Here is a 57671-nt window from a genome sequence, read left to right as displayed (position 1 = left end):
GCGCAGGAGCACAGCAGAAGCCCCACAAAAGACATGCCGAAACTGCGGCGTGACAGAAGCACCGGGTTTGTCATCAGAAGGCTGTTCCCCTTCAAGTCCAGGCCAGAAGCCCGCCAAGAAAAACGGTCAAGGTGACCTGCTGAATGGCTCCTAACACGTCTCCTGTGACGCCGCCAATTGCTTTGAGTGCCAGTTTTGCTGTGAACATGGCACTATAAATTGCAAGAGCCAATCCAAGTATGACCCCGAAAACAGGTTGCACACTGAACAGGCAAAGAAAAACCGGCAGCGTAAACAATCCGCCTTTAAGGGCCGCGCCCGCTCCCGGCACGCCGAAGCGCGCGCCCAGCCCGTCCGGCCGGGCAGAGGGCTGAGCGGCCCACTGCCAGAGCATCAGCGTGCGGCTCAGCATCTCCGCTGCAACCAGCAGCAGCATGGCCGCAGGCGCGCCAGTGCGCTCCAGCAGGGCGGCGGTCAGCGTGATGCGCAGGGTCAGGAACAGGATCAGCGCCATGGCACCGAAGGCACCGATGCGGCTGTCCTTCATGATCTCCAGCCGCCGTTCCGGCGTGGCCCCGCCGAAAAAACCATCCGCCACATCCGCCAGCCCGTCCTCATGCAGCGCGCCGGTCACGGCGGCTGCCGTCATCACAGCCAATGCCGCAATCGCAAGAGCGGGCAGGGCGGTGAGGGAAAGCAGCCCCAGAACCAGCGCCGGAATGAGGCCGGTCACGGCACCTGCCAGCGGCATGGCCCTTGCGATTTTCCGGAAATCTGGAACAGAGCCCGGGTCATCAAGGTTATTGACGGCAGGCAGCGGCAGACGTGAAAAGAAGCGGACGCAGGCGGCCGTATCGGCGGCGAGTTGCCGCAGCCATCCGCTGCTCTCTGGCGTGCTTTCAGGCTCCTGCGGCTGGCCTTGCGGTGTCATGCGCCCTCGCTGTTTGCCATGGCGGTTGTCTTTTGCCGGAGGAGCCTTATAGAACGGCAAACCTTTGGCGCCAATCGCTGCCCGCAAGTCCGGAGAACACCTCTCGTGTCTATGTCCCCGTCCGCTCTTCCTTTCGATGATATCCGCAATCTTGTGGCCGAAATGCCCGGACCGGATGAGGCGGCGGTGGAAACCGTTCGCGCCCGCGACAGCCAGCTGACCAAACCGGCCGGTTCTCTCGGCCAGCTTGAAAGCATTGTCGAGTGGCTGGCCGCCTGGTCCGGCAAGCCTGTGCCGAAGATCACCCGCCCGCTGGTTGCCATCTTCGCCACCAATCACGGCGTCGCTGACAAGGGCGTTTCGGCCTATCCGCAGAGCGTGACACGGCAGATGCTGGAGAATTTCGCGGCAGGCGGCGCGGCCATCAACCAGATCTGCGCGGCCTATGATCTGGGCCTGAAGATCTTTGATCTGGCCATCGACATGCCCACGCCTTCCATCACGGATGAGGACGCGCTGGACGAGCCGAACTGCGCTGCCACCATGGCCTATGGCATGGAAGCGATAGCCGGCGGCACGGATCTCCTGTGCCTTGGCGAGATGGGCATTGCCAACACCACCGTGGCTGCTGCCGTCTTCAACGGCCTGTTCGGCGGCACGGCGGCTGACTGGGTTGGTCCCGGCACCGGTGTGGATGCGGCGGGGCTGGAGCGCAAGCGCGTCGCCGTGGAAATGGCCGTGTCACGCCTGGGCGCGGCCGCGAAGGACCCGCTGGAAGTGTTGCGCAAGGTGGGTGGGCGCGAGATTGCCGCCATGGCCGGTGCCATTCTGGCGGCCCGCCTGCAGCGCACGCCGGTGATCGTGGATGGCTTCGTCTCCACGGCAGCGGCGGCGGTGCTTTACAAGATGGACCCGTCCACACTCGACCACTGCCTCTTCGGTCATGTGTCGGCAGAACCGGCGCACCGCCGGGCGCTGGAGGCCATGGGCAAGACGGCGCTGCTGGATCTCGGCATGCGGCTGGGGGAAGGCACGGGTGCGGCCATGGCCGCAGGCATCGTCAAGGCGGCGGCGCAGGTTCATGCGGACATGGCAACCTTTGCCAGCGCCGGCGTTTCGCAGAAGGACTGAGCGCCCGCTCTGATCAGGATGCCCGGCGGCGCAGATTGGGCCGCCGGACTGGCAGCGTATAGATGTCGTCGAACAGCTGCGGCATGGCGGGAAGCACGCGGGCAGAGGGCAGGGTGACACGCACCTCGGTGCCCTCGCGCAGGCGGGACTTCAGCTCGAATGTGCCGCCATGCTGGTTGACGAGAGCCTGGACGATGGACAGGCCAAGGCCGGTGCCGGGCTCTGCGCTCTTGATGGCCATCGAGCCTTGCCCGAAGGCCTGAAGCACGATCGGGATTTCCTCTTCCGGAATGCCGGGGCCATTGTCCTTGATGGAAACATACTGGCCGCCATCGCTTGTCGAGCCGATGCGGATCAGCACCTCGCCGTTGGAGGGCGTGAACTTCACCGCATTGGACAAGAGGTTCAGGATCACCTGACGCAGCGCGCGCTCGTCGGCCCAAAGGCGGGCAAGGCCTTCCTCGTGGCTCTCGCGGATGGCGATCCCCTTGGCCCTTGCGCGCACCTGCATCATGCTCTGGCAGTCTTCCACCACATCCTGCAGGGAAACGGCTTCCTCATTCAGCTCATACTTGCCCGCCTCGATGCGCGACAGGTCAAGGATCTCGTTGATGAGGTTCAGCAGGTGCTGGCCGGAGCCGTGAATGTCGGAGGCATAGCCCCGGTAGATCTTGTTGTTCATCGGCCCCATCACCTCATCCTTCATGATTTCGGAGAAACCGAGAATGGCGTTGAGGGGCGTGCGCAGCTCATGGCTCATGGTGGCCAGGAAGCGCGACTTGGCAAGGTTCGCCTCTTCGGCGCGGCGGCGGGATTCATCAGAAACGGCGTTGGCCTGCTCCAGTTCCGCGATCAGATGGTCCTTCTCGGCGCGGAAGGCGAGCATGGCACGCGAGGAATTCAGCAGCTGGTTGCCCAGCACCAGGAAGAAGCCCTGCGCGCCGACAGCCATGGCGGCCATGGCATAATGCAGCGGCGCGTGGCGCTGCAGCAGCGCCAGCGACATGGCCAGTGTCACCGGAAGGGTGCTGGCCAGCAGAGCATGGGGCAGGGTGGAAGACTGCATGGTCGCCATGGCAATGACGATCAGCATGATCGAAAACTGGAAGATCTCGATGCCTTCTGCCGTGCCACTGGATGCGGGCAGCAGGAAGAAGGCCCCCCAGCACAGGCCGTAAAGGAAATCGCCAACCGTAAAACGCCGCCGCCAGGGGCTCGTCTGGCGCTCTTCCTGCGTCATGCGTTCGAAACGCCGGCAGGTGGACACGGTCAGGACCCAGATGCTCACCGTGAACATGAGCCAGCAGGCCACCAGAACTGGAGAAATCCACAGGAGAGAGACGGCGGCCACGATGACGAGGAACATGGGCCCGGCGAATGCCGCGCTGACACGCGCCCTTGCAAAGAGCAGCAGCAGCTCGGTGTTGAAATCAGGCGGAAGGCCCTCCTTCGCCGACAGGCGGTCGCGGACCTGACTGACCGTGCGCGCAACCTCACGGCGGCGCTGGGCACGCTCGCGGTTGATCGCCGTCTTTTGGTCGCCCCTGCCGGGGGAAGTCTGGGCCATTGCGGTTCTGGCCTTAGGCGGCCATCCTCCTCGCGTGGTTTCCTGATGCTTGACACAACTGTGCCTCTTTCTGAGTTTTGGATCAGCAACCCTTAAGAAGCGGCTCAAGGACTTGGTTAAAAAAGGCAAAACAGCGGCAGACAGTGATCCGGAAAAGGCAGTTGGCGTCGTGGCTTCGCCGGGGCTCGCTCCGCTGGCCCGGCGGGTGTCGCTCTGCCGGGTATGTCTTGAAACTCCCCGCGGCAGGCCGCTTCCGCACGAGCCGCGCCCGGTTGCCCGCCTGTCGGAGACCGCAAGGCTCTGCATTGCAGGGCAGGCGCCCGGAACCCGCGTGCATGCGTCCGGCGCACCTTTTACGGACCCTTCCGGGGACCGCCTGCGCAATTGGCTCGGCATCGGCGATGATGTTTTCTACGACGTCTCACGTGTTGCGATCGTGCCGATGGGCCTGTGCTTTCCGGGCCTCGATGCCAAGGGCGGTGATCTGCCGCCACGCCCGGAGTGCCGTGCCACCTGGCATGACAGCCTCTTTGCGGCCATGCCCCAGCTGAAGCTGGTACTCGTCATCGGCCGTTATGCGCAGGCCTATCACCTGCCGCATCTCAAGGGGGCCGGATTGACGGAGATTGTCGGCAACTGGCGCTCCATCCTGGCAGATAGCGAGGGGCAGGCTGGCCCTGCCTATCTGCCGCTACCCCATCCCTCCTGGCGCAACAACACCTGGCTGCGCCGCAATCCCTGGTTCGAGGAAGAGCTGGTCCCGGAACTGCGCCGCCGGGTGGCGCAACTGCTTCAGTCTTGAGGCAGACGTGCTGAGTTGAGGAAAATTGTTCCCCGGCATGTCACAAACTCAGTGTCAGGACCCGTTCAGTCTTCCATTTACCGCTTGCCAACGAAACAAAAATCCATTCTCTCATGAGAGGTGGCAGGACAGTGTCCGGCCGCCGTTGTACCGCATCTGGAACCTGAACATGATTGACCGCATCGACCGGCGTATTCTCTCCATCCTGCAGGAGGATTGCACCGTTCCCGTCGCCGAGATCGGCCGCCGGGTCGGCCTGTCCACCACGCCCTGCTGGCGCCGCATCCAGAAGCTGGAGGAGGATGGCGTGATCACGGGCCGTGTTGCCCTGCTGGATCCGGAGAAGGTCAATGTCAAGGTGACGGCCTTTGTCGCCATCACCACCAACCAGCACACGGAAGACTGGCTGCGCAAGTTTGCCGATGTGATCAAGGAACTGCCGGAAGTGGTGGAGTTCTACCGCATGGCCGGTCAGGTGGACTATCTGCTGCGCGTTACCGTGCCGGATATCGCCGCCTATGATGCCTTCTACAAGAAGCTGATCTCGAAGATCGACATCACCGATGTGTCGACCACCTTTGCCATGGAACAGATCAAGTGCACGACGGAACTGCCGCTGAGCTACATCCCCGTTGAGAAGACACGCGCGGAAAGTCAGGGCTGATGGCCCGCGCCGCAGACCTGAACTGATTGGACAGGGAGAGGCGGAGCTGGCCTGCGGCCCCTTCGCCTCAATATTCCTTTTCGTAGAAGATACCGGCCTTTGACGAACCGTCAGCGCCCACTTCACCGCGAGCCTTGAGGTTGCGGTTGAGGTCGATGTCCACCTTCACCCGGCTGGAATTGGCGGAAGTTCCCTGTTCCACCCCCAGATAGATGTTCTCGTTGATGTAGCGCCCGGCGGAGAGCGAGGGCCCATCCGCGCCGCCAAGGTTCACATCCACCGCATCCAGCCCGAGAGACTTGCGCAGCTGTGACAGTGGCCCAGTGTCACTGCCACCAGTCAGAGACGTTACAGCAGCGGCCAGCTGGGCGATCTGGGTCGGCGACAGGTTGGTCACCGAGCGGTCGAACAGCAGCTGCGCTAGAATCTCGTCCTGCGGCAGGGCAGGGCTTGAGGTGAGGTCGATCACCGGATCCGCCGCGCTGCCCGTCACCGTCACGTTGATCGAGGTCGAACTGGCTGACGTTGCCGCCAGGAAGTCCAGATTTGGCGTCAGCGAGCCTGTGAAGCCGATGGAGCCGCGCGAGAAGGTCAGCCGCCGCGTCAGGATGTCGAGCAGGCCACGGCGCAGGGTGAAGCCGCCAAGGGCCTGCGGATTGGCCGTGGTGCCGGTCAGCCGCAGCGTGCCACCCAGTTCCGCATCGACGCCGCGGCCGCGCACGAACACGCGGGAGGGCGCGGACAGGGTGATGTCGAGCCCGATCGGGGCGGAGGCGGAACTCTGCTGTCCGCCGCTGCCGCCGCCTTCCGCCTGCAGCTCTGCAATCTGTGCCCGCACCGGCTTGGGCGCATTCACATGCCGCACGGCGAGGGGCGACAGGGCACCCGGCAGGCTTTGCGGAATGTTGATGTTGGCGGTGCTGATGTTGACGGTTCCGCTCAGCCGGCCGCCCGTGCCGGTCCCAGCCAGAGGGCCGGAGAGCCTGAGGTCTGCGTTCAGGTCCGCCGTCACCACGCGCCCGTCGCTGTAGCGTGCATTCACCGCCTGAATGGCCAACTCCGCCGGAAGCCCCTCGCCAAGTCCGACCGTGCCATTGGCGGAAACCCGGCCGCCTGCCGAAATTGCGGCGTTGAGGCTGGAGATGGTGATCTGCTCGCGCGTGACGCCGATGGAGCCGGCAAAATCGCGCAAGGTGAGGCCGGTGGCCAGCTCCGTCAGTTCCAGCCCCTGCGGCTGCATCTGAAGATTGACCGCCGGATTGGTCAGCGGCCCGCTGATCCGGCCGCTGACGGCCAGCGTGCCGGCGCCCCGGTAGCCCATTTCCGTCAGGCGCACGCGGGCAAGGCCCAGCGGCACCGATCCGTTGACCCCGATATCGAGCGAGCCTGCCCCGGCCAGATTGACCGGGCCTTCCGCCGTCAGCGCCAGTCCGTCCGCGCCGGTAATGCGGGTAGTCTGGGTGATGCGGTTGCCGGAATAGGCGCCGGTGCTGTCCAGCCCGAGCGAGGTGATGCCGTTCTCTGTGAGCAGGGATGCGGTCAGTCCCCGCCCGGAGAGCTTCCACGACGCTTGCGGCGCTGAGGCCGCACCCGTGACCGTGGCCGTACCGCTTAACGTGCCGCCGAGGCCGTAACCGGGCGCAAAGGCATTGCCGAGCGCCAGCGGCACATCGGCCAGCGCCGCCTTGATGTCGAGCCTGTCGCCCGCCGTGCCGGAAATGTCAAGCCGCCCGCTGCCGAGCGCCAGCTGCAGCGGCTCGATCCGCGCCACGGCGCCCTCATAGGTCAGCCGGGCCGGGCGGGCGAGGGTGGTCTTCAAGCCGCTGTAGCTGCCCTGCAGCCGTTCCAGCGCAAGATCGAAACCGGCCGCAGTGGCCGTCAGACTGCCGGTGGCCGACACGCCATCGGCGCCCTGCAGGCGGGTGTCCAGTGTGAAGCCCGTGCGCGTGCCATCGCTTTCTGCCGAAAGGGTGAGGCTCTCCAAAGCGGTTGCCCCGGCTCTGATCTGGCGGGCCTCCAGCTTGCCGCGCGCCTGGGGCACACTGAGGAGATCAAAAACTTCGCCATTGATGGCGAGGGTGCCGACGCGGTTGTCCTGATAGGCCACGTTGCGACCGCTGGCCGTCAGGCTGACCTGCGGGCCGCTCTGATTGGCGGAAATGCGCGCTGTTGCATCCAGCGTGCCCGAGACCTGCGTCAAGAGCAGCGGCGACAGGTCCTCAAGCGCAGGACCCTTGAGGACGAGCTCGCCCGTCAGGGTTTCGAGGGCACGGGTGAGGCTTGCAACGCTCAAGGCGCCATTGAGTTCGTTGCGCCCCGCGACAAAAGAAATGTTCCTGACTTCGGCTGCGCCTTGCGAGGAACTGACATCGGCACGGGCGGTCAGCGGTGCGCCGTTCAGGTTGCCGCTCAGGCGCAGAGCACCTGCCGGGGCTGCTGCATCGGCCTTGCCGTCCAGCTCCAGCACCAGATCCGTCAGGGGCGTGCCAGCAAGCGTCAGCTGCGCGGATTTGGCGCTGAGGCTGACGTCCGGGCCGGACAGAGGGCCATTCGCCCTCACGGACGCCTCCAGTGCACCTGTCAGCCGCGGGTCGATCTCCTCCACCCGCGTCAGCACTGCCTTTACCTCACCGTCGACAGTGGGGGTGGTTCCGCCTGTGCCGAGTTTTCCGGTTCCATCCAGTTTCAGAGCAGAGGTGCCAAGCGCAAACCGCCGGAAGGCAATCTCCCCGCTGCTGTTGATGCCGGCTTCCAGCTGTCCTTCCAGCGCGCCCGCCAGCAGCCTGTCCACCTGTTCGAGACCGGTGGCGACATTCGTTCCGGCTATGGAGGTGCGGATGGAGCCCGCCTGCTGGGATGGATTGCCTTCCACCAGGATGTTCATCGCCAGTGCGCCGGATGTCGCAAGGCCGGTCATGCCCGAGAAGCGGGAAAGGTCAGCAAGGGTCAGTTCTGCGGCAAGCCGGGCATTCGACTGGGCGATCACGCCTTCCTGCAGGCGTATCTGTACGCCCGGAGCGCTCAGGGTGCCACGGCCGATGGAAACCAGCTTCTGGTTCCCCAGAAGCTGGCCGACGACTTCCAGGCTGGAGTCGCCTGCCAGACTGGAGAGGCTGGCGTCTGCTGGCTGCAGCCCGCCCAGAGTGAGCCGGGCAGAGAAGGGAAGCCGGAATTCGTCCTTGAGATCGGCGCCGATGCCGGTGGCGGACAGCTGCAGCCGCTCCAGTGCCCCTTGTGGCGCCGAAAGGCGGTCTCCCTGAAGATTGAGGTTCCAGTCCGCCTTGGCGAGGGAGCCCGAAATATTTCCTGTCAGCGACAGCGCCTGCATGATGTAGCGCTGGCCGTCAGCTTCCAGAGCCAGAAGCGCATCCCCGCCTGCGGCAATCCGTGCATCCGTTTTTGCCGAAAGGGCCCCGGACACGGGGTCGAGGCTGCCGCTGGCATTGGCCTGCAGGGTGCGGGTGGTTACGGCAAGCGAAGCCGACAGGGGCTTGTAGTCCTGCGACATCATCAGGCTGAGATCAGCCTGCGTGTCGCCTGCCGCCAGCGCCGAGGCAGCCGGTCGCACCAGCGGCTCCAGCTGGCCGGTCAAAGCCAGCTTCAGCTCTCTTCCGGCATCGGTACGGGCCAGTTGTGCGGCCCCGGTGACGGTGCGCTGGCCATCCAGGGCAACGGCCAGATTGGCGGACCAGTTGTCCAATGGGCCGGAGCCATCGAGGTTGAGGTCAACCGCAGGAAGACCCTCGATCCCGGCAAGCCGGGCGACAAGCCCGCCGCGCGGTTCGCTTGCCCTGAGCGACAGGGTCAGTGCACCGGACTTGGAGACATAGGCAAGCTGGCCGGAAATCGCGCCACGGATGCCGTCGGTCCGCTCGATGTTGAGAGAAGCGTTGACCGAATCAGCCGGTCCCGAGGCCGATGCCTGCCCCCTGACGGAAAAGCGCATCGGGGCGCCTGCAACGTCTTCGCCAAGGTCGGCCTCGGCGATGTTGAGACGCCCAAGAGTGATCCGGCGCAAGGGCGGCTTGAAGCCGTCCTGCTGGTCATCGCTGGCCGTCTCCGGGAGAGCAGGGCGGCGCTGCAGGGCGACGCGCTGTGCGCTCACGCTGTCGATGTTCAGCGAGAGCCCGAACAGGGCCAGCGGGCTCCAGACAACCCCGAGATTTTCAATTTCGCCATAAGTGCCAACAGGATCCGTCAGTTCCAGCCTGTCGAGCCCAATGCTGCCATTCCAGCCGATGGTCAGGCCTGAAAGCCGCGCCCCGCCGTCTGCCGTATCCAGAAAACGGTTGGCCAGCCGCTCGGCCGCAGCCTCGCCAAGGGGCGTCGGCAGCAGTGCCAGCGCAAGGCCGGTCAGAGCCGTCGTCGTCAGGGCGGCAATGCCAAAACCCTTCAGGATGCGTCGTGTTGCGGTCATGGGCCTTTAGAATGCCTGGCTCAGTCCAAGATAGATTCCGAACTTCGGATCATCTTTTTCCGGCGAAAGTGGGACCGCCACGTCCAGCCGCAAGGGGCCGATCGGCGTGAAATAGCGGATGCCGCCGCCCACGCCGATCTTGAAGGGGCGGGAAAGGTCCGGGGCGATGGCGCTGTAGGTATTGCCTGCATCGACAAAGCCGACGACGCCGAAGCTCTCCGTGATGCGAACGCGCACCTCGCCGGAGAGTTCCACCATGCTGCGCCCGCCGGTGACCTGCCCGTTCCGGCGCGGGCCGGTGTTGCGGTAGGCATAGCCGCGGATCGAGCCGCCGCCACCTGCAAAGAACCTGCGGCTTGCCGGCACATCATCGACGCCCGGCGCCACGATGCTGCCTGCCGCCACACGTCCGGCAAGGATGAAGCGTTTGGCATCATCCAGCGCGGCATAAGTGGAGAAGGAGCCTTTCATGAACATCATGCCGTTGCCATTGCGGATGTCATAGGCTGGTTCTGCAAAGGCGACCGCCAGCAGCCCGCGCGACGGATTGAACACATCATCGCGGGTGTCATAGGTCAGTTCCGCCGGGATGCCGGCCAGAAGATACGTGCGGTTGCCGAAGGCGTCCGTCTCGTCAATGAAGCTGACCTGCGCCCCCGCCCGCCCGGACAGCTGGTCGGAGAAAGTGCGCTTCAGATAGGCATCGCCCGAGACCGACCGGCTGGTATAGGCATCCGGCGTTTCCTGCTTGGCGCTGAGGCTCGTGGAGAAGCTTGTCAGCGGCCCGAAGACGCCGGGCTTCTCGAAGGCGATCCGGGCGGCATATTCCATGTCCTCGGCCGCCTGATTGCCAAGCCGGCCGACCGATCCTTCGACGCTCAGAAGCTCGCCCTTGCCGAAAAGGTTGCGCCGCCGCCAATAGGCCTCGACGCCGCCCCCTTCAGAGCTGGACCATGTGGCTCCGGCGCCAAGAACATGCCGCTTGCGCTCAGCCACCTGAATGGTGATGGGCATCCGGCCATCGGCTCCGGCTACCTCACCCTCGACCATGCTGACGGTGGCGAAGATGCCCAGATCGTTCAGCCGCTTCTGGGCCTTGGCCAGAACTTCCGGATCATAGCGTTCTCCCTCCGGGATATTGGCCATTTCTGCAACAAATGCCGCATCGGTGACGTTTGTACCTTCCACCGTCACCGTGCCGAAAGTGGCCGCCGGGCCTGCATCGGCCGTCAGTTCCACGTCCAGCCTTCCGGTGGCATGATCGGCGGTGATGTCGCGGTTCGCGATCCGGGCCTTGGGATAGCCATTCTGGTGCAGGGCATTGACGATCTGCCGTTCAGCAGCAACGATCTTGGCGGAGTTGGCCGTTTCTCCTGGCACAAGGCCCCAGGTCTGAGGGCTATCGGGAACACCCGGTGCACCGGTGGAAACCTGAAGGTTGCCGAAGGTGAACAGCGGTCCAGCCACTACGTTGACCGACACCTGCACGGGGCGCGGCCCTGGAATGTCTCCCCGCTCCAGCACGCTCTGCAGGGGCTGCCCGCCAAGCTGGATGTTGACGGTCCCGCCGTAGAAGCCCTGCAGATAGAGCTGAGCCACCAGCCTGTCGAAATCATTGAGGGCGCGTGCGATCAAGCCGTCGCTGCCGGAAGGCGGAGAGCTCATCTCGGATATCAGAACGGAAGCTGATTCCAGCTGGTCCTTCAGGTCGTCCGATCCACCGGAAAGAGTCAGCTCTGCCTCATAAGGCAGGGCATCAGCTGCAACCGTTTCGTTGTTGCCCCACAGGTGCACACCAAACAGTTCGAAAGCGGAAGCAGGATAAGTCAGCGGTGATGCGGATAGAGCAAGGGCCGCAGCAAGGCATGCCACCGGCAGCCGGAGACCACGCGGCAGCCGCACCGGCCAAACGGCTTGCATGGCCGCAGCACTGCGGAGCCGGAAATCCCGTCCGGACCTGTCTTCTGACGGAAGACGCATCAACCTGCTACCGTCCCACACCTCATGCCGGAATTGACCCGGCGTGTCCCAAATCCTCGCGCCAAGCGCAGCGTCATGCCCCTGTATGGCACGGCCGGACGCCGTTGGCGAGCCTCTTGCTAACCATACGGGAGCCCGGAGATACCCTATCCCCGGGAGCAGTTTGGCGCAGAAGTGTCAATAGTTTCCAAAGATCGAGACTGCGTTGGCGATCCTGCCAAAGGGCGGGGAAAACACCGGAGATCTCAGAACAACTCCGGCTCCGGCGCCACGCCAAGCTGGCGGCGGGCGGCGGTGAGGGTGTTGGCCATCAGCATGGCGATGGTCATCGGACCGACGCCGCCGGGCACGGGCGTGATAGCGCCTGCCACCTCGGCAGCTTCTGTGAAGGCAACATCCCCCACGAGCTTTGTTGCGCCTTCGCCCTTGGCCGGATCGGGCACGCGGTTGATGCCCACGTCGATCACGGTTGCGCCGGGCTTGATCCAGCTGCCGCGCACCATTTCCGGGCGGCCAACTGCGGCCACGACAATATCGGCGCCGCGCACAACTTCGGGAAGGTCCTTCGTGCGGCTGTGGGCGATGGTCACGGTGCAGCTTTCAGCGAGCAGCAGCGCGGCCATCGGCTTGCCGACGATATTGGAGCGGCCGATGACAACCGCATTGAGACCGGCGAGCGGTGTCTGGAGCGTGCGCTTCAGCAGCACGAGGCTGCCAGCCGGTGTGCAGGGCACCAGAGCCGTGTCGCGGGCACCGGTTGCCAGGAGGCCCACATTGACCGGGTGGAAGCCGTCCACGTCCTTCTCCGGGCGGATCAGGCGCAGCACCTTGCTCTCATCGATATGGCCGGGCAGGGGCAGCTGCACCAGAATGCCATGGATGGCCTCGTCTTCGTTGAGCTGGGCAACCAGTGCCAGCAGGCTGGCCTCGGACGTGTCTGCGGCCAAGGTGTGCTTGACCGAGTGAAAGCCGCAGGCCTCCGCCGCGCGGTCCTTGTTGCGCACATAGACCTGGCTGGCCGGATCCTCACCCACGAGCACAACCGCCAGCCCCGGCCGCTTGCCGGTTTCTGCCAGAAGCCGTGCAGAACGGGCCGTAATTTCGCTGCGCACGGAGGCGGCAACCGCCTTGCCGTCAATGAGGTTTGCCTTGCTCATGGGTCATGTCTTTCACAAGCGGCGCGGGAGGCGCACCGGCTGGCTGATTTTGCGCGCACCATAGGCAGCAAGGCCTGCGCTGAAAAGAGGTTTCAGGCCGGTCTTTCGTCTTTTTGCCGGTGCTTCTCAACCGGATCAAAGCTTGCGGACGAAAGACGTGAGGCAGGAGATGGCGCAGACGATATGATAGAGCGAACTTGCCGGTGCGGGCTCGGCAACGAAGCTTCCGTCTGCAAGCCACTTGTCGCGCCACAGACCCTGAACCGGCACGTCGAGATAGGTTTCCAGTGCCTTGCCGGCTCTCAGGGCTGAGACGATTGCGGCTTCCCGTTCTTCACCTGCCTGTACTTCGGCAAGGGCAATGGCAGCCTTCAGCCATTCGGTTTGCACCCAGAGACGTGCGGTCTTGTCGCGGGGCGACAGATCGCCATGAAGCTCCATGATAGCCGCCCCACGGGACGGATCCACTCCATGCCTTTCCGAGAGGGCTGCGAGCCGCACAGCGGCGGGCAGAACCTCTGCGGTCTTTCCGCGCCGCTTTGCCCAGTTCAGCAGCAGCCAAGCCCATTCGAACTGATGACCAGGCTCTACCGTCTGTGTGGACGCGTCCTGCGGCAGCGACCAGTCGAGCGCGAAAAATTCGTGCAGGGCGCCAGTGGCCGGATCAATGAACCGGGTCAGCGCGAGTGTGACGATCTGATCCCCAAGATCGCGCCAGCGCATGCCGCCGCCGGCATCTTCCATGGCAAGACAGGCCTCCAGCATGTGCATATGCGGGTTGGAGCGGAGCGGTGCCTGCGGTGGATTGGTTTCGTGGAACCCGCCACCGGGATGAGCAAAGCTGTTGCTCAGCTCCAGCAAAGTCCGGTCTGCGCTTGCAAGCAGATCTGCATGCCGGTGCGGAATGGCTTTCGTGCCATGGGCAAGAGCAAAGATCAGGAATGCCTGATTATAGAGATCGAATGTGGTGTCGCGGGTCCGGCCGTCCCAGCTGATAGCATTCACCGCAAGCCGGTTCTCGTCGCGAAAATTGTTCAGGAAGTGGCAGAGACCCCTATGGACCTGATCCTGCACCGCTCCCGTGTAGCCGATCCGGGCTCCCTCAATCAGACTGTAGATCTGCCGCGGGGCAACACGTGCCCGCACCATGCCGCTCTCCGGTGCCCGGGCACCGTCTATGGACAAGGTTTCGGCGAAGCGGCCCGTCTGCGCATCAAACCCGGCCTCCAGCCACAGCGGCAGTGCCTTCTCGCAAAGCCATGTTCTCAGGCGCAGGTCCAGATCTTTGATGGCGGCGAGTGCCGGAGACGTAGAAGCGGATGATATCATAGCGCAATCCAGTTCTCTGCGGCGGGGCAGCCTACGCCGGTTCTCAGTAGTTCTACTAGCACAGCCTCTACCCGATGGACAGGCCGCAGCGGAACCTTGGTGTCAGACAAGCAGACATAGTTATTGGCTGATTTGCGGAGGCTTGAAAAGCTGCATCCATCCGCAATCAGTCTGGCCTATCTGGAGAACGCGCACCCTCTCCTGCGCCTCAGAACAGACCTTCCACCTGACCTTCCGCATTCAGGTGAATGTCCAGCGCCGCCGGATGGCGGGGCAGGCCGGGCATGGTCATGATGTCCCCGCAGATGGCGGCGATGAACCCGGCACCTGCCGACAGCCGCACCTCGCGCACCGGCAGTACGTGCCCTTCCGGCGCGCCGAGCAGGGCAGGGTTGGACGAGAAGGAGTATTGGGTCTTGGCCATGCAGACCGGCAGGTGGCCGTAGCCGCTCTCCTGCCAGCGCTCCAGCTGGCGGCGTGCGGCGGGGTCGAAGGAGATCGAGCCAGCACGGTAGATCTTCCGGGCCACGGTTTCGATCTTGTCCGTCAACGGCATTTCGTCAGGATAGAGCGGTTCAAACCGGGCGCTGCCGCCTTCGGCCAGCTCGGCCACCTTGCGGGCGAGAGCTTCCGTGCCCTTCGAGCCTTCGGCCCAATGGGTTGCCAGAATGGCCTCGACGCCGAGATTGCGGCAATAGGCCGTAATTGCAGCGATTTCCGCATCCGTGTCGGAGGTGAAGTGATTGAGCGCCACCACCACCGGAACGCCGAACTGGCGCAGGTTTTCGATGTGGCGGCCGAGATTGCACAGGCCAGCTTCAACGGCGGCCACATTCTCATGGCCAAGATCGGCCTTGGCTACGCCGCCGTTCATCTTGAGGGCGCGTACGGTTGCAACGAGAACCACGGCTGCCGGCTCAAGGCCCGCCTTGCGGCATTTGATGTCGAAGAACTTTTCCGCCCCAAGATCCGCGCCGAAGCCTGCTTCCGTCACCACATAGTCAGCCAGCCGCAGGGCCGTCTGCGTCGCCACAACGGAGTTGCAGCCATGGGCGATGTTGGCAAAGGGGCCGCCATGGACGAAGGCGGGCGTGTGTTCCAGTGTCTGCACCAGATTGGGCTGGAAGGCCTGGCGCAGCAGCACGGTCATGGCCCCATCAGCGCCCAGATCGCGCGCTGTTACCGGGCTGCGATCGGCGCGGGTGCCAATCACGATATCGCCAAGACGGCGCTGCAGGTCTTCAAGATCGGTGGCAAGACAAAGGATTGCCATCACCTCCGAGGCAACGGTGATATCGAAGCCGGCTTCCCGCGTTGTGCCGTTCGCCCGTCCGCCCAGGCCGGTGACGATCGAGCGCAGGGCCCGGTCGTTCATGTCCATCACGCGCCGGAAGGCAATGCGCTGCGGGTCCAGTCCGAGCGCGTTGCCCCAGTGCAGATGGTTGTCGATCAGCGCGGCCAGCAGGTTGTGGGCGGATGTGATGGCATGGAAATCGCCGGTGAAGTGGAGATTGATGTCCTCCATCGGCACCACCTGCGCCTTGCCGCCGCCTGCCGCGCCACCTTTGACACCGAAGCAGGGGCCAAGCGAAGGTTCACGCAGGCAGATGGCCGTCTTCTTGCCGATGCGGGACATGCCGTCGCCCAGACCGACGGTTGTTGTCGTCTTGCCTTCCCCGGCGGGCGTCGGATTGATGGCGGTGACGAGGATCAGACGGCCCTTCGGGCGGTCCTGCACACCTGCGATGAACGCGCCGGAGACCTTGGCCTTTGTCTTGCCGAAGGGCTCAAGTGCCTCTTCCGGAATGGCAAGCTGCGCGGCAATATCTCTCATCGGCAGCAATTTCGCTGCCCGCGCGATCTCGATGTCGCTCGCCATGTCTGCTCCCTGGAATCAGTCTTGTCCCGTCTGTCCTTGGTAGCCTGCCAGAGGCGTGCAGGGGAGAGGATTCTTGTGAGTACCGGTTACGAGCTTGCCTGGGTATCGATCAGGGTGAAACGGCTTCTGCCGCTTGGATCCTGTGTCAAGAGCCCATGCCCTCCGGCCTGATCCATGATCTTTGCGGCCAGCGCTTCCAGAGGCACTGCCGCGCCGAAAAGATAGCCCTGTCCCTTGGAGCATCCCGCTTTCTGCAGCAGCGCCTGCTGCTCCAAGGTTTCCACCCCTTCCACGGTCACAGCAATGTTCAGGTCACGCGCGAGGCTGACCACGGCTTCGATGATCGACTTGCTCTGAGGGTCTGAAGACAGGGACCGCACGAAACTCCGGTCGACTTTCAGCTCATCCCAGTCGAACTGGCGCAGATAGGAAAGGGACGAATAGCCGGTGCCAAAGTCATCAAGGGCGATTGTCACGCCAAGCTTCTTCAGCCTGTCCAGGGTCGAGATACAGCGTGCCGCATCGCTCATCAGAATGGATTCGGTCACTTCCAGCCGCAGCCGCCCCGGCGCAAGGCCCGTGTCCAGCAGGATCTGGCGCACGGTCTCGAGAAGGTCGTCGCGCAGGATCTGGGCGACGGACAGATTGACCGACACGGGCAGTGTACCCAGAACGCGGGCTGCATCCGCACAGGCCTGCTGCAGAATGGAGCGGCCCATGTCGACAACCTTGCCCGAGCCCTCGGCTATGGGCACGAATTCGTCCGGTCCGATGCGCCCCAGCTGGGGATGGGTCCAGCGGGCAAGTGCCTCCACACCGATGATGCGTCCGGTGCCGAGCTCCACCTGCGGCTGGTAGAACGGAAGAATGTCGCCAGCCATGATGGCCGGATGCAGATCCGCCTCGATCTGCCGCCGCCGCGACAGGTTCGCCCGCATTCCGGCATCAAACAGCTGTACGATCCCCTTTGCCCGGCCCTTGGCAAGGCTGAGGGCAAGGTCGGCGTTATCCGGAAGCTGCGTCCGGTCCTGCAGCCCTGGCCCATCGACGGCAAGACCAATGGTGGCATCCACCAGCACTGTTCCGTGTTTCAGATGATAAGGCTCCCGCAGAGCCTTGAGCAGGAATTCTGCCTTCTGCCGCGCATCCTGCAGCCCGTTTTCCGTGCGCAGCACGACGAGGAACTCATCGCCGCCGAAGCGGGCCGCCATGGCATTTTCCCAGAGCGAGACGATGCTGCTGAGGCGCTGGCCGACGCCGTTCAGCAAGGCGTCACCTGCTGCGTGGCCGAGCGTGTCATTGACGGTCTTGAAGCCGTCAAGATCAATTGCGAGCACGGCAAGCGGACGGCTGCTCTTGCGCTCCAGTTCACTCCTGAAAAAATCGTGGAAGGCCAGGCGGTTCGGCAGCGATGTGAGCTGGTCGTGGCGCGCAACGAAGGCATGATCGGCTGCCGAACGTTCTGCCTGGGCCCGTGCTGCCGCCAGCGTTCTGTTCTGCAGGAACAGGCTCGCCAGAAGCACGCCGCCGACTGCAAGAAGCGCATAGGTCAGCCAGTTGCCCGCCGTCATGGAAGACTGAAGCCGTTCCCGGATATTGTCTGCCTCGATAAGGCTCAGGCTGTAGGCTTCACCGCCGATACGGTCGACTGCAGCCTTGACCGGCACCATACGGTCGATGATCTCAAGTTGCGCAGCGGGATCTTCGATCCGGTCGAACAACGGTTCAAGGGCTTCCAGGTCAGCTGCCAGCTGTTCGAACCGTGCGACCCGCTCGGCGGACAGCTCCAGGAAGGTCCGGAACTGTCCGGAGCTCCAGGTTTTCACGCGGCCGATCATGATCTGATAGTAGAGCTGCGCCTCGCTCGCGGCGGATTTGTCACCCGTAGCCACATAGCGTGCGACCAGTTCGCGCAGGGTCGAGACTTCCAGACGGCCGTTGAAACCGGTCCAGGCAATGTCGTAACGCTTGGCCTGAATGACGGCGCTCTGGTTGGCGGCCGTGATATAGGGCTGAACCACAGCAGCAGCGGCCAGACAAACGAAGAGCACTACAGTTATTCGCCGGAACCACATCGTCATGGCAACAGTCACCGGTAAGAGGAAAGGGCTTGTTACCTGATGGTAATCTGGCGTATCTGCCAGACTGCGCGCGAATAGTAGCTTTCTGTCTTGAGGTCTGGCCTGTCGCTGAAGGGGAAGATCAGGAAGAGAGGTCCTTTGTCTGCCACGGGCATGTGCTTGCCGTCCTGCCGTGTTGCCAGAAGGCCTTTCGCCTGAATGACGTCGTCAAACGGCATCTGGACGAAGTAGCTGTTGAGAGCCATCACCTCGACCATGCCACCGTGAACCCCTGCATGGGCCATCAGCTTGGCAAAGGGAACACCCTCAAACGTTACCTCGCCATCATGCCATGGTGTCAAGGTTGTCAGGCTTTCCAGCCCCAGTGCCTCGATCTCTTCCATGGTCATGGAAAAGGGGCCGGACGGTACGCCCCCGTCTATCGTAAGGATAACCGCCCCGGCAGAAGCTGTTGATGAAGCTTGAATAATGGACATGAAGAAAACAACGCTGGCAAAAATAGCAGGAAGGAGGCGCATGGAAACTCTCCGCAATATGAATAAAATTAGAGTAGCCTTCTCCCGTCCAAGACTGGGTAAAGGAAACCGTTAAAATTTTAGGCAATTATCCTTTTCTGACCTAGCGTCAAACAAAGGCGTGCCTAAAGCGAAAGCGCGTTCCCGAGGCTGCTGTGCCCGACAATAGGCCAACTCGCTAAGGAAACGGTAAAATCTGGCGTATGAGGATAAATTGTGTGCGTGGGACGGGAAATTTACCGCGCCAGCTTACCGCGCTGATGCGGTCCTCACCGTCTCAGGTCCGTCATGCGGTATCAGACCGGGACCGCTGCCTGCCGCAACTGCGTACGCGTGCTGCGCGAAGTCCGGTTGCCGCCCTGATAGGTGTTGCGTTCTTCCGTGGGGGTCACGAGGAAGCGTTCCCGGTAGCATTTGGTGAAATGCGAGGTGGAGGCAAAGCCGCAGGCGATTGCCACATCCAGCACGGGACGGGAGGTGCGCCGCAGAAGGTCACGGGCCGTCTCAAGACGCAGCTTCAGATAATACTGCCCCGGCGTGCAGTTGAAATGGCGCCGGAACAGCCGCTCCAGCTGGCGGGGTGACAGGTTCACCGTCATTGCCAGTTGCTGGCAGGAAAGCGGGTCCTCGATATGCATGTCCATGATGCGGATGGCTTCGAGGATCTTGGCATTGGAAATGCCGGTGCGCGCCTCGATGTCATGGCGCTGTGCACTCTCGCCCGAGCGCATGTTCTGGTAGAGGGCCACCTCGGCAACCTCATGCGCCAGCGCAGTCCCGTGCCGGATGGCGATGAGCCGCAGCATCATGTCCAGAGAGGCCATGCCGCCGCCGCAGGTGATGCAGTTGCGGTCAATGGCAAAAATGTCGGAGGATACGTCCACACCGGGAAACTCCTCGCGGAAGGACCGCAGGTTCTCCCAGTGGAGCGTGCAGCGCCGCCCCTCCAGAAGGCCATAGCGGGCCAGCAGATACGCACCCGTGCAGATGGCGCCGAAGGTGCGTCCGCGCGCATTCAGCTTGCGCAGGCGCGTCCCCAGTTCCTTGTCCAGCGGCAGCCGCTCCACATCGATACCGCTGCACAGAAGGGTGATATCGGCATCCTCCAGTTCGTTGATGCTATGGTTCACGCTGATCTCGCAGCTATTCGAGGCGGCCACCGGCAAGCCATCCACGGAATAGGTTTTCCAGCGGTAAAAGTCGCGCCCCAGAACCCGGTTGGCAAGGCGCAGAGGTTCGACGACAGAGGTGAAGGCAATCATTGAAAAACGGTCAAGGAGCACGAGGGCAATGGTCTGCCCCTCGACATCTGCCCTGTGTGGCTGCGGACCGGAATGGGACATGGAACGCGGCACCCTTAACTCTGGAAGATTATGTATTTTCCAGTATGGAGCGCTATCACTGGTTCGTCTGTCAATGAAAATTTCCGCAATTCCGCGACTGCGGAAACCGTTTCTGGATTCTGCCGACGATTAGATTTTTTTTTATGCGAGAGGCATTTTCCGGGGCGCTTGTTGCTTCATATCAAGGCAAGGAAAGTGGTAGGTGATACGCCACAATAGCCTGTGTCTTGCCGGTGAGGGGGCGACTCTCTCATGCGCCTGCGCGGGCCGTTCCGATGGACTGGCCGTTGACGTGATGTGTCGCGGCGTAACATGACTGGACCGCCATGAACGTTCTTGCCAAACCCGCCGACCTGGAAGCTGTCGCAGGCCCGAGCGCCTTCGTGCAGGAAGTGACGGAGGTTAAGCATTACACCGACCGCCTGTTCAAGTTCCGCACCACGCGGCCTGCTGCATTCCGTTTCCGCTCCGGCGAATTCGTGATGATCGGCCTGCTGATCGACGGCAAGCCGCTGTACCGCGCCTATTCCATCGCCAGCCCGTCCTGGGATGAGGAACTGGAGTTCTTCTCCATCAAGGTGCCGGATGGCCCGCTGACCCAGCATCTGCAGAAGATCCAGCCGGGCGATGCCCTGCTTCTGAAGAAGAAGCCGACCGGCACGCTGGTCAACGACGCCCTGACGCCGGGAAAGCGCGTCTACATGTTCTCCACCGGCACCGGCATTGCGCCCTTCGCCAGCCTGATCCGTGATCCGGAGACCTACGAGAAGTTCGACCAGGTCATCCTGACCCACACCTGCCGTGAAGTCGCAGAACTGCGCTATGGCGAGGAGCTGGTCGAGGCCACGAAGAACGATCCGCTGATCGGCGAACTCGCCAGCGAGAAGCTGGTGCACTACACCTCCGTCACCCGCGAGGACTTCCCGCGCCAGGGCCGCATCACCGATCTGATCGAGAGCGGCAAGCTCTTCACCGACCTCGGCGTCCCGCCTCTGGACCCGGCAATCGACCGCGGCATGATCTGCGGCTCCATGGAAATGCTGCGCGACACCAAGGCCCTCCTTGAAAAGGCCGGCCTCAACGAAGGCGCCAACAACAAGCCCGGCGAATTCGTCGTGGAACGGGCGTTTGTGGGCTGAGGCCGGATCCTGACGAGCTTGGCTCGTCGGGACTTGGTCTAACCCTTGCGGCATGTCCCGCTTTCAGGGCGTAAGGCCTCAGAGTTCAGGGCCCCTGTGTGATGCTGGGGCCCTAATGCACGTGATTTCCCGTGACGGCCGGATCTGACATGCTTGAGCGCGACTGTACGTCAGTCTCTGCAAAGCGCGCCGTCGCTGCGCTTTTTGCTGCTTGCAGGAAATCCTGAGCTTCTCTGGCTACTCCCGGCTGCGGAGCAGACGCATGCTGCCGTCACATTCAGGCATGAATTGATGGAGTGACGCCGCAGATCAAACAGCGGAAAGGGAGCTTGAGTGGCGCAGCCGGTGTCTGCGGGCAGGTTTTTCAGATCCAATAATGGATAATGTGATCTTAAGAATTCTGAATGTAAGGCTAGATCTCAAAATGATATTGCGGGATTCTGCCATGCTCTCACCTGAATCTCAAAACGATGGAAGTCTGAGTACGCGGATCTCGATGTTTCCATCCCAGCGGAATAATTATATTCCTGCTCTCAGATTGTTTACGAAGCGCGCCAGCCGTTCGACCTTTCTTGCGAAGTTTTCCCGGTTTGTGAATAAATTCCTTTACAGGTTCGGAATTGGCGCGTTGCTCAATCGGTATGATAATTCATTTACGCTATATTCTTCCCGTTCCGATGCTATGCTCTACCGAAACTATAGTGCCGATGAGATTTTCTGCAATTTTGGCTCAGGGGCTTTCCATCACCGGCGCTGGAAAAACTATGACTATCCCGGTCAGTCCTCTTACTATAAGGCCATTCAAGGAGAGGATGGGGTTGATTTTCACGGGATTGATCTGTGCACTCCGGGACTGACTGTCCCTGAGGAAAATGAATCCGTTTCATTGATTTACTGCTCACACACTCTTGAGCATCTGGAAACTGACGGTGCACTTGGATTCCTGAGGGAATGCGCCAGGATACTCAAGAAGGGCGGCGTCATGCGTCTTGCTCTTCCCAACACGACGAATGATTTCCGGATCCTCCGGTTGATGGATTTACAAGAAAATGCTCCTGAGCAATGGAAAGAGGACCTTCTGAAAGATGCCGTCCCGCACATTATTCCTGTGGCGGGCGATGCCCTGAATATTGCTGAAGCAAGCAAGCTGGCGAAGGACGTCAACTTCGAGGCAGCAGAGTTTTACAGGGTATCCGTCGAAAGGGGAGTGGATGTCAGCTTTTCAGGTGCAAACCCCGAAAGGCACATTTCATTCTGGTCATATGAAAGTCTGGTATCGCTTGCCCCGGAACTGGGGTTCCGGTTTGTCATCCCATGCTATCAGGGGGCCTCGGTCGCAGCGCCGTTCAGAAACACCTGCGTTTTCGACACGACAGCCCCGCATTTCAGCTTCTATGTGGAGCTCATCAAGTGAAACGCCGCCTGTCGGTGCCGTGAGCGGCGGTGCGGCGCCTGAACGCTTTCAAGCCATGATGCGTCAACCTCGGAAGCGTCTGTATTAAAGGACAAGCAGCGGGGATTGCGTGCCGCTTTCACTCTGCGCTGTAGAAGTGCTTCTGCAGCGGAGCGCTCCAGAAACCATCGGTATTGAGGATCCCGGCGAAACGTGCGGCAGAATTGCCCTGTCCAAAACTTCTGTCAGAGGCAAAGCGCTGGCCCCATCTATTTGTCAGGAAATCCGCTATCGCATCACGGTCGAAGGCTGAGGTTTCCGTGATGGATGGCGCCACCGACCTGTGGAGTTGCCGGGTTCCGAGATTGAGACTCGGGATGCCAAGGAAGGGCGCTTCGCGCACGCCTGCACTGGAGTTGCCAATGATGGCAGCCGCGTTCTTCATAAGCTCTGAAAAATAGGCAAAGCGCATGTTAGGCAGATGCCGGAAGCGTGCCGGATCCAGCTTCTCAATCTCTGCAAAAATATCCTCGGAGCCAGGATCATTGTTCGGGGAAATGACGATAAAACTCCGGCCGCTCGCGGAGAGAGCAGAGAACAGGCTGTGAGCCTGCGCGCCGATCGTGTCCCGCTCCGATGTCACCGGATGAAATACGGCAATCCCGTAATCCTTGAAGGGAATTGCGTAATGATTGCGGACTTCATCAAGAGTGACGCCGGATGGTCCGCCATGGAAGTCCAACTCCGGAGAGCCGATGTTGAAGACCGTCTCCGGCTCTTCCCCAAGCGTCAGGACACGTGCTTTTGCTGCCTCCGAACTGACAAAGTGATAGGTGCAGAGCTTGGTGTTGCAGTGGCGGTAGACCTCATCGATCGTACCTGACACTTCTCCCCCTTCGATATGCGCGCAGCGGATATAGTTCGTCGCGCAAACCAGCGCCCCGGCGAGGGCCTCGATCCGGTCACCATGCACAATGGTCAGATCCGGCCGGTTCTCGTGAACCCAGTCCGAGAGACCCAGGATTGTCTTGGACAGGATGATGTCCTGCGGGTCGCCTTGACGCTGATTGATGAATTCGTGCTTCACCACTCCGGGAAGCCGCTGCACTTCATTGCGGGTGAGGCCGTATTTTTCCAGCATATGCATGCCGGTGACGAAGAAAGTCACCTCGTGGCCGGCATCTCTGGCTGCGATGGCAAGGGGCTCCAGCTTGCCAAAATCGGCCCGGGTGCCGGTCAGGAACAGGAGCCGCCGGGCAGTCATTGGCGAGGCTCCAGATCGCTCCAGCGCAGTTGCTGATTGCGCTTCACGGCCAGCTTCAGTCTGCGCCCGGTAACCTCGTCAAAGCAGGAGACTGGTATCTCGCCATTGCCCGGACGCCGCGCCCAGATATCGGCTTCGGTGATCACATGACCTTCCGGCAGATCCCTGTCGGCCACAACGGATCCGCGGGCGAAGCGGTAGACATCTTCTTCCGGTGCCGTTCGTTTCTTCTCGTTGTGAAGCGCAATATGGATCTCCCGGGAGCGCTCGATCAGAAACCGCAGTTCGGACGGGTCCATGGAACAGGAAATATCCGGCCCCTTGCGGTAGCGTGTATCCGTAAAATGCCGCTCCAGAATGCAGGCACCGAGTGCCACGGATGCCAGAGCCATCTCCGGACCGATGCTGTGATCGGAGAAGCCGACAACTGCATTGGGAAACGCCGCCTGCAGATCCGTCACGCCGCGCAGGGAGACGATCTCGGGCGGGGAGGGATAGAGGTTCGTGCATTCCAGCAAGGCGTAGCCAATGCCGGCCTTGTCGAGGATCTCGACCGACGGGCGGATGCTCTCCAGCGTCTGCATGCCCGTGCTCATGATCACCGGCTTGCCGAAACCGGCGATATGCCGGATCAGCGGCAGGTGATCGCATTCACCGCTGCCGATCTTGAAGCCGGGCACATCGATGGAGTTCAGGAAGTCGGCAGCAGTACGCGAGAAGGGCGTGGAGATGTAGATGAGACCGAGGCTTTCGGTATAGGCCTTGAGTTCTTTCTCCGCTTCCAGCGGCAGGGCGCAGCGGCGCATCACCTCGAAGATGGAGACATCGGCGTTTGGTGGAAAGATTTCCCTGGCTTCATCCGTCATTTCGTCTTCGACGATATGCGTCTGGTGCTTGATCATCTCGCAGCCGCTCTGGGCTGCGGCACGCACCATGGCCTTGGCAACATCCAGGCTGCCGCCGTGATTGATGCCGATTTCGGCGATCACCAGCGGCGGATGGGAGGTGCCGATCTCTCTATGGGCGATTTTCACGTCAGTTATCCCTTCGCCATCAGATCTGCGCAGCGCAGAAAGTCTTCAGCCGTATCAATGTCCTGAGCCTCGTCTGCCTGGACCGGCAATACACGGATCGATTCAGCGGAAAAGTTGCCGTCAGCCATGAACTGCGCAGCATCAAAAACATAAAGAACGCCATTCGGGCGTATCAGGGTAGGCAGGCTCTGGCGGTTCGCGAAACAGAAGTCCGGTGAGACCAGAGGCACAAAACGGTCACCATCGGCAAAGCCCCATTTCAGAACCGCAGAATCCGCGGGCGACACACTCATGACCAAGCTCGCACCGCCCTTCCTGAAAAGACCGATGCCGTTGCGCACGGTCTCGGCCCTTCGCAGCGGCGATGTAGGTTGCAGCAGAACCGCAATGCCTGAGGTCACTCCCGTTCGAGGCAGCAGGTCTTGTAGCACTTCTGCCATTACCGTGCTGTCCTGTGCCAGTTCAGGCGGGCGCCGCACGCACTCTACCCCGGGGGGCAGGGGGTGAGTGAAGATCTCATCAATGTCTGTGCTGATGATGATCCGGCCAATGCCGGCTGCAAGGGCAGCATCCACGCTGTGCATGTAAAGCGGTTTGCCTGCCAGAAGCCGGACGTTCTTACCCGGAAGTCCCTTGGACCCGTCCCTTGCTGGAATGATGGCTGTGACCTGCGCCGCAGTTGTCATGGCATCTCACTTCTGAAGGCGCAGCATGCGCGCTTCCGGAGAGAATGTTGATTTCCAACTCTCCAGCCTTGACACAAAGCCGGGGATCAATTCGGCGACAGCCTGACCCGGGGCAAGTCTTGTGTAGGTCGTATCCTTATACCATGGGCTTTCTTCTTTGCCGAAAAGATAGTGGTTGATGTTTTCGCCAAATGTCCAGAATGGAAGGCCATGACAACCGGCAATATCAGCGACACTTGTGGCTGCAGTAATGATAAGGTCGCAGCAATTTGCGAGCGCTGCCGCGTCTTCAATGTTGTTCATCTGATCAATATCACTGAAGGGGATGAGATTTGCTCCCCGCCCTTGCTGCAAATAGATGATTTCACGCTCAAGATATGTATACTGCAGATTGACGAAGACGATGTCTTTGACCTCCACAATCGGTGCAAAATCCATGACCGACAGGTAGTTCTTTGAACGGGCAGGGGCGAGCCGGCTGGAGCGCCAGGAAACACCAACGACAGGCTTGCTGTCAGCATCAGGAATTCTGCCGTAGAGCTCCCTTGAGCGTTCGAGGTTTACCTTGAACACGGGATGCCGGGTCTTCTGGAATGACGGCAGGTCCGGACGGAGATGCCGCGGAAGGTCGGCTGAGGAAATCTGAAAGTCGTAGTCGTCCGAAGTCGAAGTCAGTCCTGGCGTTTCAAATGTGGGCGTGCGTGTGACGGCATCCGGGAAACTGAGACTGAAAGGCGCCAGCAGTTTTTGGGGCAGTTCGATGATCACCTTGCCCGCCACGTCCATGATGTCTTGGATCAACATTCCGTAGCGAAGGCAATCGCCAACGCCCTGGTCATTCCAGATCATGATTGTCTTGCCAGTCAGATCTGAGCCATCCCATTCAGGCTTGTTGAATTTCCGGTTGAGGCATGACGCGATATTGGCCCTGAAACGTGCGCCGTAGTGTTTCCAGCCATTTTGCAGGTCGCCCGCACCGAGATAGGCGAGAGCCAGATTCCATTCGATATTGGGCTGGTTGCCGTTGCTTTTCGCCAGGGCCTTCTCCAAAAGCTGAATTCCCTCCTGGGCCCGGTCCAGTCTCAGCAAAATGATCGCGAGCGTCACGTCGACGGGAGGTTCGTGTGGGACCGAAGCGGCCGCTTCCGCAAAAGGAAGCGCCTCCACAGGCTCCCCAAGCGCAAAAAGCACGCGGGCCATTTCGTGCTTGAGATCGTGATTGCCGGGGAATCTGCCGACTGCGTCCTGCAGTTCGTCGCGGGAAATCTCGAGCTGCTCGGCAGACATGCGGGAACGGGCACGCTGCAGCCAGACATCCGGATTTTCGGGAGCGAACTGAACCGCCTTGTCGAAGAAATCAACGGCTTCTGTGTGCCGCTTCTGATCCCGCAGCAGCACCCCATAATTCCGGTAGGCGTCGCCATAATTCGGGTGGTCGGCTATGATCTGCTTGAAGATCTCCTCTGCCTCTGTCTCCCGGTCCAGTTTGGTCATGGCCACGGCGCGCAGGCTTTGCGCTTCGGCTAGTCTGGGGTCCAGTGCGACTGCCCGTTCGGCTGCCGCCAGCACAGCGGCATGGTTTTCTTCATTAAGGTCAGAGAGCGCGCGTGCCAGATTGGCATGGTAGGGCGCGCGGTCGGGGGCGAGGGAGATTGCCTTGCCGATGAACTCAACAGCCCGCTTGGGAAAACCCAGCTGCCGGTAGCAGACACCAAGAAGGTGATTGGCATCCGGAGAGGACGGATTTTTCTTCAGAACGGTCTTGTAGAGCCGCTGCGCTTTCTCGATTTCACCGGCCTGCTGCAGGGCGACGGCCTTGCGCATCGTATCGAGTATCGTATTGGCGGCGTTCGCCGGCTTGAAGCTCATTCGTCCATCCGCTGACTTCGGAGAATCACTGTCCAAAGTCTAGCAAGAAAAGCTCGCAAATGGGTGAGCTGTCCGCATTCGCCTGTTCTGCTGCCGGATTGCCATTGGAAAGAGTGCAGAGGCCAATGCTTGATGCAAACAGGCAGGCCCGTGGGGCCCGCCTGTGGATTTTCAAGAGATATCTTCAGGCTGCCTTGATGGCTGCGGCTGCAATCTTTTGCAGGTTCTGGAAGAAGTCGCGCACATCGTTCCCGATCTGCGCCGAGCAACTCTTGAGCCCATCGGCCGCAACCTGGAAATCTGCAGCTGCGGTGCCCGTCTGGGCAATGGCCCCGGCCACACGGTCAACGTTTCCGGCCAGAGACTGGGAACCGGAGGCCGCGCTCTGGATGTTCGACGAGATCTCGCGCGTTGCTGCGCCCTGTTCTTCCACGGCCGCCGCGATGGTGGCGGTCATGTTGTCGACTTCCTTCACAGTGTCGGAAATCGCATTGATCGACTTCACGGCGTTCTGGGTGGCCGACTGGATGGCGGAGATCTGGGACGAAATCTCCTCCGTTGCCTTGGATGTCTGGTTCGCCAGTTCCTTCACTTCGGCTGCCACGACGGCAAATCCGCGCCCAGCTTCGCCTGCACGGGCTGCCTCGATGGTGGCATTGAGGGCGAGGAGATTGGTCTGCTCTGCGATCGCCTGGATAAGGCTGATGACGTCACCGATCTTCTGGGCCGAATCCGACAGGCGCCCGACTTCGGCAGATGTCCGGTTCGTCTCCCCATTCGCCCGGCGTGCCACATCCGAGGCACCGGTGATCTGGCGCGAAATCTCGGCGATGGAGCTGGACAGCTCCTCCGTCGCGGCCGCGATTGTCTGGATGTTGTTTGTCGTCTGAACGGAAGAATGTGCAGCTTCGGAAGCTTCAGCCGTTGCAGATACGGACATGTCCGAGAGGGAGATGGCCTGGCGTGTGACCTTTTCGGCGCTGTTGCCCACCTCCGCCATGGAGGCGTCCACCTTGAGCTTGAATGAGTCTATGGCGTGGCTGATCTGCCTCTCCTGTTCCTGTTGCAACTCCAGCAGCACGTCCTGATAGGTCGAGATGGCAAGATCCAGGTCGAACAGCACTGCCTTGTTGAGCGCCTGCATGGCAGTCAGCGCCTTGCGCTGGGAGAAGCGGTGCTTCTTGAGGATAATGCTGACCAGCTCGTTCAGGACATACTGGTAGCCAGCGATATACCACTTCGGTTCCAGCCCGATGCGCACATGGGCCCGGCCAATGCGGTCTATGCTCTCGAAGTAATCCCGGTCAAACCGGCCGGAGAACAGCTTGGCCCAGTGTCCGCCCTGGGCCTTCTTGAGCATGTCCTCGCGATTGCCGACAAGAGCCGCCATCTTCGGTTGTGACCTCACGTGGGAATAAAAGCCGTCAAGCACTGCGGGCAGCGCCTTCTGGACGAAAGGCCAGAGTTCCGTAAGTGTCGACTTCGTCTCCGCGTCAATCCTTGCGAAGCTCAGGCGGCCTCTCATTTCCTCATTGCTGTGTAGCATGATCACTCCCCGATTTCGTTGCAATCAGGGTAGGCAGTGCCGTTGAAGGAAGGGTTAATCCGCGGCAGTGGAGGGCCGTAAGGGGTAAAATTTGCAAGCATAAGTCAGAAAAAACGCGTTGCTTTTATAATGGCTTAGAAAAATTACCTATGGTCGCTTAGCATTTCTCTTATTAATGCTTGCGTTGTGCCGGAAGTAAGGCGCCTGATAAGTATTGCAGCTTTGGGTTGGATCTTGCCGTTTGCAAGCAACCTGCAAGCATTAATCAGAGAAAATGGTGGGCGATGCAGGGATTGAACCTGCGACCTTTCCGGTGTGAACGGAACGCTCTCCCGCTGAGCTAATCGCCCGCCGCTGTGCAGCGTGGGACGGCTTCTATGACATTCTGCAGACCAGCGCAAGAGGGGCTGGAACAAGAATTTCAGGGTTGTGAACAGTCCGGGCCATGCGGTCTGGCGGTGATACCCAGTGTTTCAACTGCGGCTGCCAGGTCGGCAAAAGCGGATATGACCCGGTCCGGGGAAAGATCTGCCACCGGGACGCTGGCATAGCCGAAATCGACTGCAATCACAGGGATTTGTGCCGCTTTGGCCGCAGCAATATCGGTCGCCGTATCGCCGATCAAGATCGACTTGCACGGCTCTCCGCCTGCCCGCCGTATGGCGCCGAGCACCGGCAGGGCGTCCGGTTTGGGCCGCGGATACGTGTTGCCGCCAACGATGGAGCCGAACAGGCCCGTCAGCGACAGCTCGTCGAGCAGCCTGCGGGCCAGATTCTCCGGCTTGTTGGTACAGATTGCCAGCCGCCAGCCGCCACCTGCCAGCTTCTCCAGTGTTTCAGGGACACCTTCATAGGGACGGCTGAAAGCGGCGATGTTTGCCTCATAGTAATCCAGGAAATCAGCCCGCATTTTGTCCAGCGGCGCCTGGGCAGGATCTGCGCCGTGAAAAAGCAGCCCAAGACGGATCAGTGCTGCCGAACCATTGCCGGCCTGCGGTCTGGCGAGCTCCAGCGGCACTGGCCCGTATCCTGCGCCGGCGAGCGCTGCATTGAGAGCTGCCACCAGATCTTCCGCCGTATCGGCCAGTGTTCCATCCAGGTCAAATACGAGCGTGGCCAAGCGAGGGCCTCCCTGTCATGTGCTGCAGCTGATTCTCTGCCGGTTTTGCAACGTGCAGCGCACAGACGGTTGCTGTCAAAGCCTGTAAGCCGTCCTGAAACCGCCCCAGTGGATACCGCACACCGTTATGGGTGCATCGACTTCCTGCAACCATACGACGTTACCATTTCCCATATCACGTGCATAAGACTGTACAAGTACGGGCCTTGTGTTGCGTGCTGCGCTCAGACCCGCCCTGTCATCAAAAATGCGCTTGTTCCGGCAGTTCGCCGCATTCCAGACCGGATCATCCGGCCGCTGCGGATGTGAGTAGGCTTTATTGTGCACCGGCAGGTAGCCGTTACGGTCAATCGCCACACAGAATGTCATCGCCGTATCTTGCGCGAGGATGGCGTCCTGGATCTGCGGCAGGATCTGCTCCAGCTGTGCCAGCGCGCGGTTGCTGTACTGGACCGGATTGGAGCCTTGTATGATTTTGTAATCGGTGTCGAACAAGGCGTCCCGCGTGAGGCGGCCATTGTCGACGAGCTTTTGCATCGCCTCGCTGATCCTGGCCGCTCCCTCCTGAGCCCGGTTGACCGCCGTGGCATTCCTTGCCTGAATGCCGTGGATGAGCTTGTCGAGGGCTGCACCCGTCATGTCGTCCATACGGGAGAACTGGCAATGCAGGCCATTGTCACTTCTGTTGACGATCCGCAGATCAATCTGGCCAACACCGTCAAGCGAAAGCCGGGCGCTGGCAGGGGCGGCAATGTGCGGGCCGTTGCCCGTCTTGAGCAGGACACCTGCATGGGAGATGTCGCGCGCCTCGACGGCGGCGGTTTGTCCTGCCAGGGCAAGTGTCCCGTTGATCCGGCAGGGCAGGCGGTCTTCGACCCGGCGGTCGCCGGCCGGGCTCTGGCGCAGCATCATCGTGAAGCGTGGCCCGAGCGCCGAAACCGAAGCGGCCATCTTGCCGACAGCGCCGTGGACGCTGGTTCCGCTTTCTTCGGCGCGGGAGACGGAGTCGTTGATGGTGCTGATGCGCTTGCCCACTTCATCGATGAAGGCAGCCGTCTGGTTGGCTCTCTGGCTGATGTCAGAGGTGGTTGCCACCTGTTCGCGGATCGCATTCTCAACTTCTGCAAAACTTGGCCGCAGTTCGGCGACGGCGTCTATGATGCGGCTGACCGATGTGGTGCTCAGATCCGCCGAGGCCTGAAGCCGTTCGATCTTGCTGACGATTTCTTCCGTTGCTTTCTGCGTTTCCACGGAAAGCGCCTTCACTTCGCTGGCGACAACCGCGAAGCCCCGTCCGGCGTCTCCGGCGCGGGCCGCTTCGATGGTGGCATTCAGCGCCAGAAGGTTGGTCTGCTTGGCAATGCCTGAAATCAGCCGGACAACATTGGCAATATCCGAGATCGCTGCCGTCAGTTCCAGAACCCCGGAATTGGCCTCGGTCGCGGCGCCGGTGGCGTCCTGCGCCAGCTGGCCCGAACGTTCGACCAGTGCACCAATCTGGCCGCTGGATCCCGCCAGTTCTTCGATGGAGGCGGCAAGTTCCGACATCGTACCTGTCGCCTTACCTGCTTCCGATTGCAGGTCTAGTGCGTCCACACGTATCGTCTTCAGCGTATCCTGCTGCGAGGACAGAAGATTTCTCAGGTCTTCCGTCTCTGCCGAGACCTGTGCAGTGGCTCTGCGCAGGTCCGTTTCTATCATATCGATTGCGTTACCGATCCGGTGGAGGGCTTCGTCCCGGTCTTCTTGTGTGTCGGCAGGGATGTCAACTTGCCTGTTCTGCACGAGTTCATTCGCCGCCTCAGGCTTGTGAGGCTTTGAAAAGAGCTTGGAACTGAAGTGCGGGCGCATTTTATTGTCCTGAGCATGCCGAATATATAACGTTCGCAACGTCAGCTGAACGGCAGGTTAATTTCCGGTGCTGCGTTGCAACTATTCTCCCCGGTGGAAGCCGTGCCGGACAGACTTCGGCTTTGCCCTGCGCAATCCGGCATGCTAATCACGCGCACAACATGCGGCTTCGGCCGGGGGCGCCGTCAGGAATGCCTCTTCCTGCCGCCGCCCATGGGTCTTTCAACGATTGCCGGAAGGGACAGGATGAGCGACGAGTTCAAGCGCCAGGCCGCCGAGCGGGCTATGGAAGAAATCCGTGACGGCATGAAGGTCGGCATTGGCACGGGTTCAACTGCAGAGCATTTCGTTCGCGCTCTTGGGAAGGCTGTCCGCGCCGGGCTCAATGTGACTGGCGTGCCGACTTCGGAGCGCACCGCTGCACTGGCCCGCGAGGAGGGGATCCCGCTTTCCACGCTCGAAGACATGCCCGTGCTCGACGTGACCGTTGACGGCGCAGACGAGATTGATCCGGACATGGCCCTCATCAAGGGCGGTGGCGGTGCGTTGCTTCGTGAGAAGATCGTCGCGGCTGCCTCCGGCAAGATGATTGTTATCGCGGACAGCGGCAAACTGGTGGAGCGGCTGGGCAGGTTCCCGCTGCCGGTCGAAGTCGTGCCCTTTGGCCTTGGTGCCACCCGCATTGCTGTGCGCGCCGTGCTTGATGGCCACGGACTGACTGGCGAAGTCTCGCTGCGCGGCGGCGAAGACCATCCTTTTGTCACAGATGGTGGTCACTACATCCTGGATGCCTCGCTTGGAGCCATTCCGGATGCTGCGAAATTGGCCGCTGACCTGAACCTCATACCCGGTGTCGTCGAGACGGGCCTGTTCATCGGGCTGGCGGCCAAGGCTTATGTGGCCGGGCCGCAGGGTGTGGACGTTATAATCAAAGATTGAAGCACTGGCCGCGGCACCTGCCGCAGCCGGGCACAGACAATGCACGCTGGAGTTTGCACATGAATCTCAAAGCCCTCTTTTCCGCAGGGGTCGTGGTTGCCGGTCTCGCCTTTGCACCGGCCGTCATGGCGCAGGACCTGACCGAAAGCCATCTTGCCGCCGCGCGCCGCGCCGTGCTCGCAACGGACGCTCTGTCCGCCTTTGATGCCATCATTCCCGAGCTGGCGGAGCGGACCACGGGCATCTTCATTCAGGCCGATCCATCCCTGACCGGTGTGCTCGATGAAGTGGTGACCGAAGTCGCTCTCAAGATGACGGACGAGCGTCCCGAGCTGAACAAGATGGTCTTTGAAGTCTGGGCCCGCCGCCTGAGCGAAGAAGAACTGACCGAGATTGCAAACTTCTATGAAAGCCCGACCGGCAAGAAGCTGACCCAGCTGTCGCCGGAAATCAGCGCGCTGTCGATCGGCGCCGCACGCCAGTGGCAGGACAAGCTGTCTCAGGAAATGGTCGTGCAGGTGCGCGGCGAACTTGAGAAGCGTGGCCTGATCAAGCCGTAAGCGGCCCCGGCTTACCAGCGGCCCCGGAGACGGGGCCGTTTGTTTTTGGATGTGACCTGAAGGATCTCACAGGATGAGCGAGTTCAACTACGATCTGTTCGTCATTGGCGGCGGCTCCGGCGGTGTGCGGGCTGCACGGATTGCTGCCACCCACGGTGCGCGCGTCGCGATCGCCGAGGAATACAGATACGGCGGAACGTGTGTCATCCGTGGCTGCGTGCCGAAGAAGCTGTTCGTCTATGCCTCCAAGTTCTCCGAGGAGTTCGAGGACGCCGCGGGCTTTGGCTGGACGGTCGGCGAGCGCAGCTTCTCCTGGCAGACCCTGATCGAAGCCAAGGACAAGGAAATCACGCGGCTGGAAGGGATTTACCGGCGCAACCTTGACCGGACCGGCGTGGAGCTGTTCGACAGCCGCGCCGTCATTGAGGGCCCCAACAGCGTGCGGCTGCTCTCAACGGATCAGGTCATCACTGCCCGCTACATTCTGATCGCAACGGGCGGCACGCCGAATGTCGATCCCTCGCTGCCGGGCTGCGAGCACGTGATCACCTCCAACGAGGCCTTCCATCTGTCCGAAATGCCGAGGCAGGTGATTGTCGCCGGCGGCGGCTACATCGCCGTGGAATTCGCCGGCATCTTCAACGGCCTCGGCGCCGAGACGACATTGATCTACCGCGGCGAGGAAATCCTGCGCGGCTTTGACAATGATCTGCGCAAGGCCGTGCATGAAGAGATGGAGAAGAAAGGCATCAAGATCATTTGCGGCGACACGTTCTCCGCAATCGAGAAGGATGCAGACGGCAAGCTGACGGGCCACACCAAGGGCGGCAAGGCGCTGCCTGCTGACCAGATCCTTTTTGCCATCGGCCGCCGTCCGAACATTGCCGGTCTTGGTCTGGAGAAGGCAGGCGTGGAAGTGGGAGAGGACGGGGCAATCCGCGTCGATGAAACCTCACGCACCTCCGTTCCCTCGATCTATGCCGTGGGCGACGTGACCAACCGGGCCAACCTGACCCCGGTTGCCATCCGCGAGGGGCATGCTTTCGCTGACACTATCTTCGGCGGCAAGCCGTGGACGGTGGACCACAGCCTCATTGCGACGGCCGTCTTCTCGCAGCCCGAGATGGGAACGGTTGGCCTGACTCAGGAAGAGGCCCTGAAGCGCACGCCAAATCTCGACATCTACAAGACCAGCTTCCGCCCCATGAAGCACACCCTTTCGGGCCGTGACGAGAAGATGGTCATGAAGCTGATCGTCGATGCGGATACGGACAAGGTGCTGGGCGCCCATATCCTGGGGCCGGATGCCGGCGAACTGGCGCAGGTGCTTGGCATCACGCTGCAGATGGGGGCAACCAAGGCCGACTTCGACCGCACGGTCGCAGTGCACCCGACGGCTGCAGAGGAACTGGTGACCATGCGCGAGCCAACAGAACGGCTGCGCGGCTGAAACTGGCAGATATGATGTGAAACAGGACAGGGCCACCCGTTCCAGATGCGCAAGTTGCACCGGGAACGGGTGGCTCTGCCCTTTAGCCTTCGATGTGGGTGATGTGCCGGGGCTGAATGACGTGCTGTTACTGCTGTCTCATACCAAGGCTTTCGATGCTGACGCATCACGCCTTGAAAATGCTCAGTGCCCGCGCCCTTTCGGCGGGCGCTTGACGACAGTCACCCCATCGCCGATGGCGAGAGGGGATCTCACTGGAACGGCAGCCGGTATCGTGCTTGTGCCGGCGTCCGTACCTGGCACAATATCCTCTGCGCGCGGCAGGCTCGCAGCAAAGACGAGCGTGCCGTCACGTGCGGATTTGGCGGCGTAAAGGGCTGCATCTGCCGCTGCGAGCAAGGCCTCATCCGTGCTGCCGTCAATGGGCGCGATGGCAATGCCGAGGCTGACGCCGAGTTCGGCATGGATGCCATTCGGCATCGGGATCTTCTCGTCCAGTGCGGCCATGATCCGGCGGCCCAGAGCGGCCAGCTGGTCGATGTCGGCGAATTCAATCACAACGATCACGAACTCGTCGCCGCCCATGCGGCCGGCAACGCCAGCATCGCCAACAGCGGCCTCAATCCGGCGGGCGACGGTCGCGAGAACTTCGTCACCCGCTGCATGACCATAGGTGTCATTGATCTGCTTGAAGCGGTCCAGGTCACAGCCGATCAGGGCGAAGGGTTTGTCCGGCAGGCCCGATATGGCATTTGCAAGAATGCCACTGATTTGCCGCCGGTTGGCGAGCCCCGTGAGCTGATCATGGTCGGCCAGATAGGCAAACTCCTGTTCCCGCTGTTCCAGTGAACGGGTGAGGGTTCCCACCTTGCGCGATACGGCAAAGGCGGAGCCGGCCAGCATGACCCAAAGCAGCAGGATGGACGGCAGGATCATGCGCCAGACATGCTCGCCCGGCGTTTCGCTGGTCCATTGGAAATGGCCGATGACCGTGCCGTCTGGTGACTTGATAGGCCAGTTCGTGCTCCCGGCAGGCGGCACCTCTCCTGGCACAAACTTCATGTCGCGGAAGGCGAGCTGCGAATTGATGTCGGCGGTGAAGCCTTCGTCGATCAGGCGGGCGGACATCAGGATGACTGGCGGTCCGGGAGGCTGCGTCACGGCTCCGTCATCCGGCACAATCGGCATGGCGCTGATGAATGTCGGCGTCTGGTCGAGCAGGACATATGTGAAGGTGGCCATATCGTCGATGGCGGGCGGTCCGCTGCGGCCGAGCCCCGCCCCCGAGAGGCTGCGCAGCCCTTCGTACTTGCGTACAGCAGCCTGAGACACTGTCAGAAGCACGGAAGACGGCGGCAGGCTCTTGCGGCCGATGCGGGAGACCTCTCTGCGTGATTCTGCCAGCAATGCGCCTTGCGGATCAACCAGAAAAGCCCGTTCGTGCCCGAAGTCATACCAGAGGGAGTCAAGCAGTTCGTAGCGGACAAAGGCCGGGTTGAACTTGACCGAGATGTTGGCCACTGCCCGGTCCCAGCGGGCAAGGGTCATCTGGTCCCTTGCCATCAGCCGCTGGCGGTCGTGAAGCGCACTTTCGATCAGACGCATTTCGTTCCGCACAGCTTGCTCGTCGGCTGCCCGGGAGGCGATGTAGCCAACGTAAAGCAGGGATGCTGTTGCCAGCACCATGAGGAGCGAAGCGAGAAAATAGACTTGATACGTCAGACTCCAGCGTCCTGCCGGGTTCTTCCCAATGCCTGCCACGGATGACACGCTGCCAATCCTTTCTGGATCTGATGGTCCGCGCCATGCGGATGGCCTGCGCAAGTATTAGCAGGCCACAACATACCTGTAAAAATGCTGTAGGGTATAATAGGAAACAGCCCCTTAAGTTCATCAAGGATATTTGGGTTCTTTGCCTCCCAGATTTGGGTCTGCGTTCTTCTTCTTGTCATTCCTCCGTATTTTTACGATGGAGCCGTCATGGAGACCGTGCCTGCCGTTCCGGCAGGCCGGGCAGGCGGGCATCGGCCTGCCTTGCATTGCGGCACCTGAGCCACGGTCGTCCGGATTGCTGGCGGGATACTGTCCTGGACTGTAGTCTTGAGCCGTCAACCCGTGTATAAGGCCGCACGTTTCTTGTCCTTCGGGGGGAGACGTTTGCAGCACGTGATGTGAGGAAGTTCCGGCGCCCGTTCTTTTGAAGGCAGCGGGCCGACGGCAGATGCAGGATCTGCCGCCCGTTTGCTCAAGGCAGGCAAAGCAGCCGGACCGTATTGGAGACTGTGTGATGGCGGAGAAGTGGACACCGGACAGCTGGAGATCCAAGCCGATCTTGCAGGTGCCGGATTATCCCGACAAAGAGGCCCTGGCGGACGTGGAAAAGCGTCTGTCGACCTATCCGCCGCTGGTTTTTGCAGGTGAGGCGCGTCTTCTGAAGCGCCAGCTTGCGGATGTTGCGGCAGGGCGGGCATTCCTTCTGCAGGGTGGTGACTGTGCGGAGAGCTTCGCAGAGCATCATCCGGACCACATCCGTGACTTTTTCCGCGTCTTCCTGCAGATGGCCGTCGTCCTCACCTATGCGGCCTCCCAGCCGGTGGTGAAGGTGGGCCGCATCGCCGGCCAGTTCGCCAAGCCGCGCTCCTCGGACATCGAGAAGCTGGGCGACGTGGAGCTGCCGAGCTACCGCGGCGACATCATCAACGACATTGCCTTCACCCCGGAAAGCCGCATCCCGGATCCGAACCGCCTGTCCATGGCCTACCGTCAGTCGGCCGCGACGCTGAACCTGCTGCGCGCCTTCGCGCAGGGCGGCTTTGCCAACCTTGATCAGGTGCACCGCTGGATGCTGGGCTTCGTCAAGGACAGCCCGCAGTCGCACCGCTATCAGGAGCTGGCGGACCGCATTTCGGAATCGCTGGCCTTCATGCGCGCTTGCGGTGTGTCTCCGGACAGCGTGCCGCAGCTGCGCTCGACCGATTTCTTCACCAGCCACGAGGCGCTGCTGCTCGGCTACGAGCAGGCCTTCACCCGTGTCGATTCCACCTCGGGCGACTGGTACGCCACCTCCGGCCACATGCTGTGGATCGGCGACCGCACCCGCCAGCCGGATCATGCCCATGTGGAATTCTTCCGCGGCATCAAGAACCCGATTGGCCTCAAGTGCGGTCCGTCCCTTTCGCCGGACGGGCTGCTGAAGCTGATCGACATGCTGAACCCGGAGAACGAAGCCGGCCGCCTGACGCTGATCTGCCGTTTCGGCGCGGACAAGGTGTTCGATCACCTGCCGCAGCTGATCCGCGCCGTGGAGCGGGAAGGGCGCACGGTTGTTTGGTCCTGCGATCCGATGCATGGCAACACCATCACCGCAGCCGGCTACAAGACCCGTCCGTTCGAGCGCATCCTGAAGGAAGTGGAAGCCTTCTTTGCGGTTCACCGCGCCGAGGGCACCCATGCCGGCGGCATTCATATCGAAATGACGGGCCGCAACGTCACCGAATGCACCGGCGGCGCGCATGCGCTGACAGCCGATCAGCTGGGTGACCGCTACCATACGCACTGCGACCCGCGTCTCAACGCCGATCAGGCGATCGAGCTTGCCTTCCTTGTGGCTGAAAACCTCAAGAAGGAGCGCGAGGCCCGCACGGACAAGATTGCAGCCAGCGCCTGAGCGCAGCTGCTGTGACATGCATCAGGAGGGGCGGGCCGCAGGTCTGCCCCTTTTCGTTTCTGCCTATCCATGACGAGTGGTGATAGCCCGATTGCAAGGCCCGCGCGGGCGCGCTAAATCAGAAGCCATGAGCACAAGCACCCGCCCCGAGGCCCTTTCCGGCCACCTTCGCCTTGCCATTGCCCAGCTGAATCCGACGGTCGGCGGTATCGCCGGTAATGCGGATCTGGCCCGCCAGGCCCGTGCGGAGGCGGCAAAGGCGGGGGCGCATCTCGTGCTGCTGTCCGAAATGTTCCTCTCCGGCTATCCGGCGGAAGATCTGGTGCTGAAGCCCGCCTTCGTGCGCGCCTGCCGCACCGCGCTGGAAGCCCTCGCGGCAGAGACCGCAGATGGCGGCCCCGGAATGGTCATTGGCCTGCCCTGGACCGAAGGCGGCAAGCTCTACAATGCGGTAGCGCTGCTGGATGGCGGCAAGGTGCAGGCGCTGCGCTTCAAGTATGACCTGCCGAACTACGGCGTCTTCGATGAAAAGCGCGTCTTCGATCAGGGCCCGCTGCCGGGACCGGTGGATTTCCGCGGGCTGAGGCTTGGCCTACCCATCTGCGAGGACACCTGGACCGATGAAGTGGTCGAGTGCCTGACGGAAACCGGCGCGCAGATGCTGCTGGTGCCGAACGGCTCGCCTTACTGGGCCAACAAGGCCGACGAGCGGCTGCAGATCATGGTCGCCCGCGTGGTGGAAAGCGGCCTGCCGCTTGTCTACTGCAACCAGACCGGCGGGCAGGACGAGCTTGTCTTCGACGGCGCCTCCTTTGCGCTCAATGCCGACCGGTCGCTCGCCTTCCAGATGCCCCAGTTCACTACGGCGCTGACCATCAGCGATTGGCGCGAGGGGACGGATGGCGTCTGGCGGGCGGAGCCGGGTGTATTTGCGAAGCTGCCGGATGCGGACGAAGCCAACTGGCTCGCCTGCGTCATGGGCCTGCGCGACTATGTGGAGAAGAACCGCTTCCCCGGCGTCGTGCTCGGCCTTTCGGGCGGCATCGATTCTGCCATCTGTGCCGCCATGGCGGTGGATGCGCTGGGGCCGGAGCGGGTACACGGGGTGATGATGCCCTATCGCTTCACCTCATCAGACAGCCTCAAGGACGCTGAAGCCAGCGCAAAGGCACTCGGCATCCGCTACGACATCGTGCCCATCGAGGCGCCGATGACCGGCTTTACCGAAGTTCTTGCACCTCTCTTTGCAGGCCGCACGCCGGATATCACGGAAGAGAACCTGCAGTCGCGCAGCCGCGGCGTCATTCTCATGGCGATCTCCAACAAGTTCGGCGCCATGGTCGTGACCACGGGCAACAAGTCGGAAATGTCGGTCGGTTACGCCACGCTCTATGGCGACATGAACGGCGGCTATAACCCGATCAAGGACCTCTACAAGACCGAGGTCTACCGGCTTGCCGCCTGGCGCAATGCCCATCTGCCGCAAGGTGCGAAGGGCGTGGCTGGGGAAATGGTCCCCGCCCACGTCATCACCAAGGCCCCCACGGCGGAGCTGCGCGAGAACCAGACCGATCAGGACAGCCTGCCGCCCTACGAGGTGCTGGATGCCATCCTGCAGGGGCTGGTCGAAAACGAACTTTCCATTGGCGAGATCGAGGCGCTGGGCTATGAGCGCGCGACGATCGAACGTGTGGAACACCTTCTCTACATCGCCGAATACAAGCGCCGTCAGGCCCCTCCGGGCGTCAAGATCACCCGCCGCAACTTCGGCCGCGACCGGCGCTACCCCATCACCAACCGCTTCCGCGACCGCTGACCCGCCACGCGCAAGCCTCTGATTCATCGGGAAGAAAGGGCTGGCCCCGCCGTGAGCGGGAGCCGGTGGCATGCCATGAGCAAACCGCAGACCTATGGTGCCTTTCTCTCCGGCAATGCCCGCTGGCTTGGGGCGGCCTTCCTGATGACCGCCTTTTCCGGTTTCGGGCAGACCTTCTTCATCTCCCTGTCCGCAGGTGATGTGCGGGCGGAGCTGGACCTCAGCAACGGCGCCTTCGGCTCGCTCTACATGGCCGCGACGCTTGGCAGCGCGCTGACGCTGCCCACCCTTGGCCGGGTGCTGGACCGCTTTTCCGTGGCGCAGGTTGCGGCCGGCGTCATGGTCATGCTCGGGCTTTTCTGCGCTCTGATGGCGTCGGCCACCTCCATCTGGATGGCCGGTATTGCGCTCTATGGGCTGCGTCTTTTCGGGCAGGGCATGATGAGCAACACTGCCATGACGGCGGCCGGGCGCTGGTTTGATGCGCAGCGCGGCCGTGCCGTGGCAGTGATCGGCCTCGGCTTCCCCGCGTCGGAAGCCATCATGCCGGTTACCTTCGTTGCCATCATGACCACCTTTGGCTGGCGGCAGGGCTGGTGGGTGGCGGTGGCTGTCATGCTGGCGGTGGTGCTGCCGCTCGTGCTGCTGCTCCTGCGCAAGGAACGGGTGCCGGTGAGCATGGCCAGCGATGTGAAGGTGGTGGAGCGGCGGCACTGGACGCGGGCCGAGGTGTTGCGTGATCCGATGTTCTATCTTGTTTCCGCCGGTGTACTGGCTCCGCCTTTCATCGTCACGGCGGTGCTGTTTCATCAGTCCTATCTGGTGGAATTGCGCGGTTGGACAAGGGAGCTTTTCGCAATGGCCTTCATCGTCATGTCTGCTTCGGCGGTGCTGTCGTCGCTGGTGCTGGGCCAGCTGATTGACCGCTTTACGGCGCGGCGCATCCTGCCTTTCATGCTGGTGCCGCTCGCCTGCGGCACGGCAGTTCTGGCGCTGGTGCATGCGGCCTATGCACCTTTCATCTTCATGGCGCTGATCGGCCTCTCCAATGGTTTTGTTGCCACCTTCACCGGTGCGCTCTGGCCGGAGCTTTACGGCACCCGGCACCTGGGCGCAGTGCGCTCGGTCGTCTTTGCCTTCATGGTCTTTGCCTCTGCACTCGGGCCGGGGCTGGCGGGCTGGCTGATCGACTTCGGCGTGCCTTATGATGGTCAGATCCTCGGCTTCTCGCTCTATTGCGTGGTGATGACGGCTGCGCTCGCCAGTGCTTCCCGTGTGCTGCTGAAGCGGGATGATCTTGCCAGCACGGTGGACTGAGGGTAGGGGAAACGCATGACCGTAAAGCTCCGCTTCGCGCCCTCTCCGACGGGCCTCATCCACCTCGGCAACAGCCGTACCGCGCTTCTCAACTGGCTTTATGCCCTGAAGAATGGCGGCCAGTTTGTGCTGCGTTTCGACGACACGGATCTGGAGCGCTCGCGCCGGGAATATGCCGATGCCATCGAGGCGGATCTCGCCTGGTTCGGCGTCAAGCCTGACTTGATGGTGCGCCAGTCGGACCGGATCGCGCTCTATGACGCGGCGGCGGAAAAGCTGAAGGCGGCCGGGCTGCTCTATCCCTGTTACGAAACGGCGGACGAGCTGGAGCGCCGCCGCTCCCGCGCCCGTGCGATGGGCCGCCCGCCGGTCTATGACCGCGCTGCCCTGAAGTTGACGGATGAGGACAAGGCAAAGCTTGAAGCCGAAGGCCGCCAGCCGCACTGGCGCTTTCTGCTGCCCAACCATGACGGCGACCCGCTGGCCCCGCGCCGCACGGATGTCACGTGGGATGACCTGTGCCGTGGCAGTCAGTCCATTGACCTTGCCTCCCTGTCTGATCCGGTTCTCGCGCGTGCCGACGGCAGCTATCTCTACACGTTTACGTCTGTCGTGGACGACGCAGACATGGGTATCTCCCATGTCATCCGCGGCGAGGATCACGTCGCCAACACAGCAGTGCAGATCGCCATCTTCGAGGCGCTGGGGGCGCCGCTGCCGCGTTTTGCTCACCACAACCTCCTGACCACGCTGGACGGGGAGGGGCTGTCCAAGCGCAAGGGCGCGCTGTCCATCAGCTCTTTGCGGGAAGCTGGCATCGAGCCGATGGCCGTTGCCTCGCTGGCCGTTCTCACCGGCACCAGCCACGCCGTGGAGCCGGTGCGTGACATGGAAACGCTGGCGGGTATGCTGGATCTTGCCGGCATCTCCCGCTCATCCGCCAAATTCGACCCGCAGGAGCTGGACAGCCTCAATGCCCGGCTCGTCCATGCCATGACCTACGAAGAAGCCGCGCCGCGCCTTGCTGCGCTTGGCATCGGCGGTGGCGAGGCCTTCTGGCTGGCGGTGCGGGAAAACTGCGCACGCTTCGGCGATGCCGCCGGCTGGTGGGCCATCATTTCCGGCGATCTGCCTGCCGATGCGCAGCAGGTGGCGGAAGAGGACCGGGCCTATCTGGCCGAGGCCCTCGCCCTCCTGCCCGAAGGCCCGCTGGATGGCGAAAGCTGGGGCATCTGGACTGGCCTTTTGAAGGAGAAGACCGGGCGCAAGGGCAAGACCCTGTTCATGCCGCTGCGTCTGGCGCTGACCGGCCACGGCCACGGCCCCGACATGAAGGCGCTGCTGCCGCTTATCGGTCGGGAAAGAACTGCGGCCCGACTTTCCTGACAGGCCCGCGCACCTCGCCTCTGGCATCCTCCGCAGGTGCTTCCGGTGAGGCAGCCTGCTGATCGGCCGGCATGCCGTTCAGCGTTTGCTCTGCCCCAGCGGGGCTTTGCTCTGGTGTCCTTTCCAGAACGGGCAGCGACGGGCGCATGCTCTCTGCTGCAAGCGGCACATCCGCTGCGGGAAGGGACGCGGTGACGAGGCTGGAGGCATCAAACCCTTCGCGCAAGTTGAGCGCCGTGTCCGGGTCTGCATCCAGCGGCATGTCATCGGCGCTCACAGGGGGCATCGACATGCGGATGGCATCGGTCTGCGGGTTGGCTGCGTCTTGCCGGGCTACCACACGGCCTCCGGCCAAGGTCAGAATGCCGCCTGTGGCTCCTGAGACCTGTGTCAGCGCAGCGGCCTCCTGCTGGGCGGAGGGGGCGGCCTGACAGCTGCAGCCGTTCACATATTCCTTGCGGTGGCGGAAGGCGTTAGGCAACTCGCTGTAGCGCTCGCCCGCCAGCGAAATCATGTCCTCGGGATCGCCGCCCGGATTGCGGTAGACGAACAGGCCCGTTTCCGCAGCCGGGCACATGGCATTGCAGGCCGCTGCATCCTGACCGAACTGGCCCGGCCGGGCGCTGAAGCTGATGGGGAAGAAATAGCCATCGCAGGTGCGCACACACAGGGTGCGGTAGGTGGCATTGCGCGGGAAGTTATAGGCCGGATAGGCAAGGCCATCGCGGGTGCGCTCCGGATTCTGAGGAGCTGCGTCCAGGGCCGCACGGCGCTCCGGCTGCACGGGCTGCATGACGGACTTGCGCCCCGGCTGAAGCGGTGCAATCGGCGCAGCCGGAAGGTCCGGCTGGCCTGCCGCTCGGGTGAGAAGTCCTCTCGGCTGTTGCGGCGCCAGCTTGGCATTTGTCTGAGCGTCCTCTGCGCCGCGCCCCGTGCCGCACATGTTGCGCTGCATTGTCTTGCGGATTCGCAGAATTTCCGCCCGGTTCGCAGCGGTACCGCCCCGGCCGGCGTTCGCCTTGCCTGCCTTCGAACGCTGACGTTCGATCTTGGCGAGGTTTGTCTCCATGCGCTGGATCTTGTCGAGAAGGGAAGGGCAGCGTGCATTGGCATTCACGAGGCCGCACTGGTAATGGGCGGCATCGCGCCGCGCCGCCAGGATGGCCCGGGCCTGCGCGTCGGCAGCTTCGTCCCATTTTGAAGCACCAGGCGGCGTGCCCGCTGTCTCAAGACGGGAAAGCTGGCGCGCGAGAGCCTCGCAGCTCGAGGTGCTGGCAAGGGCAGCGGGTGCTCCCATGGCAAGTGCCATGAGGCCAGAAAGGGCCAGAAGCCTGTACTTTACGCGCTTCATGGTGGCAGCCATCCCCAAACCCGGCCGTCCGGCGGCCCGGTCACGTGTGCAGGCCAAGCCTGCTTCCCAACTTTCCCCGACGCAACTATCAGGGCTTGGTCTGCTCATTGCAAGCAACGGGCCAGCCGGGAGCTAACACGTCAGGCTTTCCCTGATCTGAACTGAAACCGCACGTGCTCCACCGCACTGCAGCAAGCCAAAAGAAGTCCGGCAGGCAAGGCTCTCCACACCTGTTCCGGCATGGGCCGGTTCGCCGTAGGCCGGGCTGTAGTGCCACAGATGTCACGGCCGAATATTGCCTTTTTGCCTCCTCTTTTCTGACAAAGATCTGAATCCCGTCCCGGAGGCCGCCTGTTCTTGTTGATAAAAAACAGGACCTGCCATGATTTGTCTGCAATTGTTTGCGAATCGAACCGGTCCGCGCTGAACTCTCACCTTGAAGTGATGAGATGTGAGTGATGGGAGGGGCAGGTGCATTGCGCCCTGTTCCCGCATTTCTCCGGCGCGGCGGGCCACAAGCGCCCGGCAGCAACGCGGGCCTCAGGGCCCCGCCAGAACGAAAGTGGACGCCATGAGCGAAGACAGCAAGGCGCCGGAAGGCAAGATTCCCGCCGTTTCCGTGTCGGAAGTGGCCAGCGGCTGCTACGCCCTGATGCGGGACGGCTTTCCAACAATCGGCGCCGTGCGCGGCGATGAGGCCATTCTCGTGGTTGATGCCCCGCCCAGCGTCGAGGCAGCGCAGGGCATCACCGAGGCGCTGGAGCGGATCAGCGGCAAGCCGGTGCGCTATCTCGTGCTCACCCATTACCACGCGGGGCGCACCGCTGGAGCGCATGCGCTGGAGCCGGGCGAAATCCTCGCCTCGGACCTCACCCGCCGCCTGATTGAAGAGCGGGGCGAGGCCAACCTCGAATGCGAACGCCGCCGTGCATCTGATGGTGCGCCTGCCGTCAGCAATTCCCTTGTCTGGCCGGGGCTGACCTTTGCCTCCTCCCTGTCGCTGCGGCTCGGCTCGCGCGAGATCCGGCTTATGCATCTGGGGCGAGGGCATACGATGGGCGACATCGTGGTCTGGGTGCCGGATTCAGGCACCATCTTTGCCGGCGATCTGCTCAATCCCGGCGGGGTGCCCTATGCGGCCGATGGCCACCTTGGCGACTGGGTGAAGACGCTGGAACGCCTGCGCGCCTTCAAGGGCAACGCGCTGGTTGCTGGCTCCGGCGCCCCCTTGCGCGGGGCGCAGATGGTCAATGATGCCATCACCCGCACCAAGGAGTTCATCGAAACCCTTCGCGCTTCGGCAGCGGCCTGTGTGGATCAGGGTCTCGACCTCAAGGCCACCAACGATGCCGTGCGTGACGCCATGGACCCGCGCTACGGCAAGCTGCCGGGCTACGACCGGATCATGCCGCTCAACATCGCCCGCGCCTATGACGAAGCCAAGGGCATCGACGTGCCGCAGATCTGGACGGCGGAACGCGAGCAGATCGCCATCAGCCGCCTCAGCCGTGCGGCGGCCAGCGAGGATGCGGCGTGAAGCACTGCAATTTGAAGGCAGCCACGCCAAGTCTGTCTTCATCCTTTATCTGTCCAACTGCCTTCCTGCCGGTTCCTTGCCGGCCGGCAGACGGCTCCGATACAAGCTCCAAGCAAGAAACCTGTGACGTGACCAGGCTTCGGGTATCCGGCGTAAATCATGTCAAGCCCGAAGCCTGTCAGGAGTGTCAGGCTTATCAGCGCCCATGCAGACAGCCCTCTGATGGTGCCGGAAAGAGCCAGTACCGCTGCGCATCCGGCGAAGGCGAATGTTGCCTGTGAGGCGCCCGTTCCGATGTTCCATGGCGCCTCGATCAGGACCGGGCTGATGGCCGTTCCAATTCCACCTGCCAGCAGCCAGACCGAAAATGCTTTCAGTCCACCGGTTCTGGCCTCGACCAGATTGCCGAGCAGCAGCAGCAGGGCTGCATTCAGCAGCATGTGCGCCTGCTTTGCGTGAACTAGCTGGGCTGTTGCAAGGCGCCAGAGTTCGAAGTTCGCCAGATCGTCAAACGCCGTGCCGCCATATGACCTGAGAAGCGTAACCTTGACGGTACCCATCGGGTTGCCGGTCGTCAGATAGGCCACGGTCACAGAGGTGATCACTGTGAGGGCAGCCAGCACTGTGGAGATCCTCAACATGAAGGCAGCATACACTCGAACCTCCCGGCCATTCATTCGCACCAATTATGCGCGTGTGTGGATCAACAGGTGCCGGACCGGTTCCCGCTGCACGAACTCGGCCTCTATGTGCCGCAGCACCTTCCGCTGTCCCGCGAAGGGCACCATGGTCAGGGCAGCCTCGAAGGAGACCCAGCGGAATTCGCTGTGCTCATGATTGAGCGTCACTGTGGCACCGGCATCAACCAATCCCACGAATACCGGCAGGATGCTGATGGCATCGCGGTCCGCCTCATAGAACTGTTCGCAGATATCTGCGGAATAGAGCTTCTCGCAGGCGAGGCCGGTTTCCTCCCGGACCTCCCGCAATGCGGCCTCCCAGGCCTTTTCGCCCTCTTCAATGCTTCCGGCGATCTGACACCATTCGCCAATCAAAGTGTGGTTGCGCCTCATGAGCAGCACCTCCACCCCGGCTGATGATCTGCGCAGGAGAACAACCGAGACTGCAAAACAGCGGATGGGGATCTGGGGCATGGGGGCTTCTGTCCAGGGAGAGTGTGCTGAAAGTTCTGCAAATGTGCAGGATTACCTGTTGAGATAGTCTGCCAGAAATTCTGCTGCCTGCCGGTGGGCTTCTACCGCATCTTGTGTACCGGACTTGAGGAAAAAGTCATGGCCACCGTCTTCATAAACGGCCAATTGCGACTGCCCGCCGAGCTTTTGCGCCGTTTCATGCAGGTTCTGGCCAATGGAGAGCGGAAACACCTTGTCATTGCTGCCCCAGATCAGCAGCAGCGGCGGCAGGGACTGGACCGGCTTTGAATAGCCATTGGGAAATCCTCCATCCACCAGCACCAGCGCATCTATGGCATCGTTGCCGGCAGAGGCTGCCGATGCGGTCTGGGCGCCCAGCGAGATGCCGAGAATGGCGGTCTTTCCGCCGTGCTGGGGCTGGTTCTTCAGAAATCGGGCTACCGCCTGAACTGAAGTCATCCAGTCCGCCCGCCGCTGGTCCTGATAGGCGATCCGGGCCTTTGCACCGCTCGCCCCTGCAATGGCGGCAAGATCCGCCTGCGAAAGCACATGCACCAGATAGGCATTGAGGCCGGCTGCCTGAAGCGTCTTGCCAAGGTCATCATAAGCCTGCGCCGCAAAGCCCCGGCTGCCGCTGAGGATCAGGACCGCCGGACAGTTGGCCCTGCCGCAGTCTCCGAAGCCCTCGACCAGAACCTCGCCCCCCGGACCAGTCACCGTGAATGGCTGCCTTTGCGGCTGGGCATTCGCGGAGAGAGACAGGAGAAGGGCCATAGAGCCCGCAAGAAAAAGCCGCACGCTTCTCATTCTTCGGTCATCAGCCGGTAGCCGACGCCGGGTTCCGTGCGAAGGATGGCGGGGGAGGCGGGGTCGCGCTCGATCTTCTGGCGCAATTGGCCGATGAAGACGCGCAGATACTGCAGGTCATCCCCGTGCGCCGGGCCCCAGACGGAGGTCAGCAGTATGCGATGGGTGACGACGCGCCCGGCGTGGCGGGAGAGCAGGGCAAGCAGGTCATATTCCTTCGGTGTCAGCCGGATCTCGCTGCCATCACGAGAGACAGTGCGGCGGATGGTATCGATCACAAGGCCGTCCGTCTCCAGCACCTGCGGCACGGCTTCGGCCTGTCCGTGGTGGCGCAGGGCGGTGCGGATGCGGGCGGTCAACTCACCGATGCCGAAGGGCTTTTCGATGTAATCATCGGCGCCCAGATCCAGCGCGGCGATCTTCTCGCTCTCCCGGTCGCGGGCGGAGAGGATGAGGATCGGCAGGGTGCTCCAGCCGCGCAGGCTGGCGATCACGTCCTTGCCGTCCATGTCCGGCAGGCCGAGATCAAGGATGACAAGATCAGGCGCGGCGGTGGCCACCGCCTTCAACGCCTCGCCGCCGGTTGCCGCTTCCACAACGTCATAGCCCGCAGCCGTTAGCGCAGGCTTGAGGAACCGCTGGATCTGCGGCTCATCGTCAACGACAAGGATGCGCGCGCCGGAGGATTGTCCTGTCATTCTGGCAATTTTCCTTCCTGTGCGGGACCGGCGGGAAAGCGCATGACCAGCCGGGTGCCCTTGCGCCGGATGGCCGGGCTTTCGGCATGGATGCGCCCGCCCATGGCATCCACGAAACCGCGTGCGATGGCAAGGCCAAGCCCGGTGCCGGGCGCCCGGCCATCCGCCTTGCCGCGCCGGTAGAACTTCTCGAACACCCGCTCCAGATCATCCGGCGGAATACCCTTGCCCAGATCTGTGACGGAAATGAGCACGTCCTCCCCGTCCTGCCGCGCATAGACGTTCACCGGCTCCTGCCCGCCATACTTGATGGCGTTGTCCAGAAGGTTGAACAGCACCTGACCCAGCAGCACGCTGTCGCCGCGGATCAGTGGCAGACCCGGCGCAATGCCGGTCTCGATCCCCCTGCCGGGGAAGTAACGCCTTGCCCGCTCGACGGAAGACTGGATCACATCGGTCACATCCAGCCATTCCTGCCGGGGCTTAAGGCTGCCGGCCTCGATCCTCGTCATGTCCAGCAGGTTGGCGACGAAGCGGCTCATGCGGCTGCTTTCCTCCTCGATGGATTGCAGCAGGTCATCCTGACTTTCCGGGCTCATGCGCCGGCCAAGCTGGCGCAGGCTGGTGACAGAGCCGGTGATTGTTGCCAGAGGTGTCCGCAGGTCATGCGAGATGGAAGACAGCAGCGCATCGCGGTAGCGCTCGCTCTCCTGCCGTGCGGTCTGGGCGGCGCTGGCTTCCGACAGGCGGGCCCGGTCGATGGCGATGGCTGTCTGGTCGAGAATGGCCGACAGCGCCCGTTCCTCATTGATGCCGATGCGCTCACCCGTCTGCTCCACACCGCAGACGCCAACAGGTCCGTGGGGGCTGAGCAGAGGGCGGAACTCGAAGCGGCAGTTGGGCAGCGTGCCGGTGCCGTGCCCGGCGCGCTCCTCCTTGTCCAGCGACCAGCGGGCAGCTGTCAGCGCGGTCACGTCCAGCTCCGTATCCGGCGGCCATGCGCCGGCAATGCGCAGGTCGCCGCTTTCCGGCGCCAGCATGACGATGTTGCGCTTCAGGCTGGCCTGCAACTGCGAGACAGAGGCCCAGATCACATCCTCGGCCTTTTCCGTGCCAGACAGCTTGCGCGAGAAATCATAGAGCGCCTGAAGCGCAGTCGCGCGCTTGCGCGCCGTTTCCGCCTGTTCGCGGATGCGCGAGGCAAAGCCGCCCGCAATCACGGCCACGCAAAAGAACACGAAGAACGAAAACACCTCGTGCGGCGCAGCGATGGTGAAGGTGTGGCGCGGGTTGATGAAGAAGAAATTGTAGCAGAGCGCCGAAAATATCACCGCCAGCAGGGCAGCCGTATAGCCTGAGGTGACGGCGGCTCCCAGAACCGCCAGCAGAAACAGCAGCGAGATGTTGGGCAGGTGCACGAAGAGGTCGATGATCTGCCCGAAGGCAGTGACGCCTGTGGCAAAAAGCAGGGCGGTTGCCGCTGCATGCGGCAGGTCCTTCCAGGAAAAACGCGGACGCCAGGCGATGGGGCGCGGTGTTTCCTTGCGCTCGGGGGTTACCAGATGCAGGCCAATGCCGGAGGCGCGGCGGGAGAGCGCTTCGGGCAGAGAGGGCGTGAAAAAGCGCCGCCAGCCCCGGTTCTTGCGCACGCCGATGACGATCTGCGTGGCATGTTCCCGCCTTGCAAGGCGCAGGATTTCCTCAACGAAATCCGTGCCAATGATCCGCCGGGTTTCTGCGCCCAGTTGTTCGGCCAGATGCAGAATATGTTCGATGCGGGCCAGATCCGGGCTGGTCTCTGCTTCCCGGTCGGCGCGCTCCACCGAAACCGCCATCCACGGTGCGTTGAGGCCGGAGGCGAGGCGGCTGGCCACCCGGACGACCTTCTCCGAAAGATCATCCGGCCCCACGCAAACGATCAGCCTTTCGCTCGTGGCCCAGGGCCCTTCGATGGCATGCTGCTTGAGAAAGTCGACCATCTGGTCATCGACACGGCCAGCCGTGCGCCGCAAGGCCAGCTCGCGCAGCGCGGTGAGGTTGCCGACCCGGAAGAAGCGTTCGGTCGCGCGGCGGGCGTTGTCCGGCAGGTAGACCTTGCCCTCTTGCAGGCGCTCGATCAACTCGGCAGGCGTCAGATCGACAAGGATCACCTCATCCGCCCGTTTCAGCACCACATCCGGCACCCGTTCACGCACGGTAACGCCGGTGATCTGGGTCACCAGATCGGCAAGGCTTTCCAGATGCTGAATGTTGAGCGCGGTCCAGACATCGATGCCGGCGCCGGTCAGTTCCTCGATGTCCTGATAGCGCTTCGGGTGGCGGCTGCCTTCCGGGTTGGAATGGGCCAGTTCATCGACGATCAGAATGCGCGGCCGGCGCGCGAGGGCGCCGTCCAGATCAAAGGTTTCGAGTATCCGCCCGCGGTGAGCCACCCGTTTGCGCGGCAGCACATCAAGCCCTTCCAGAAGGGCGGCGGTTTCGCTGCGTCCATGGGTTTCGACAACGCCGACGGCCACCTCGATGCCATCGGCTTTGAGGCGTTGCGCGCGGCTCAGCATGGCGAAGGTCTTGCCGACGCCCGGGGCTGCCCCGAGGAAGACCGTCAGCTTGCCGCGCCGGTCCTTGTCTGCAAGGGCAAGCAGGGCATCCGGGTCTGGCCTGCGGTCTTCCTCGGCCATGCGGCTCACTCCTTGAGGCTGTCGAGCGCCAGATTAAGCGCCAGCACGTTTACACGAGGTTCTCCGAACAGGCCAAGCAGCGGCTCTTCGGTGTGCTCGCGCAGCAGGGTTCTGACCTTCGCTTCGGCAATGCTGCGTGCCTGAGCAACGCGCGGCACCTGCGCCAGCGCGAAAGCTGGCGAGATATGCGGGTCAAGGCCGGAGCCCGAAGCCATAAGAGCGTCTGCGGGCAGGGGCGCACTCAAGCCGCTGGCGGTCAGCCTTGCGGCCTCTGCCTCCACCCGCGCCTTGAGGGCGGCGGATGTGGTGCCGAGGTTCGAGCCGGACGAGGCGCCTGCGTTGTAAGGCGTGTCCGGAGTTGCGGAAGGACGGGACCAGAAGTGGCGCGGATCACTGAAGGCCTGACCGATGTAGAGCGAGCCTGCGGGCTTCCCGTCCCGCTCCATCAGGCTGCCGTTGGCTGCCCCAGGCATCAGAACCTGCGCGGCTCCGGTGATGGCGAGCGGATAAGCCAGTCCGGTCAGGACGGTCATGGCGAGCGTGAGCACGATGGCGGGTCTGAGATGGTTCAGCATGGGGTTACACCAGATTGAGGGCGCTGACGGCCATGTCGATCAGCTTGATGCCTGCGAAAGGCAGGATCAGGCCGCCGAGGCCATAGATGGCAAGGTTCCGGCGCAGCAGGGAGGCCGCGCCTGCCGGACGGTAGGCAACGCCCTTCAGCGCCAGCGGGATCAGGGCCACGATGATCAGTGCGTTGAAAATCACCGCAGACAGGATGGCCGAGCGCGGTGAGGCGAGGCCCATGATGTTGAGGCTGCCAAGTGCCGGATAGGCGGCGATGAACAGCGCCGGGATGATGGCGAAGTACTTGGCCACATCATTGGCGATGGAGAAGGTGGTCAGCGAGCCGCGTGTCATGAGCAACTGTTTGCCGATCTCCACGATCTCGATGAGCTTGGTGGGGCTGGAGTCCAGATCCACCATGTTGGCAGCTTCGCGGGCTGCCTGGGTGCCGGTCTGCATGGCAACACCCACGTCTGCCTGCGCAAGGGCAGGGGCATCGTTGGTGCCATCGCCGCACATGGCGATCAGGCGCCCGCCCGGCTGCTCGCGGCGGATATACGCCAGCTTGTCTTCGGGCGTAGCGCTGGCCAGAAAGTCATCGACGCCAGCTTCCGAGGCGATTGCAGCGGCTGTGACCGGATTGTCGCCGGTGACCATGACCGTGCGGATGCCCATGGCGCGCAGGGCGGCAAACCGCTCCTTGATGCCGGGCTTGACCACGTCCTTGAGGTGGATGACGCCGAGCAGCCGCTTGCCATCGGCCACCGCCAGCGGCGTGCCGCCGCTGCGGGCGATCCGGTCCACGGCGCGGGAGAACTCTGCCGGAGCCGTTGCTGCCGTGAGGCCTGTGAAGGCCAGCACCGCATCCACCGCCCCCTTGCGCAGGCGGCGCTCTCCCATGTCCACGCCGGACAGGCGCGTCTCGGCGGAGAAAGCAATGACGGCATCAGGCGTTACCTGCGGCAGGGCGATGCCGAAGTCACCGGTGGCGAGGGCAACGATGGAGCGGCCTTCGGGAGTTTCGTCGGAAAGGCTGGCCAGAAGCGCTGCTTCCGCCAGTTCGGGAATGCTGACGCCGGGCGCAGCGGCAAAATCGCTGGCCATGCGGTTGCCGAAGGTGATTGTACCGGTCTTGTCGAGCAGCAGCGTATCCACGTCGCCTGCGGCCTCAACCGCACGGCCCGAGGTGGCAATGACGTTGAAGCGCACCAGCCGGTCCATGCCTGCAATGCCGATGGCTGACAGCAGCCCGCCGATGGTGGTGGGGATCAGCGTGACCAGCAGGGCTGCCAGCACGGTGACGGAAATGACCGCGCCAGAATAGGCGGCAAGGCCCCAGATGGCGGTGCAGACGAAGAGGAAGATCAGCGTCAGGCCCGACAGCAGGATCGACAGGGCGATTTCGTTCGGCGTCTTCTGGCGCTGGGCGCCTTCGATGAGGGCGATCATCCGGTCCACGAAACTGGAGCCCGGGGCGACCGTGATGCGCACACGGATCTCGTCGGACAGCACCTCCGTGCCGCCTGTCACCGCCGAGCGGTCGCCGCCCGATTCACGGATGACAGGGGCCGATTCACCGGTGATGGCGCTTTCGTTGACCGTGGCAACGCCCTCGATCACCTCGCCATCGCCCGGGATCAGCTCCCCGGCTGCCACCAGCACCTCGTCACCTACGGAAAGGCTGGCGGCGGGGATGCTTTCCGTACCGCCGTCCGGCCCCAGCCGCCGGGCGGTGAGTTCGGACTTGGTGCGCTTCAGGCTGTCTGCCTGCGCCCGCCCGCGTCCTTCGGCCACGGCTTCGGCGAAGGTGGCGAAAAGCACCGTGAACCACAGCCATGCGGCAATCTGGCCGGAGAAGACGGTGTCTTCCGCTCCCAGCACCAGATCACGGGCGAACAGCACGGTCACCAGTGCCGCCACCACTTCGGTGACGAAGATGACCGGATTGCGCACCAGCTGGCGCGGGTCCAGCTTCACGACCGCATCACGCAAGGCGGGAAGCAGAATGGCGGGGGAGAGCATGTTCGGGCCGTGAGGCAGCTTCTGCCCCTTGGCATCCCTTGTGTCAGTGGACATGGGAATAACCCTTTCAGAAGGTCTGGCCGGCAAGCATCGCCAGGTGTTCGGCAATGGGACCGAGGGCGAGAGCCGGGAAGAACTGCAGACCGCCGAGAATGAGGATGATGGCGATGAGAAGGCCGGTGAACAGCGGCCCATCAGTCGGGAACGTGCCGGAGGAGGCGGGAACCTTGACCTTGGCGGCCAAAGACCCGGCGATCGCCATCACGGGCACTGCATAGGCAAAGCGGCCAAGCAGCATGGAGAGCCCGAGGGTGGTGTTGTACCAGGGCGTGTTGCCACTGAGCCCGCCGAAGGCCGAGCCATTGTTGCCCGCAGCCGAGGTATAGGCATAAAGCATCTCCGACAGGCCGTGCGGACCACCGGTGCCAAGGCTGGCAAGGGCTGTGGGCAGCATGGCGGACACGGCCGTGAACCCGAGGATCACCAGCGGCAGGATGAGCACGGCCAGCATGGCAAACTTCATCTCGCGCCCGTCGATCTTCTTGCCCAGAAACTCCGGTGTGCGGCCCACCATGAGGCCCGCCACGAAGACCGAGAGCAGGGCAAAGACGAGCATGCCATAGAGGCCCGAGCCCACGCCGCCCGGCAGAACCTCGCCAAGCTGGATCAGGAACATCGGCACCAGCCCGCCAAGGCCGGTGAATGACCCGTGCATGCCATTGACGCCGCCATTGGAAAGGCCCGTGGTGACGGCGGCATAGAGCGCGGTCATGGCCTGACCGAAGCGCACTTCCTTGCCTTCCATGTTGCCGCCCGCCGCATCCGCGCCAAGGGCGGTCAGGATCGGGTTGCCTTGCGTTTCGGCCCAGTAGATGACGGCAACGCCAGCGATCAGCAGCAGCGCCATGGCACTGAGCAGCGCCCAGGCCTGACGGCGGCAGTCTGCCATCACGCCAAAGGCATAAACGAGGGCGGACGACACGCTCAGCATGGCGAACATGTTGAGATAGTTGGAGAAGGCCGTCGGATTTTCGAACGGATGGGCGGCGTTGACGTTGAAGAAGCCACCGCCGTTCGTGCCAAGCTGCTTGATGGCTTCCTGGCTGGCGACGGGCCCGAGCGCAATCACCTGTTGCGCGCCTTCCAGCGTTGTCACCGTGGCAGACCCGTTCAGCGTCTGCGGCAGGCCCAAGGCAACGAAGAGGAGGGCCACGAGGATGGCCAGCGGCAGCAGGATGTAAAGCACCGCCCGGGTCATGTCGGCCCAGAAGTTGCCAAGCGTGCTGGCCTTGGAGCGGGCGAAGGCGCGGGTGAAGGCGACAGCCAGCGCCATGCCGGTGGCGGCGGACAGGAAGTTCTGCACCGTCAGTCCGGCCATCTGGCTGAAGTGGCTCAGTGTGGTCTCACCGCCATAGTTCTGCCAGTTGGTGTTGGTGACGAAGGAGGCAGCCGTGTTGAAGGCAAGGTCCGCCGGCATGCCGGAAAAGCCCTGCGGATTGAACGGCAGCAGGTGCTGCAGCCGCAGGATGGCATAAAGGGCAAGGAAGCCCGTCAGCGAAAAGGTCAGCATGGCAAGCGTGTAGCCAAGCCAGCCCTGTTCCCGCTGCGGATCAATGCCGGAAGCCTTGTGGAAGCCGCTCTCGATGGGCCCGAGAACAGGTGAAAGCCAAGTGCGCCTGCCTGAAAAGACATAGGCCATGTAAAGCCCGAGAGGCTTGATGATGGCGAGAACGGCCAGAAAGAACAGGCCGATCTGCAGCCAGCCAGAAAGGGTCATGGGTGCGCTCCGTAGAGGATCAGAACCGCTCGGGCCGCAGCAGCGTAACCACGAGGTAGATGCCAAGGCCGCAAACCACGGCGAGGCCGGACAAAAGCTCGAACATGGCTTTCGTCCTCACAGCCGGTCAAGGCCGCGGGCATAGAGCGCAAGCACCCCCAGGCAGCCGCAGCCAATCGCGAGAAAGATGATGTCGGACATGATCCGGTCTCCTGTTGTGACCGGCTCAAAATCGCCGCAAACGGCATCAGGGTTCGATTGGGAAGTCAGTCAGGGCGCATAAGGAAAACATAAAGGCCAGCCTCCTGCTGAAACTGGCCTTGCAGGCGGCGCACCCCGTGCGGCTGTGGCTGCAGCTTGTGCCCGCTATGGAAAATTGCTGCGGGAGCGGCCACATAAGAGGAACATTGATCTGCGTGACAGGAAAGGGCAACGGGCATGAGCATCAGACACGGAGGCGTGGCCGCAAGGCTCGCAGGTGGTCTTTTGGCTGTTCTGCTGGCAGCAGGCACGGCTCTCGCGGCAGAAGAGCCGGATCTCATCTTCAAGAAGTCCACCGTGTGGAAGTTCCTCACGCCTGACCACAAGCTTGCAACCTATGCCATCGACGATCCGGTGGTGGAGGGCGTCGCCTGTCATTTCACCGTCCCGGAAAAGGGTGGCATTGACGGCTGGCTCGGCATTGCCGAGGAGGTGTCGGACATTTCGCTCGCCTGCCGTCAGGTCGGGCCGGTCAGCTTCAAGGCGCGTTTCGAGCAGGGCGAGGAGGTGTTCCGCCAGCGCCGGTCGTTCCTGTTCAAGAAGATGCGGATCGTGCGCGGCTGCGACACCAAGCGCAATGTGCTGGTCTATCTCGTCTATTCCGACAAGCTGGTGGAAGGCAGCCCGAAGAACTCCACCTCGACCGTTCCCATCATGCCCTGGGGCAGTGGCGAAGCGCCGCGCTGTGCTGATTTTCTGGATAAATGACAGGCAGAAGCCCGCACTGGCTTACAGCGCGGGCTCTTCCTCGTCCTCGGTCTGCGGGGCTTCCTGAGGCTTTGCATCGGGCGAGCAGAAATGCGCGTAAAGCACCGCCATGACATCGCGTGCCGCATCACTCGCCAGCCGGTAATAGATCGTCGTGCCTTCCCGCCGGGTGCGAACGAGCCCCTGCGCGCGCAGCAGGCTGAGCTGCTGGGAGACGGTGGGCATACGCATGCCGGTCTGTTCGGCCAGATCGCCGACCTTGCACTCCCGGTCGGCCATCATGCACAGGAGCATCAGCCTCGGCGTCGAGGCGATGGTTTTGAGAAACTGTGTGGCCGCTTCGGCCTTTTCTTCCAGAGCCTTGGTTTCCATGGGCGCAAGATGGCACCTAGACCCGATTGTTTCAAGCCGCGCCGTCACACTGTCTTCAGGCTTTCTGAAAGAGCGCTGCAGCCTGCCGGTGCGCTCAGCCCCGGATCATCGCCGGCAGCAGGATGTGGCCGGCACCGCAGCTGACGCCGGTGGTCATGCACATGCTCTTCTGGGCGGAGACGCCGAAGGGCATCGGCTTGCTGGAGGCAAGGGCTGCAAGGCCGGCGAAGGGGGAGGCGATGATGGCGAGAACGAAGCAGACCGAGACAAGACGTGCAAACATGACAGGCCCCATTTTCATCTTGCCCGGCCGCTGCGGCGGGCTGTGTTCAACTCATGGCGCTACTGTGGCAGGGGCGCGCTGAACCGGGTCTGAGGGGCAAATTCAGCTGGCGTTCAGCTTCGTGAACAGGTGTTTGGATCCTGAGGGAACCGGGCCCCTGGGCCTGCGCGGCGCGGCAGATGAATGCTTGACCGGAAACGGGAAACCGGTCACAACAGAGCCATGAATACGGCCAGCCGGACCCTCATTCCGATCACCATTATTTGCAGCTAGCACCTCTGCTGGCTGTGGCCGTTCCCTCCTTGCGCCAATTCCAAAGAGACGGACGCCCCCGGCCAGCAGGCCAGGAGACGACGTGTCATGACGAATGCCAGCCCGGACGCCCCGGTTCTGCGCCTGACCAATACGCTGACCCGGACGAAGGATGTCTTCCATCCAATCGATCCGCAGAACGTGCGCATGTATGTGTGCGGACCGACGGTCTATGACTTTGCCCATATCGGCAATGCCCGGCCCGTCATTGTCTTTGACGTGCTCTACCGCCTGCTGCGCCATCTCTACGGGGCCGATCACGTCACCTATGTGCGCAACATCACGGACGTGGATGACAAGATCAACGCCCG

46 protein-coding genes and 1 tRNA gene (2 of these 47 running past the window's edge) are annotated in these 57671 nt (G+C 62.4%); 15 read left to right on the top strand and 32 right to left on the bottom strand.

All coding sequences use genetic code 11. From position 1 onward, the window contains the following. Together H163_RS0101065 and cobS are read right to left on the bottom strand one after the other, a co-directional pair. A protein-coding gene (locus tag H163_RS0101065; protein ID WP_040677743.1) for an alpha/beta hydrolase crosses the window boundary here: on the bottom strand, positions 1–74 show its 5' portion. The gene continues 1096 nt to the left of window position 1, outside the view; the window shows 74 of its 1170 coding nt (coding positions 1–74); the start codon lies at positions 72–74; the stop codon falls past the left edge of the window. Between the two features lie 17 nt (positions 75–91). Beyond that, positions 92–931 (bottom strand): adenosylcobinamide-GDP ribazoletransferase, encoded by an 840-nt coding sequence (gene cobS / locus H163_RS0101060; RefSeq protein WP_019962683.1) that lies wholly within the window; start codon positions 929–931, stop codon positions 92–94. A 111-nt stretch (positions 932–1042) separates the two neighbouring features. On the opposite strand from cobS, the gene cobT reads away from it, so the two are divergent. Then, a complete protein-coding gene (cobT, locus tag H163_RS0101055) occupies positions 1043–2062 on the top strand; it encodes a nicotinate-nucleotide--dimethylbenzimidazole phosphoribosyltransferase (protein WP_019962682.1) in 1020 nt (339 codons plus the stop codon). A 13-nt stretch (positions 2063–2075) separates the two neighbouring features. Here cobT and H163_RS24875 read toward each other — a convergent pair whose 3' ends face one another. After that, positions 2076–3629, bottom strand: a complete 1554-nt coding sequence (locus H163_RS24875; RefSeq protein ID WP_019962681.1) for a sensor histidine kinase — start codon at positions 3627–3629, stop codon at positions 2076–2078. 169 nt (positions 3630–3798) lie between these two features. On the opposite strand from H163_RS24875, the gene H163_RS0101045 reads away from it, so the two are divergent. Continuing rightward, positions 3799–4431 (top strand): uracil-DNA glycosylase family protein, encoded by a 633-nt coding sequence (locus H163_RS0101045; RefSeq protein WP_051105294.1) that lies wholly within the window; start codon positions 3799–3801, stop codon positions 4429–4431. Between the two features lie 172 nt (positions 4432–4603). Further along, positions 4604–5095 carry an Lrp/AsnC family transcriptional regulator gene (locus H163_RS0101040; RefSeq protein WP_457169782.1) on the top strand — a complete coding sequence of 164 codons (492 nt, stop codon included), beginning with the start codon at positions 4604–4606 and terminating at the stop codon, positions 5093–5095. 67 nt (positions 5096–5162) lie between these two features. Here H163_RS0101040 and H163_RS21890 read toward each other — a convergent pair whose 3' ends face one another. The 8 genes from H163_RS21890 to H163_RS0101000 all read right to left on the bottom strand — a co-directional run bounded on the left by H163_RS21890 (position 5163) and on the right by H163_RS0101000 (position 19796). Continuing rightward, the gene (locus tag H163_RS21890) at positions 5163–9512 is read right to left on the bottom strand and encodes a translocation/assembly module TamB domain-containing protein (RefSeq protein WP_019962678.1); all 4350 of its coding nucleotides are present in this window, start codon (positions 9510–9512) and stop codon (positions 5163–5165) included. A gap of 6 nt (positions 9513–9518) precedes the next feature. Continuing rightward, positions 9519–11432 (bottom strand): autotransporter assembly complex protein TamA, encoded by a 1914-nt coding sequence (locus H163_RS0101030; RefSeq protein ID WP_019962677.1) that lies wholly within the window; start codon positions 11430–11432, stop codon positions 9519–9521. A 305-nt stretch (positions 11433–11737) separates the two neighbouring features. Beyond that, positions 11738–12649 carry a bifunctional methylenetetrahydrofolate dehydrogenase/methenyltetrahydrofolate cyclohydrolase FolD gene (folD, locus tag H163_RS0101025; protein WP_019962676.1) on the bottom strand — a complete coding sequence of 304 codons (912 nt, stop codon included), beginning with the start codon at positions 12647–12649 and terminating at the stop codon, positions 11738–11740. 135 nt (positions 12650–12784) lie between these two features. Further along, a complete protein-coding gene (locus tag H163_RS0101020; protein ID WP_019962675.1) occupies positions 12785–13978 on the bottom strand; it encodes an AGE family epimerase/isomerase in 1194 nt (397 codons plus the stop codon). Positions 13979–14186: 208 nt separating this feature from the next. Further along, the gene (locus H163_RS0101015; protein WP_019962674.1) at positions 14187–15857 is read right to left on the bottom strand and encodes a formate--tetrahydrofolate ligase; all 1671 of its coding nucleotides are present in this window, start codon (positions 15855–15857) and stop codon (positions 14187–14189) included. Positions 15858–15943: 86 nt separating this feature from the next. Continuing rightward, positions 15944–17938: a putative bifunctional diguanylate cyclase/phosphodiesterase gene (locus H163_RS23495; RefSeq protein WP_081625934.1), complete on the bottom strand. Its 1995-nt coding sequence runs from the start codon at positions 17936–17938 to the stop codon at positions 15944–15946. 32 nt (positions 17939–17970) lie between these two features. Continuing rightward, positions 17971–18456 (bottom strand): putative pterin-binding protein, encoded by a 486-nt coding sequence (locus H163_RS0101005; protein ID WP_051105293.1) that lies wholly within the window; start codon positions 18454–18456, stop codon positions 17971–17973. Positions 18457–18749: 293 nt separating this feature from the next. Beyond that, the gene (locus H163_RS0101000; RefSeq protein WP_019962671.1) at positions 18750–19796 is read right to left on the bottom strand and encodes a GlxA family transcriptional regulator; all 1047 of its coding nucleotides are present in this window, start codon (positions 19794–19796) and stop codon (positions 18750–18752) included. Positions 19797–20122: 326 nt separating this feature from the next. On the opposite strand from H163_RS0101000, the gene H163_RS0100995 reads away from it, so the two are divergent. After that, positions 20123–20935 (top strand): ferredoxin--NADP reductase, encoded by an 813-nt coding sequence (locus H163_RS0100995; protein WP_019962670.1) that lies wholly within the window; start codon positions 20123–20125, stop codon positions 20933–20935. Between the two features lie 376 nt (positions 20936–21311). Then, complete coding sequence (locus H163_RS23865) at positions 21312–22349, top strand: methyltransferase domain-containing protein (protein ID WP_081625933.1); 1038 nt, start codon at positions 21312–21314, stop codon at positions 22347–22349. Between the two features lie 118 nt (positions 22350–22467). On the opposite strand, the gene neuC is transcribed toward H163_RS23865, so the two are convergent. The 8 genes from neuC to H163_RS0100950 form a co-directional block, all read right to left on the bottom strand. Then, a complete protein-coding gene (gene neuC, locus H163_RS0100985; RefSeq protein WP_019962668.1) occupies positions 22468–23592 on the bottom strand; it encodes a UDP-N-acetylglucosamine 2-epimerase in 1125 nt (374 codons plus the stop codon). Then, the gene (locus H163_RS0100980; protein ID WP_019962667.1) at positions 23589–24626 is read right to left on the bottom strand and encodes an N-acetylneuraminate synthase family protein; all 1038 of its coding nucleotides are present in this window, start codon (positions 24624–24626) and stop codon (positions 23589–23591) included. The genes neuC and H163_RS0100980 overlap by 4 nt, the downstream gene beginning before the upstream one ends. A 5-nt stretch (positions 24627–24631) precedes the next feature. Continuing rightward, positions 24632–25312: an acylneuraminate cytidylyltransferase family protein gene (locus tag H163_RS0100975; protein WP_019962666.1), complete on the bottom strand. Its 681-nt coding sequence runs from the start codon at positions 25310–25312 to the stop codon at positions 24632–24634. Positions 25313–25318: 6 nt separating this feature from the next. Then, complete coding sequence (locus H163_RS0100970; protein ID WP_019962665.1) at positions 25319–27181, bottom strand: tetratricopeptide repeat protein; 1863 nt, start codon at positions 27179–27181, stop codon at positions 25319–25321. Between the two features lie 184 nt (positions 27182–27365). Next, the gene (locus tag H163_RS0100965) at positions 27366–28727 is read right to left on the bottom strand and encodes a globin-coupled sensor protein (RefSeq protein ID WP_026355310.1); all 1362 of its coding nucleotides are present in this window, start codon (positions 28725–28727) and stop codon (positions 27366–27368) included. A 275-nt stretch (positions 28728–29002) separates the two neighbouring features. Further along, positions 29003–29077: transfer RNA gene (locus H163_RS0100960), tRNA-Val, on the bottom strand. Between the two features lie 71 nt (positions 29078–29148). Further along, on the bottom strand, positions 29149–29847 hold the full coding sequence (locus H163_RS21880) for an HAD hydrolase-like protein (RefSeq protein ID WP_019962663.1): 699 nt from the start codon (positions 29845–29847) through the stop codon (positions 29149–29151). Positions 29848–29922: 75 nt separating this feature from the next. Then, on the bottom strand, positions 29923–31548 hold the full coding sequence (locus H163_RS0100950) for a methyl-accepting chemotaxis protein (protein WP_208975284.1): 1626 nt from the start codon (positions 31546–31548) through the stop codon (positions 29923–29925). 396 nt (positions 31549–31944) lie between these two features. Here H163_RS0100950 and rpiA point away from each other — a divergent pair, with 396 nt between their 5' ends. From rpiA to gor, 3 genes are all read left to right on the top strand, one after another. Next, the gene (gene rpiA, locus H163_RS0100945; RefSeq protein ID WP_019962661.1) at positions 31945–32637 is read left to right on the top strand and encodes a ribose-5-phosphate isomerase RpiA; all 693 of its coding nucleotides are present in this window, start codon (positions 31945–31947) and stop codon (positions 32635–32637) included. A gap of 59 nt (positions 32638–32696) precedes the next feature. After that, positions 32697–33197 (top strand): DUF2059 domain-containing protein, encoded by a 501-nt coding sequence (locus H163_RS0100940; protein ID WP_019962660.1) that lies wholly within the window; start codon positions 32697–32699, stop codon positions 33195–33197. A gap of 73 nt (positions 33198–33270) precedes the next feature. After that, positions 33271–34647, top strand: coding sequence for a glutathione-disulfide reductase (gor, locus tag H163_RS0100935; protein WP_019962659.1), 1377 nt, complete (start codon positions 33271–33273; stop codon positions 34645–34647). Positions 34648–34830: 183 nt separating this feature from the next. On the opposite strand, the gene H163_RS0100930 is transcribed toward gor, so the two are convergent. Continuing rightward, complete coding sequence (locus H163_RS0100930; protein WP_147290403.1) at positions 34831–36408, bottom strand: diguanylate cyclase domain-containing protein; 1578 nt, start codon at positions 36406–36408, stop codon at positions 34831–34833. A gap of 526 nt (positions 36409–36934) precedes the next feature. Between H163_RS0100930 and H163_RS0100925 the strand changes: the two genes are divergently transcribed. From H163_RS0100925 to gltX, 4 genes are all read left to right on the top strand, one after another. After that, a complete protein-coding gene (locus H163_RS0100925) occupies positions 36935–38314 on the top strand; it encodes a class II 3-deoxy-7-phosphoheptulonate synthase (protein WP_026355309.1) in 1380 nt (459 codons plus the stop codon). Between the two features lie 127 nt (positions 38315–38441). Continuing rightward, positions 38442–40130, top strand: coding sequence for an NAD+ synthase (locus H163_RS0100920; RefSeq protein WP_019962656.1), 1689 nt, complete (start codon positions 38442–38444; stop codon positions 40128–40130). A gap of 75 nt (positions 40131–40205) precedes the next feature. After that, positions 40206–41447 (top strand): MFS transporter, encoded by a 1242-nt coding sequence (locus tag H163_RS0100915; protein ID WP_019962655.1) that lies wholly within the window; start codon positions 40206–40208, stop codon positions 41445–41447. A 15-nt stretch (positions 41448–41462) separates the two neighbouring features. Continuing rightward, positions 41463–42833 (top strand): glutamate--tRNA ligase, encoded by a 1371-nt coding sequence (gene gltX / locus H163_RS0100910; protein ID WP_019962654.1) that lies wholly within the window; start codon positions 41463–41465, stop codon positions 42831–42833. Here the strand turns inward: gltX and H163_RS0100905 are convergent. Beyond that, positions 42796–44184, bottom strand: a complete 1389-nt coding sequence (locus H163_RS0100905) for a DUF2865 domain-containing protein (protein ID WP_160118253.1) — start codon at positions 44182–44184, stop codon at positions 42796–42798. The genes gltX and H163_RS0100905 overlap by 38 nt on opposite strands. 571 nt (positions 44185–44755) lie before the next feature. Between H163_RS0100905 and H163_RS0100900 the strand changes: the two genes are divergently transcribed. Next, complete coding sequence (locus tag H163_RS0100900) at positions 44756–45721, top strand: MBL fold metallo-hydrolase (protein ID WP_019962652.1); 966 nt, start codon at positions 44756–44758, stop codon at positions 45719–45721. Positions 45722–45759: 38 nt separating this feature from the next. On the opposite strand, the gene H163_RS21875 is transcribed toward H163_RS0100900, so the two are convergent. From H163_RS21875 to kdpF, 9 genes are all read right to left on the bottom strand, one after another. Continuing rightward, a complete protein-coding gene (locus H163_RS21875) occupies positions 45760–46377 on the bottom strand; it encodes a rhomboid family intramembrane serine protease (RefSeq protein ID WP_019962651.1) in 618 nt (205 codons plus the stop codon). A gap of 30 nt (positions 46378–46407) precedes the next feature. Continuing rightward, on the bottom strand, positions 46408–46875 hold the full coding sequence (locus H163_RS0100890; protein WP_019962650.1) for an NUDIX hydrolase: 468 nt from the start codon (positions 46873–46875) through the stop codon (positions 46408–46410). 51 nt (positions 46876–46926) lie between these two features. After that, positions 46927–47592 carry a dienelactone hydrolase family protein gene (locus tag H163_RS0100885; RefSeq protein WP_244296071.1) on the bottom strand — a complete coding sequence of 222 codons (666 nt, stop codon included), beginning with the start codon at positions 47590–47592 and terminating at the stop codon, positions 46927–46929. 86 nt (positions 47593–47678) lie between these two features. Beyond that, a complete protein-coding gene (locus H163_RS0100880; RefSeq protein ID WP_019962648.1) occupies positions 47679–48380 on the bottom strand; it encodes a response regulator in 702 nt (233 codons plus the stop codon). Continuing rightward, a complete protein-coding gene (locus H163_RS0100875; protein WP_019962647.1) occupies positions 48377–51058 on the bottom strand; it encodes a sensor histidine kinase in 2682 nt (893 codons plus the stop codon). Before H163_RS0100875 ends, H163_RS0100880 begins: the two co-directional genes overlap by 4 nt. A gap of 5 nt (positions 51059–51063) precedes the next feature. Continuing rightward, positions 51064–51633 carry a potassium-transporting ATPase subunit KdpC gene (gene kdpC / locus H163_RS0100870; protein WP_019962646.1) on the bottom strand — a complete coding sequence of 190 codons (570 nt, stop codon included), beginning with the start codon at positions 51631–51633 and terminating at the stop codon, positions 51064–51066. Positions 51634–51637: 4 nt separating this feature from the next. Next, positions 51638–53701 (bottom strand): potassium-transporting ATPase subunit KdpB, encoded by a 2064-nt coding sequence (gene kdpB, locus H163_RS0100865; RefSeq protein WP_019962645.1) that lies wholly within the window; start codon positions 53699–53701, stop codon positions 51638–51640. A gap of 13 nt (positions 53702–53714) precedes the next feature. Next, positions 53715–55424, bottom strand: coding sequence for a potassium-transporting ATPase subunit KdpA (gene kdpA / locus H163_RS0100860; protein WP_019962644.1), 1710 nt, complete (start codon positions 55422–55424; stop codon positions 53715–53717). A gap of 19 nt (positions 55425–55443) precedes the next feature. After that, positions 55444–55545 carry a K(+)-transporting ATPase subunit F gene (kdpF, locus tag H163_RS23860; RefSeq protein ID WP_197717589.1) on the bottom strand — a complete coding sequence of 34 codons (102 nt, stop codon included), beginning with the start codon at positions 55543–55545 and terminating at the stop codon, positions 55444–55446. Positions 55546–55862: 317 nt separating this feature from the next. Between kdpF and H163_RS0100845 the strand changes: the two genes are divergently transcribed. Next, a complete protein-coding gene (locus H163_RS0100845) occupies positions 55863–56393 on the top strand; it encodes a CreA family protein (RefSeq protein WP_019962643.1) in 531 nt (176 codons plus the stop codon). Positions 56394–56414: 21 nt separating this feature from the next. Here H163_RS0100845 and H163_RS21870 read toward each other — a convergent pair whose 3' ends face one another. Together H163_RS21870 and H163_RS0100835 are read right to left on the bottom strand one after the other, a co-directional pair. Beyond that, the gene (locus H163_RS21870; RefSeq protein WP_019962642.1) at positions 56415–56765 is read right to left on the bottom strand and encodes an ArsR/SmtB family transcription factor; all 351 of its coding nucleotides are present in this window, start codon (positions 56763–56765) and stop codon (positions 56415–56417) included. 94 nt (positions 56766–56859) lie between these two features. Further along, positions 56860–57048: a hypothetical protein gene (locus H163_RS0100835; RefSeq protein WP_026355305.1), complete on the bottom strand. Its 189-nt coding sequence runs from the start codon at positions 57046–57048 to the stop codon at positions 56860–56862. 360 nt (positions 57049–57408) lie between these two features. Between H163_RS0100835 and cysS the strand changes: the two genes are divergently transcribed. After that, positions 57409–57671: the beginning of a cysteine--tRNA ligase gene (cysS, locus tag H163_RS0100830; RefSeq protein WP_019962640.1), read on the top strand. 1330 nt of this gene lie beyond the right edge of the window; only the first 263 of its 1593 coding nucleotides appear in the window; it begins with the start codon at positions 57409–57411; the stop codon falls past the right edge of the window.

Source organism: Pannonibacter phragmitetus DSM 14782 (genome assembly GCF_000382365.1).
GTDB lineage: Bacteria > Pseudomonadota > Alphaproteobacteria > Rhizobiales > Stappiaceae > Pannonibacter > Pannonibacter phragmitetus.
Note: the sequence above shows the minus strand (reverse complement) of the source record. Positions and strands in the feature narration are given on the sequence as shown.

Coding starts and splice junctions, on each gene's coding strand:
- cobS (WP_019962683.1), bottom strand. CDS start 931: ATGACACCGCAAGGCCAGCCGCAGGAGCCTGAAAGCACGCCAGAGAGC.
- cobT (WP_019962682.1), top strand. CDS start 1,043: ATGTCCCCGTCCGCTCTTCCTTTCGATGATATCCGCAATCTTGTGGCC.
- H163_RS24875 (WP_019962681.1), bottom strand. CDS start 3,629: ATGGCCCAGACTTCCCCCGGCAGGGGCGACCAAAAGACGGCGATCAAC.
- H163_RS21890 (WP_019962678.1), bottom strand. CDS start 9,512: ATGACCGCAACACGACGCATCCTGAAGGGTTTTGGCATTGCCGCCCTG.
- H163_RS0101030 (WP_019962677.1), bottom strand. CDS start 11,432: ATGCAAGCCGTTTGGCCGGTGCGGCTGCCGCGTGGTCTCCGGCTGCCG.
- folD (WP_019962676.1), bottom strand. CDS start 12,649: ATGAGCAAGGCAAACCTCATTGACGGCAAGGCGGTTGCCGCCTCCGTG.
- H163_RS0101020 (WP_019962675.1), bottom strand. CDS start 13,978: ATGATATCATCCGCTTCTACGTCTCCGGCACTCGCCGCCATCAAAGAT.
- H163_RS0101015 (WP_019962674.1), bottom strand. CDS start 15,857: ATGGCGAGCGACATCGAGATCGCGCGGGCAGCGAAATTGCTGCCGATG.
- H163_RS23495 (WP_081625934.1), bottom strand. CDS start 17,938: ATGACGATGTGGTTCCGGCGAATAACTGTAGTGCTCTTCGTTTGTCTG.
- H163_RS0101005 (WP_051105293.1), bottom strand. CDS start 18,456: ATGCGCCTCCTTCCTGCTATTTTTGCCAGCGTTGTTTTCTTCATGTCC.
- H163_RS0101000 (WP_019962671.1), bottom strand. CDS start 19,796: ATGTCCCATTCCGGTCCGCAGCCACACAGGGCAGATGTCGAGGGGCAG.
- H163_RS0100995 (WP_019962670.1), top strand. CDS start 20,123: ATGAACGTTCTTGCCAAACCCGCCGACCTGGAAGCTGTCGCAGGCCCG.
- H163_RS23865 (WP_081625933.1), top strand. CDS start 21,312: ATGGATAATGTGATCTTAAGAATTCTGAATGTAAGGCTAGATCTCAAA.
- neuC (WP_019962668.1), bottom strand. CDS start 23,592: ATGACTGCCCGGCGGCTCCTGTTCCTGACCGGCACCCGGGCCGATTTT.
- H163_RS0100975 (WP_019962666.1), bottom strand. CDS start 25,312: ATGACAACTGCGGCGCAGGTCACAGCCATCATTCCAGCAAGGGACGGG.
- H163_RS0100970 (WP_019962665.1), bottom strand. CDS start 27,181: ATGAGCTTCAAGCCGGCGAACGCCGCCAATACGATACTCGATACGATG.
- H163_RS0100965 (WP_026355310.1), bottom strand. CDS start 28,727: ATGCTACACAGCAATGAGGAAATGAGAGGCCGCCTGAGCTTCGCAAGG.
- H163_RS0100950 (WP_208975284.1), bottom strand. CDS start 31,548: ATGATAGAAACGGACCTGCGCAGAGCCACTGCACAGGTCTCGGCAGAG.
- rpiA (WP_019962661.1), top strand. CDS start 31,945: ATGAGCGACGAGTTCAAGCGCCAGGCCGCCGAGCGGGCTATGGAAGAA.
- H163_RS0100940 (WP_019962660.1), top strand. CDS start 32,697: ATGAATCTCAAAGCCCTCTTTTCCGCAGGGGTCGTGGTTGCCGGTCTC.
- gor (WP_019962659.1), top strand. CDS start 33,271: ATGAGCGAGTTCAACTACGATCTGTTCGTCATTGGCGGCGGCTCCGGC.
- H163_RS0100925 (WP_026355309.1), top strand. CDS start 36,935: ATGGCGGAGAAGTGGACACCGGACAGCTGGAGATCCAAGCCGATCTTG.
- H163_RS0100920 (WP_019962656.1), top strand. CDS start 38,442: ATGAGCACAAGCACCCGCCCCGAGGCCCTTTCCGGCCACCTTCGCCTT.
- H163_RS0100915 (WP_019962655.1), top strand. CDS start 40,206: ATGAGCAAACCGCAGACCTATGGTGCCTTTCTCTCCGGCAATGCCCGC.
- gltX (WP_019962654.1), top strand. CDS start 41,463: ATGACCGTAAAGCTCCGCTTCGCGCCCTCTCCGACGGGCCTCATCCAC.
- H163_RS0100905 (WP_160118253.1), bottom strand. CDS start 44,184: ATGAAGCGCGTAAAGTACAGGCTTCTGGCCCTTTCTGGCCTCATGGCA.
- H163_RS0100900 (WP_019962652.1), top strand. CDS start 44,756: ATGAGCGAAGACAGCAAGGCGCCGGAAGGCAAGATTCCCGCCGTTTCC.
- H163_RS0100890 (WP_019962650.1), bottom strand. CDS start 46,875: ATGCCCCAGATCCCCATCCGCTGTTTTGCAGTCTCGGTTGTTCTCCTG.
- H163_RS0100880 (WP_019962648.1), bottom strand. CDS start 48,380: ATGACAGGACAATCCTCCGGCGCGCGCATCCTTGTCGTTGACGATGAG.
- H163_RS0100875 (WP_019962647.1), bottom strand. CDS start 51,058: ATGGCCGAGGAAGACCGCAGGCCAGACCCGGATGCCCTGCTTGCCCTT.
- kdpC (WP_019962646.1), bottom strand. CDS start 51,633: ATGCTGAACCATCTCAGACCCGCCATCGTGCTCACGCTCGCCATGACC.
- kdpB (WP_019962645.1), bottom strand. CDS start 53,701: ATGTCCACTGACACAAGGGATGCCAAGGGGCAGAAGCTGCCTCACGGC.
- kdpA (WP_019962644.1), bottom strand. CDS start 55,424: ATGACCCTTTCTGGCTGGCTGCAGATCGGCCTGTTCTTTCTGGCCGTT.
- H163_RS0100845 (WP_019962643.1), top strand. CDS start 55,863: ATGAGCATCAGACACGGAGGCGTGGCCGCAAGGCTCGCAGGTGGTCTT.
- H163_RS21870 (WP_019962642.1), bottom strand. CDS start 56,765: ATGGAAACCAAGGCTCTGGAAGAAAAGGCCGAAGCGGCCACACAGTTT.
- H163_RS0100835 (WP_026355305.1), bottom strand. CDS start 57,048: ATGTTTGCACGTCTTGTCTCGGTCTGCTTCGTTCTCGCCATCATCGCC.